Source organism: Amycolatopsis sp. NPDC000009 (assembly GCF_055563465.1).
In genome coordinates, this window is record NZ_JBVHDI010000011.1 from 226991 (window position 1) to 271671 (window position 44681).

Genomic DNA, 44681 nt, shown 5'->3' on the forward strand with positions numbered 1-44681 from the left:
CGCCAAGCCCGAGCCGCCCGGCGCGCTCGACGAACCACGCGCGCAGCTCGGTTTCGGCCGCGTCGAACGCGTGACGGGAGTAGCCGCCGCGCTTCGGGTCGCGGCCGACGTCCGAGATCTCCTCCAGCAGCGAGGACGCGGTCACTCGGCGTCCCGCATCGGCACGCGCACGCCACGCTCGTCGGCGACTTCGGCGGCGCGGTCGTAGCCTGCGTCGACGTGCCGGATGACGCCCATGCCCGGGTCGTTGGTGAGCACGCGCTCGAGTTTTTGCGCCGCCAGCAGGGTTCCGTCGGCCACGCTGACCTGACCCGCGTGGATGGAGCGACCCATGCCGACGCCGCCGCCGTGGTGGATCGACACCCAGCTGGCGCCTGAAGAGGTGTTGACCAGCGCGTTCAGCAGTGGCCAGTCGGCGATCGCGTCGGAACCGTCGGCCATCCCCTCGGTCTCGCGGTACGGCGAGGCGACACTGCCCGAGTCGAGGTGGTCGCGGCCGATGACGACCGGTGCCTTCAGCTCGCCACTGGCGACCATCTCGTTGAACCGCAGGCCCGCGAGGTGCCGCTCGCCGTAGCCGAGCCAGCAGATACGCGACGGAAGCCCCTGGAACGCGACGCGCTCCCCGGCGAGGCGGATCCAGCGCGCAAGGGATTCGTTCTCCGGGAACAGTTCCAGCATGGCGCGGTCGGTCGCCGCGATGTCCTCGGGGTCACCGGACAGCGCCGCCCAGCGGAACGGGCCGTTGCCCTCGCAGAACAACGGGCGGATGTAGGCGGGCACGAACCCCGGGAAGTCGAACGCCCGGTCGCAGCCGCCGAGTTTCGCCTCTCCGCGCAGGGAGTTGCCGTAGTCGAAGACCTCGGCGCCCTTGTCGAGGAAGCCGAGCATCGCCTCGACGTGCTCCGCCATCGACTCGCGGGCGCGCTCGGTGAACTCGTCGGGCTTCTTGTCGGCGTAGTCCTGCCACTCGTCGACGCCGATACCCTTGGGCAGATAGGAAAGCGGGTCGTGCGCGGAGGTCTGGTCGGTGACGATGTCGACCTCGACGCCGCGGCGCAGCAGTTCGGGCAGCACCTCGGCGGCGTTGCCGACCACACCGACGGACAGCGCGCGCTTCTCCTTCTTCGCGGCCTCCACCCGGCGGATCGCGTCGTCGAGGTCGTCGGCGACCTCGTCGAGGTAGCGGGTCTCGACGCGGCGGTGCGCGCGCTGCGGGTCGCATTCGATGACGAGCGCGACACCGTCGTTCATCGTGACCGCCAGCGGCTGCGCGCCACCCATTCCGCCGAGCCCGGCGGTGACGGTGAGCGTGCCCTTGAGGCTGCCGCCGAACCGCTTCTTGGCGACGGCGGCGAAGGTCTCGTACGTGCCCTGCAGGATTCCCTGCGTGCCGATGTAGATCCACGATCCCGCGGTCATCTGGCCATACATGGTCAGTCCCTGGGCTTCCAGGCGGCGGAATTCCGGCCACGTCGCCCAGTCGCCGACGAGGTTGGAGTTCGCGATGAGCACGCGCGGCGCCCATTCGTGCGTGCGGAACACGCCGACCGGCTTGCCCGACTGGACGAGCAGCGTCTCGTCCCGCTCCAAACTGGTCAGCTCGCGGGTGATCGCGTCGAAACTGGCCCAGTTGCGGGCGGCCTTGCCGGTGCCGCCGTAGACGACCAGGTCTTCCGGGCGCTCGGCGACCTCGGGGTCGAGGTTGTTGTGGAACATCCGCAGCGCGGCTTCGGTCTGCCAGTTCTTCGCGGTGAGCGTGGTGCCTCGGGCGGCACGGACCGTGCGGGACATGGGCTCAGACCTCCAGTTGGGCCGCGGCGAGGACGGCGCCCGACGCGACGAGTTCTTCGGCGGCGGCGATCTCCGGCGCCAGATGACGGTCGGGGCCGGGGCCCTCGACCTTGGTGCGGACGAGATCCCGGACCCGGCCGGTGACCGGCGACGGGACCAGGGGCGCGCGCATGTCGAGGGCGCGCGCGGCGGTGAGCAGTTCGATGGCGAGGACGGTGTTGAGGCCCTCGACGGCCTTGCGCAGCTTGCGCGCGGCGGACCAGCCCATCGAGACGTGGTCCTCCTGCATGGCACTGCTCGGGATCGAGTCGACCGACGCCGGCACCGCGAGCCGCTTGAGCTCGCTGACGACGGCCGCCTGCGTGTACTGGGCGATCATGTGGCCGGAATCGACGCCGGGGTCGAACGCGAGGAACGGCGGCAGGCCGTGCGAGCGGGCCTTGTCGAGCATGCGGTCGGTGCGTCGCTCGGCGATGCTCGCGACGTCCGCGAGCGGGATCGCGAGGAAATCGAGCACGTACGCGACCGGGGCGCCGTGGAAGTTGCCGTTCGACTCGACGCGGCCGTCGGACAACACGACCGGGTTGTCGACCGCGGAGTGAAGCTCACGCTCGGCGACGAGTTCGGCGTGGGTGAGACTGTCGCGTGCGCCGCCGTGCACCTGGGGCGCGCAGCGGAGGGAGTACGCGTCCTGGACGCGGTTGCAGTCCGGGCCGCGGTGACTCTCGACGATCTTCGAGTCCTGAAGCGCCGTCCACATGCGGAGCGCGCTCCTGGCTTGCCCGGGGTGCGGACGCAGCGCCTGGAGATCGGCGGCGAAGGCGCGGTCGGTGCCGAGGAGCGCTTCGACGCTCATCGCCGCGGTGATGTCGGCGGTGTCGAGAAGCTTGCGAAGGTCGGCGGCGGCGAGCAGGAGCATGCCGAGCATGCCGTCGGTCCCGTTCGTGAGGGCGAGACCCTCCTTCTCCGCGAGAACGACAGGCTCGATGCCAGCGTGCTTCAGCGCTACGCCCGCCTGGACTACTTCGCCGTTGTATTCGACTTCGCCCTCCCCCATCAGCGCGAGCGCGACAGCGGCGAGAGGCGCGAGGTCGCCGGAGCAGCCGAGGGAGCCGTACTCGTGAACGAGCGGCGTGATCCCGGCGTTGAGCAGGGCCGCAAGCGCTTGCGCGGTCTGCGGCCGGATGCCGGTGTACCCGCTGGCGAGCGTGCGGAGGCGCAGCAGCATCAGCGCGCGCACGACCTCGGTCTCGACGACCGGGCCCGCGCCGGCCGCGTGCGACCGGATCAGCGACCGCTGGAGCGCGGTGCGGCTCTCGAGCGGAATATGCCTGGTCGCGAGCGCCCCGAAGCCCGTCGAAACGCCGTACGTCGGCGACTCGGCGTGCGCGAGGTTGTCGATGTGCTGCCGCGTCGCGGCGAGGTTCTTCTCGGCCGCTTCGCTTACCGCGACGGGCGAGTGGCCACGGGCGACCGCGACGACCTGTTCGGGCCGAAGCGGTTCGGAGCCCAGAAGTACGGTTTCCGGCATAGCCCCATTGGACAACGCCATGCCCGCTGGTGGGCGGCCCCAACCGGTGGTTGTGTCTGGTATCCAAGACACGCACGGTGGGAGCAAGGGACCTTTGCTACCGCGCGGCGGAGGGTGTGTGGAAATAGGGACGTTGAGTGTCCCTATTTCCACACACCCCCTACCCCGCGTAGTGACCGTGTGGATTTTGGTGCGTCAGGTGACCCGAAATCCACACGGTCACCGCACCCACCTGCGAAAAGAGAGCAAGGGACCTTTGCTACCGCTCTCTCGACATTGAGACAAGTGGTAGCAAAGGTCCCTTGCTCCCCCGCCGAAGCGAAACAGGAGGTCGCCATGGGTGAGAGCAGCGAGGTCCCGGCTCTGCGCCGCGGCCTCGGCATCCTTCGCGCCCTCGCCGCGCGGCCGGGCCCGGTGTCGGCGGCCGCGATCGCGCGCGAACTCGGCCTCCCGCGTTCGACGACGTATCACCTGCTCGCCGAACTCGAGGCCGCCGGTTTCGTGACGCACTTGCCCGCCGAGCGCCGGTACGGCCTCGGTATCGCCGCGTTCGAGCTCGGCTCGGCCTACCTGCGGCACGACCCGTTGGAGCGGCTCGCGCTCCCGCTGCTGCGCAAACTCGCCGACCGCGTCGGCCACACCGCGCATCTGGGCGTGCTTCACGGCAACGAGTCGCTCTACCTGGTCAAAGAGCGCCCGACGCGCCCGGAAACCCTGGTGACCGAGGTCGGCGTCCGGCTGCCGGGCCAGCTCACGGCTTCGGGCAGGGCGATGCTGCGACATCTGCCGTCGCCACACGTCCGCGCGCTCTTCCCGAACGCGTCGGCGTTCGTCCTGCGCACCGGTCGCGGCCCGCGCACCCTCGCCGAGCTGCGCCGGACGCTGAACGCGGAGGGCAGGCTCGGCTGGGCGGTCGAAGACGGGCACGTCACCGAAGGATTCGCCTCGGTGGCCTGCCCGGTCTTCGACCACGGCGGCCGGCCGATGGCCGCGATCAGCGTGACCCTCCGCCACCTCTGCCCGGGAGCCGAGGGGTGCGAGGAGACTTGGCCGGACCTCGCCGAGGAGGTCCGCCTGACCGCGGCCGAACTGACCACCCGGATCGGGGGTCAGATGCGCTGAGCGTGCTTCTTCTGGACTCCCTCGAGCCCGAGCATCGCCAGTAGTTCTGCACAGTCGAGGGCGTCCGAAGCGTGCCCTGCGACGGTTCGAGCGGCTCGGCCGTTCTGCAGCGTGAGGCGGACTTCTTCCTCCGCTCGCACACCGGCCATCCGGCTCTGGTCTTCAGCGGGGTCGGGACGACTGGAATGCCTAGCCCAGGTCATCTGCCACCTTCTTCCGGCCCTCCGGCGACACGGGGTCGTTTCGAAAGAGGGCCATGGTCGGACACTCAGCATGACATCCCACCCCGCGACAGTTCCCGGCGCGGGTGAATTGAGACGAAAAAGATCTAGATTTCGCTACTCTCCGTGATTCAGGAAAGAGTCCAAAAGCCGGTTGAACGGCGCACCCGTATCAGGCACCAGATGCCCCATCCCCCGCACGATTTCCCGGCGCGCGCCGGCCCCGTCCGCGATCGCGTCGGCGATGATCTCGTACTCCGGCCGGTGGCCGCCGGTGATCACGAGCATCGGGAAATCCGCGGCGGCCAGCACGCCAAGCGGCAATTCCGCGTCCCCCGGCGGCCGCATCCCGATCAAGGCGCGAGCTCCGCGCCGCAGCGTTTCCGGCACCGGATCCGGGATCGGCAGCGGCACACCGGCCAGCGGGAAGAACGCCTTGAACACTTCACGAGGATCGTCGAGCGGCCCTTCGAGAAACCTCCGCAGTTCGGCGTCCCACGCGTCGACGACCTCGTCGCCTCGGACGATTCCCGCCGCGGGTGGTTCGACCACCGTGAGCGTCCGGACCATCTCCGGCCGGCGCGCGGCGGCGAGCATCGCGACGATCGCGCCATACGACAACCCGACCAGATGCGCGGGCTCGTCGAGCACCTGCTCCGCGATCAACCCGGCGTCGACTTCGAAATCCTGTACGCCGTCCGGCGATTTCCCGTGCCCGGGACGATCCGGCGCGAGCAACGTCCACCGCTCGGTCAAGGGGCGCTGAGCCCGCCACGCCTCCCGGCCACCGAGGAGCACGCCGTGCACGAGAACGACACGCGGACCGGAACCCCATTGATGGACATGAAGGCGCATGGTCCAAGGCTATGAGCAAACGGGTTCGGTCGGCGCCCTGAAAGTCGAGGGAACCCAAAATGGGCATGCGGAGCCCACGGACGGTTCAGGAACCGTAACGCCCACGAGCGCCACGACGACACTGTGCGGGCGCCAAGAAACCCTTACGACCCTGGATGGTCAATGGCTGAAACCTTTGCGATGGACCGCGTCGACCGTATCTCCGACGTCCTGTACGGAGTCGCGTCAGGCGAGGGGTTGATCGAGTACACGCCTCTGGGTAAACGAGTCGGCGTACGCCCAGATCACTTGGGCAAGTTCCTGGATCAGGTGTCGATCCGTGCCGAGGATCGCGCCGAGCCGTTGTGGAGTGCGCTCGTGGTCTCCAAGACGACCGGACAGCCCAGTTCCGGGTTCTACGTCTTGGCTCGACGGCTGCGGGCCGAGTACCGCGGCCTCGACGACGAGTCGATTTGGACCCGGGAGCGGCAGCGTTGTTACGCGGCGGCGCGCGTGTGAAGGGTGACACCCTCGCACAAAGAAGCGGCCCCACCCCTCAGGGTAGGGCCGCTCCGTCGACCAGTGGAGGTGCCGGGAATTGAACCCGGGTCCTCTGGCGCATCACCAGGGCTTCTCCGTGCGCAGTCCGCTATGTCTCTACTTGGCCCCTTCAGTCACGCGAACAAGCTGAAGTGACGGGCCCAGCCACTGTTTGTTTCCCGACCACACCCCGTAGCCGGGTGTAGCGGTAAGCCTCCTAGCTGATGCCGGTGACCGGGTCGGAGGCGACCCCGGACCGACAGAGTTGCTCTACTGCTTAGGCAGCAAGAGCGAACTCGCGCTGGCTCTTAGGCTCGGCGCTTATTGGTTTGCGATGACGCTTACGGTGGTCTCTCGCCTGCACCGGCACGCTTCTCCTGATTCAACGTCCAAAGTCGAAACCGTTCACCCCCTTGGTGGGACACAACCTCTACATCATAACGCGGTCGGCAACCGGGTTATGCCCGCAGGTGGGGCTAGCCCTACCTGCGAGATGCCCGCGCACACCATGTCACCGGACCCCCACGGGCGCGATGCTGGACTCCTCGAACAGGAGAGGAGCACGACCATGAGTTCGCTGGCCGCTGAGCGGGAGCTGAGCAGGTCCGATCCGTCGTTCGGCGGCTCGCTGGTCTACCTGCTGATGAACCTGCCGATGGGCGTCCTCGCCTTCGCGCTCCTGATGTCCTTCATTTCGGCGGGCATCGGCACGGCGGTCGTCTGGATCGGGTTGCCCATCCTCGCGCTGGTGATCCTGACGGTCCGCGGCGCGGCCCGGATGGAACGCGCCAGGGTGTACGCGCTGCTCGACCGCTACATCGACCTGCCGTATCTCCCGCTGCCCGCCACCGGCCAGTCCGTGCGCTGGAAGGCGCGGCTGAAGGACGGCTCGACCTGGCGCGACCTCGGCTACTTCTTCCTGCTCTTCCCGCTCGGGATCATCGAATTCGTCCTGGTCACGGCCTTCTGGTCGACCAGCCTCGGACTCGCCGGCCTGCCGATCCACTACCGCTTCCTGCCCGGCGGCGAGTACCGCTTTCCGACCTGGGAAAACGCGTGGTTCACCGTCGATTCGACGGTCTCGGCGCTGCCTTGGGCGGCGCTCGGAGTGCTCTGCATCGCCCTGTCGGTAGCGTTGACGAAGGCACTGGCCGGGATGCACGCCCGGCTGGCGACGGCGCTGCTCGGGCCGACCCACGCCCAGCGCCGCCGTCTGGAGGATTCATGGGGCGAGGTACACGGATGACGATCGACCAGCAGGTTCAGCAGGTGGGGATTCCGCGGCCGCGGCCGTTGCGGTCGATCGTCTACATGATCGTCAGCTTCGTGTTCCGGCTTCTCCAGTTCGTTCTCATCGTCGTCGGCCTGGCGGTCGGCATCGCGACGGCGGTGGTGTGGATCGGCTTCCCGATCCTCATGGCCACGACCAGCTTCATCCGCTGGTCCGCCGACCGCGAGCGGGGCTGGGCGCGCACGATGCTCGAGACCCCGCTGGAGCCGGTCGAGCGCCTCCCGGTCGAGGGGCTTCCGCTGGTCAAGCGCTGGCTGACCCGCTTGACCGACGCGACGACGTGGCGCGACCTCGCCTACCTGATGGCGGCGTTCCCGCTGGCCTGCCTGGAGCTTCCGATCGCGATCGCGTCGATCGTGCTGCTGCCGATGGCGATCTGGGTCACCCCGTGGGTCGGGTGGCTGCACGGCAACCTGGCGTACTCGCTGCTCGGCCCGAACCGCGCCGCGAAGCTGGAGCAGAAGGCCGAGCGGTTGCAGGCGTCGCGGGCCCGCGGTGTCGACGCCGCCGAGGCCGAACGCCGCCGCATCGAGCGCGACCTGCACGACGGCGCCCAGCAGCGCCTGGTCGCCGTCGCGATGAGCCTCGGCCGCGCGAAGTCGAAGTTCGACCAGGATCCGGACGCGGTGCGCGAACTGATCGACGAAGCGCATCTCGACGCCAAGCTCGCGGTGTCGGAGCTGCGCGACCTCGCCCGCGGGATCTACCCGGCCGTGCTCGGCGACCGCGGTCTCGACGCCGCGTTGTCCGCGCAGGCCGCGAAATCGCCGATCCACGTCGACGTCGAGGTGGACGTCGAACCGCGGCCGCCCGCCGCGGTCGAGACGACGGCCTACTTCATCGTCGGCGAGACGCTGACGAACATCGCGAAGCATTCGGGAGCGACCGAAGCGGGCGTGAAGGTGTGGCGCACCGAAGCGATGGTCATCGTCGAGATCACCGACAACGGGCACGGTGGCGCCGAAGTCCGGCCAGGTGGCGGCCTCGCCGGGCTCGCCGACCGGGCGGCCACGATCGACGGTGTGATCACCGTCGTCAGCCCACCCGGTGGCCCGACGGTGATTCGCGCGGACCTGCCGTGCCAATGGTGACCGGCTCGTGAGTGAATAGGCTCTGCCATTCACTCACGACGCTGGGGGCAGCATGCGGGTTGTCATCGCCGAAGACGCGGTTCTGTTGCGCGCGGGGGTGATCCGACTGCTCGCCGACGAGGACATCGAGACCGTCGCCGCCGTGGACAACGGCGACGATCTGCTGGGCGCGGTCAAGGAGCACCGGCCGGACCTCGCGATCGTCGACGTACGAATGCCTCCCACCTTCACCGATGAAGGCCTGCGCGCCGCACTGGGCGCCCGCGAGGTCATCCCTGGTCTGCCTGTCCTCGTGCTCTCTCAGTACGTCGAGGAGAGCTACGCCGTCGAGCTCCTGTCCGGCGGCGCGGGCGGAGTCGGTTACCTGCTCAAGGAACGCGTCGCCGACGTCGGGGATTTCCTCGACGCGGTCAAGCGGGTCGCCGGCGGTGGCACGGCCATCGACCCGGACGTCATCGCGCAGCTGATGGCCAGGGGCCGCAAGAACCCGCTCGACGCGCTCACCGCCCGCGAGTCCGAGGTGCTGGGGCTGATGGCGCAGGGCCTCTCGAACACCGCGATCGCGAACTCGCTCGTCGTCTCGCATGGCGCGGTCGAGAAGCACATCGGCAACATCTTCTCGAAGCTCGGCCTCGAGGCGAGTTCGGTGGAACACCGCCGCGTCCGCGCGGTGCTCACCTACTTAGGACGCTGAAGTAGCTCTTGGTGGCGAAGCCGTCACTCACCTAACATGGGCAGACTGTCAGGTGAGTGACGAGCCGAGCCGAGGAGGACCCATGACCGACAGGCCCTCCCACAGCGCCCGCTTCTTCGGCGGCCCCCTCGACGGACGCGTCCAGGAACTCGGTGACGCCGAACCCGTCGCGGGCACCGTCCTCAAACACGTCCATCTGCACGACGGGCCCAAGATCGAGACCCGCTACGAACTCGGCCTCGCCGAGGACGACCGCTGGGAGTTCCGGTTGTGCCCCGCCCCGCTCCCCGAGCCCGAGACCGACGGCGTGGGGTAGGGAAAACTCCACCCTCGGAGGGCGAAAACAGGAAGATCGATACGGCGGCCCGCACCGCTGTTTTCGCGGCCCCGAAGCACCAGGCTCTTTCCCATGCACACAAGCGGGAAGCAGGGCCGGGACAGGTTCCTGGACATCGTCCGAGCGGTCGCGATCCTCGCGGTCGTCGTCCAGCACTGGGGAATGCCGGTGCTCTCGTACGCCGACGGCCATCTCTCGACCGGGAACGCGCTCGCGACGCCCGGCTGGTGGGTCATCACCTGGCTCAGTCAGGTCATGCCGCTCGTCTTCTTCGCCGGCGGCGCGGCGAACCTGATCTCGTTGAGCCGCGCGGAAAGTTCCCGCTCCTGGCTCGCGGCCCGCCTCAAGCGGCTGATGATCCCGGTGCTGCCGCTGGTGGCCGTCTGGCTGTTCGTCCCGGACATCCTGCGCGGGATGGGCATTCCGGAGCAGCCGTTGCAGGTCGGCGGAGCGATCGCCTCGCAGCTGCTGTGGTTCCTGGCCGTGTACGTGCTCACCGTGCTGCTCACCCCGATGCTGGCCGCGGCACACCGCCGCTGGGGACTGAAGGTCCCGCTCGTGATGCTCGCCGCCGCCGTCCTCGTCGATGTCGCCCGGTTCAACGACCTCGGCCTGATCGGGTTCGCGAACGCGATCTTCGTCTGGATGGCCGTGCACCAGCTCGGTTTCCACTACACGCAAGGACGTCTCGGCTCGCTGAGCCGCAACGCCGCGCTGGGCATGGCGAGTATCGGGTTCGGCATCACCGCGCTGATGGTCGCCTTCGGCCCGTACCCGGCGAGCATGATCGGCATGCCCGGCGCCCCGGTGTCGAACATGAGCCCGCCGACCGTGCTGCTGGCCTTCCTCGCGATCGGCCAGATCGGGCTCCTGCTGGCCTTCAAACCGCAACTGAACGCCATGGCCGCTCGACCTGGCCTGGACGCCGCCCTGAAGTGGATCGGCCCGCGGTTCATGAGCGTCTACCTGTGGCACATGCCGGCGCTGATCGTCGTCTCCGGGGTCGCGGTCTACGGCCTGGGTTACGAAACCCCCGAACCGGGTTCCGTGCTGTGGCTGACGATGCTCCCCGCGTGGCTCGGCGCCTGCGGGCTCGTTCTCCTCGGTCTGCTGCGGATGTTCGCCCGATTCGAAACGCAGGGTTCCGGCCCCGCGTCGACCGCCAACACGCCTCAGCTGGTGGTGGCCGGGCTGGCGATCGCGGGCGGTCTGCTCGGGCTGGCCGCGCACGGTTTCGCCCCGCTGAGCGACGGTCTCGCCCAGGGCCCGGCGCCGTGGGTGGCGCTGGCGACGGGTGGATTCCTCCTGGCGGGCAAGCAGATCCAGGTTTCGGAGCTGGGGACGCGGCTGCTCGGCCGCGCCGTCTCGGTCACCGAGGTGGCACAGCTCAAACGCTGAGCAGTTTCGCGGGGGTGTCGTGCAGCACCGCTCGCAGGAACGGCTCACCCAGGCGATCGTCGGCGGCCCAGCCGGCGATCGCCTGCAGCTGTGTGGCGTACGAGTACGGGATGTTGGGGAAGTCGGTGCCGAGCACGACGCGGTCGGGGAACTCCGCCAGCAGGTCCGTCCAGTCCGGCGGGAGCGGGTTGCCCCGCGACGTGAACTCCACCCCGACCATCGTGGTGTCGAGGTACACGCGCGGATACTTCCCGGCCAGCTCGAAAGCGAAATCGATCTCCGGCATGCCGGCGTGCGCGAGCACCAGGGTCAGGCTGGGATGCCGGACCAGGATCTCCTCGAACAGCCGTAGCCCGGTGTAGGCGCCCTTCAACGGACCGTGTCCACAGTGGACGACCACCGGGACACCCGCGTCCGCCAGCGCGCCCCAGACGCCGTCCAGCAGCTCGTCACGCGGGTCGTAGGCGCCGACCTGGACGTGTGCCTTGAAACAGCGGGCGCCCGCGCGCAGCGCACCGTCCACAAGGGACAGCGCGCCGGGCTCCGGGTAGAACGTGCCGGTCGGCACCGCCTCCGGAACGCGTTCCGCGAACTCCAGTGCCCACGAGGTCAGCCATTCGGCCATTCCGGGCTTGTGCGGGTAAACCAGCGGCGCGAACCTGCGCACGCCGAACGAGCGGAGGGTTTCGATCCGCTCTTCCTCCGGCGTGCGGTAGTGCACCGGCCAGGCCATGCCGTAGTGCTCTTCGGCCTGGTCGAAGTAGGCCCACACCTTGTCCATGACCTGCTTGGGCAGGAAGTGCAGGTGAAGGTCCACGAGCCCGTCGATGCCGAGCGCCGAGATCCAACCGGGGATCTCGGCGTCCGACGCTGGCCCATGGATCAATCGTGGTACCGGCCCTTCAGCGCCCGGCCCATGGCCCGGCTGATGGTGCGGTCCGCGTCGCGCTTGGCGATGTCCTGGCGCTTGTCGTAGGACTTCTTGCCCTTCGCCAGCGCGATCTCGACCTTGACCTTGCCGTCCTTGAAGTACATCGACAGCGGGACCAGCGAAAGACCGCTCTCCTTGGTCTTGCCGATGAGCTTCTCGATCTCCTGGCGGTGCAGCAGCAGTTTCCGGGTGCGCCGCGGCGTGTGGTTCGTCCACGTGCCCTGCACGTACTCCGGGATGTGCACGTTGCGGAGCCAGACCTCGCCGTCGTCCACCGTGGCGAACGCGTCGGCCAGCGATGCCCGTCCTTCACGCAGGCTCTTCACCTCGGTACCGACGAGCACGAGACCGGCTTCGTAGGTGTCGAGGATGGAGTAATCGTGGCGAGCCTTGCGGTTCGACACGATCACCTTGTGTCCACGTTCCTTGGGCATAGCGGCGACTCTACGTGAGTTTCTGTGTTCGGGCAGGTGGTTATCGGGCGGCTAGTGGCGCACGTACAGGCGCAGCGTCACGTAGCCGGTGATCGCCGAGATGACGATCGAGACGGCGAGCAGGATCGGCGCCACCGGGAACAGCAATTCGAGCATGCCGACCGCGGGGAACACGTCCCCGGTGAGCACCAAGTCGAGCAACAGCACCTTGGTGAGTACCAGGAAGACGATCCCGATGATCGCACCGACCAGGCCGGCGACCACCGCCTCCAGGAGGAACGGCAGCTGCGTGTACCACCGGGTCGCGCCGACCAGCCGCATGATGCCGACCTCGGTGCGCCGGGTGAACGCCGACACCTGGATCGTGTTGGCGATCAGCAGCAGCGCGGCGATGGCCATGATCAGCGCGGCACCGAAGGCCAGGTTCCGCACACCGTTGAGCGCGTTGAACACGCGGTCCAGTGCCTTCTGCTGGTCGTCGACCTTGGAGACGCCCGGTTTGCCGGTGTACTCCTGGATGATCGCCTGGCTGCGCTCGGGGTTCTTCAGCTTGACGTGCAGCGACGCGGGCAGCGCCTCCGGCCCGGTCAGCGCGAGCAGTTCCGGCTGGCTCTCGAACATCTTCTTGAACCGCTCGTAGGACTGCTCGCGGTTCTCGAAGACGACCGACTCGACGCCTTCGTTGCCCTGCAGCTCCTGACGCAGCGACTGGCAGGCGGACTGCGAGCAGTTCGGATCACCCGCGCTGATGTCGTTGACCAGATAGACCGAAACCTCGACGTCGGCGAGGAAGTTGGCCTTCATCTTGTCGATCGTGCCGACGGCCAGCAGACCGAAGCCGAGCATGGCGAGGGAGACCGCGGTGGTGAGGACCATCGCGATGGTCATCGTGACGTTCCGGCGCAAGCCGGTGACTACCTCGCTGAAGACGAAACTGGCGCGCATCGGGGTTGATGTCCCTTGGAAGTCGTGGGTTACGGAGGAGGGCGGGGCCGGTCAGCGGCCGATGCCGTAGACGCCTCGGGCGTCGTCACGGATGACCTTGCCGAGCTGGAGCTCGACGACCCTTCGCCGCATCGAGTCCACGATCGAATGGTCGTGGGTGGCCATCAGCACCGTCGTGCCGGTGCGGTTGATCCGCTCCAGCAGCAACATGATGTCCTGGCTGGTGTCGGGGTCCAGGTTCCCGGTCGGCTCGTCGGCGAGCAGCACGAGCGGGCGGTTCACGAAGGCACGGGCGATCGCGACGCGCTGCTGCTCACCACCGGAGAGTTCGTTGGGGAGACGGTCGGCCTTGCCGTCGAGGCCGACGAGTTCGAGCACCTCGGGCACGACCTTGCGGATCGTGGGGCGCGGCTTGCCGATGACTTCGAGCGCGAAGGCGACGTTCTCGGCGACGGTCTTGTTCGACAGCAGACGGAAGTCCTGGAAGACGCAGCCGATGGTCTGCCGCAGCCGCGGCACCCGGCGACGGGCGAGCTTGGCGACGTCGAAGTTGGAGACCATGACGCGACCCTTGCTCGGCACCTCTTCGCGCAGCAGGAGACGCAGGAAGGTCGACTTCCCGGATCCCGAGGGACCGATCAGGAAGACGAACTCGCCTTTGTCGATCTCGACCGACACCCGCTCAAGGGCGGGACGGGTCGAGGTCTTGTAGACCTTGGAAACCTCTTCGAGCCGGATCACGGTTCGGCATACTACCCATGCCCGTCGTTAAGCCCGGGTAGCCCGGTCCCGGCGGCCAAGCGAGCAAGGGACCTTTGCTATCACTCTCTCCCGGAGAGTGATAGCAAAGGTCCCTTGCTCTCTCACGCAGGGTTGTTACGCGGCTCCGGACTGCTTGCGCCAGCGGATGCCGGCCTCCAGGAAGCCGTCGATCTCACCGTCGAGCACCGACGACGGGTTGCCGACCTCGAACTCGGTCCGCAGGTCCTTGACCATCTGGTACGGGTGCAACACGTAGGAGCGCATCTGGTTGCCCCAGCTGGAGCCGCCGTCCTTGAGCGCGTCCATCTCGGCGCGCTCCTCCTCCTTCTTCCGCTGCAGCAGCCGCGCCTGGAGGACCTTCATCGCGGCCGCCTTGTTCTGCAGCTGCGACTTCTCGTTCTGGCACGAAACGACCACGCCGGTCGGGATGTGGGTGATCCGCACCGCCGAGTCCGTCGTGTTCACGCTCTGCCCACCGGGCCCGGACGAGCGGTACACGTCGACGCGGATGTCCTTCTCGGGGATGTCGACGTGGTCGACCTCCTCGACCTCGGGCATCACCTCGACGTGCGCGAAGGAGGTCTGGCGACGGCTCTGGTTGTCGAACGGCGAGATGCGCACCAGCCGGTGCGTGCCCTGCTCGACCGAGAGCGTGCCGTAGACGTAGGGCGCCGTCACCTTGAAGGTGGCGGACTTGATGCCCGCTTCCTCGGCGTAGGAGATGTCGTAGACGTCCGTCGGGTAGTTGTGGCGCTCCGCCCACCGCAGGTACATCCGGAGCAGCATCTCGGCCCAGTCGGCCGCGTCGACGCCGCCCGCTTCGGACCGGATGGTGACGACGGCGTTGCGCGGGTCGTATTCACCCGACAGCAGGGTGCGGACCTCGAGCCCGTCGATGTCCTTGGTGAGCGCCGTGAGCTCGGCCTCAGCCTCGGCCACACTGGCGGAGTCGCCCTCGGCCTCGGCCAGTTCCGCGAGGATGCCCAGGTCGTCGAGCCGCTGCCGCAGCTCGGAAATGCGTCGCAGCTCACTCTGCCGGTGGGACAACTGGCTGGTGACCTTCTGCGCCGCTTCGGGGTCGTCCCAGAGGTTCGGGCTGGATGCCTGTTCCTCCAGCTCGGCCACCTGGGCACGCAGCGCATCCAGGTCCATCACCGACTCGATCTGCGTCAGCTTGCCGGTCAGGTCCTTCAGTGCCGCATCGAACTCATCACTCACGTCGGCCAAGGTTACGGCAAAACCCACGACCGGTTGCGGGGAACCGGCCGTGGGCACCTGTCCGGGTCAGGACTGGGGGATGGAATCCAGCAGTTTCAGTGCGGCTTTCGCCTGCGCCTGCGCGAACTCGGCGACGGCCTTGGCGTACGGGCCGTCGGCGGCCTTGGTGGCGGCCTTGGCCTCGTCGAGCTGCTGCGTGTAGCTCGCGCGGGCCGACTCGAGCAGGGCCGAGCGCTGCTTGACCGTCAGCGAACCGGCGTGCACGAGACGCAGGATCAGCGGGCTGCGGAGGTGGTCAGGACCGGCTTCGGAGGTCAGCCACGTCTTGAACGCCTTCTTGCCCGCCGCGGTGATGAGGTACTGCTGGCTCGACCGCGGGCCCTGCTTGCCGAGGCGGACGAGGCCCTCCTTCGACAAGGCGGGGAGCTCCCGGTACACCTGGCTGCGGGTCACGCTGAAGAAGGCGCCGAAACGCTCACCCGCCCCCGCGACCAGTTGCCCGCCCGTGGCGGGACCGTCGTGGAGAAGACCGAGCAGTGCGGCGGCTGTTGCATTCAATTCGGACACGTCCTCTACGGTCCCACTTTTCGGAACCTGTGTCCACTGTGGTCAACACATCTGTCCATTGTGGCTAGTGATATGCGCTCATTCGGCCCAACGCACTACGCCTGTCCACAATGGACCGGACACGCTACGCGACGGCGCCGGCCACGGACAGCGGCACCCGTCCCCCGCCCCGACCAACGACAGGGAGTGATCACCCCGCGAACCACGGAATCCCGGAAACGAAGAAGCGCGGATCTGCGATTTCCGCAGATCCGCGCTTCGTTTTCTTCAGTAGCGGGGACAGGATTTGAACCTGCGACCTCTGGGTTATGAGCCCAGCGAGCTACCGAGCTGCTCCACCCCGCGTCGTTGTGTTAATAGATTACATGGGGGCGAAACCGGCTTTCAGGCGGGTACCCCTAACTTCCCGGCAGGCCGTTGACCAGCCTTTATGGCACGACTTTGTCATCCAGCCAGCCGAAGACGCCGTTGAGCACCATGGTCAGCCCGTCGGCGAACCTGCCCTCGAGGTCCTCGTCGAACACCCAGGCCGTGCGCGTGACGTCGTAACGCGGGTCCCGTTCGCCCGGGACCGGATAAACGGCCTGCTCTTCGATGGTGAAACCGACGACATAGCTGTAGACGGTGAACAACGCCCGCCCGGCCAGATGCGGTTCGAGTCCCGCGTCGACGCGCGCTTGAAACGGATTGTCACCGAGAAGGCTGTCATCGGTCATGAAAGTCCCGGCGAAGACCTTCGCCCCGTCACGGTAAGCAAGCATCATCCGGCGCAACGCCCGTGACGCCAGCTCGAGCGCCTCCCGCTCCCCCGTTCCCTCGGGAACACGACCCGGCAGCGCGTCCGCGTACATCTGTGTCGCCATCTCGTCGAGCAGCTCCTGCTTGTTCTTCATGTGCCAGTACAGCGCGGGCGCCTTGACGCCGAGTTCCTGCGCGATCAGGCGGAGCGTCAGCCCGTTGAGCCCGACGTCGTTGAGCAGCCGAAGCCCGGCGCGGACGATGTCCTGCCTGGTCAGACCCACTTTTGTCCCTCGTTCCCGCGGAAGCACCTTGACAATTTAACGATATTAAGGGCACGCTGGCCGCAGGTCAATTTAACGTCGTTAAGGAGTGGTATGAACAACCTGGGGACGGACGTGATCGTGGCCGGAGCGGGGCCGACGGGGCTGATGCTGGCCCACGAACTCGCGCTCGCCGGCGTCGATGTCGTGGTCCTGGAACGGCATCACGAGCGCACGGGACTGTCGAAGGCGCTGAACCTGCAGCCCCGGACCGCGGAAATGCTGGAGCTGCGCGGACTTCTGGACGGCGCCGAGGAGCGTTCGTTCGCGACGGTGCAGGACGGGCATTTCGCGATGATCCCCATCGGCTACGACGGTTGGGGCACCCGATTCCCTTTCCAGCTGGGGATTCCGCAGGCGCAGGTCGAGGCGTATCTCGAGGAACGGCTTGCCGCACAAGGAACAAAGGTGGTCCGCGGCGCCGAAGTAATCGATTTCGTGCAGGACAAGGACTTTGTCTCTGTTCGGTACCGAACAGACAGTGGCGAGAACCGGCTGCACGCGAAGTTCCTCGTCGGCTGCGACGGCGCTCGAAGCGTTGTACGCAAAGGACTGGACGTGGACTTTCCCGGTGTGGACGGTGAAGGTTACGGGGTGGTCGCGGACGTCCTGTTCGACAAAGCCCCCGCCGGTGCGCAAAAACAGTGGCGAACGATGCGGAACGTCGGCGAGCCGACCGGTGCGACCACGTTCAAAGGCCTGATTCCGCTGGGAGAACCGGGTCTCTACCGCTTCGTGTACGGCGACCGGGCCTCGCGGCCCACGGACATCCGGTCTGCCATCTCGCACGGCGAAGTCCGGCAGGCCGTGCTCGATTCGTACGGTGAGACGGCGACGGTGTCGGAGATCCGCTGGGCGTCGCAGTTCTCCGACGCGGCGCGGCAGGCGGAGCGCTACCGCGTCGGGCGGGTGCTGCTGGCGGGCGATGCCGCGCACATTCATTTCCCGGCAGGCGGCCAGGGGCTGAACCTGGGCGTGCAAGACGCCATGAACCTGGGTTGGAAGCTCGCCGCGACAGTGCGCGGCTGGGCCGGTGACGACCTGCTCGACACCTACGAGGCCGAGCGGCACCCTGTCGGCGCTCAGGTGCTGCACAACGTCGCCGCTCAGCTGGGGCTGACTCCGCGGTCTCACGAGTCTCGCGCGCTTCGCGCCCTCTTCGGCGACCTTGTGGAGCTACCCGAGGTAAGCCGGTACCTGTCTGGCATGGTTTCGGGCCTCGGGATCCGCTACACGACGCACGGGACGTCGCATCCCGCGCTCGGCTCGCGGCTCACCGACCAGGACGTCGTCACGGAGGCCGGCCCACTGCGCCCCAGCACGCTCTTCCGCGATGGCGGCTTCGTCCTCCTGACGACCACTGGAGCCCACGTCGATGCCGCCAGGGCTCACGCCCACTCACCCCGCCTGACCCCCCAGCTGGTCACGGCGCTGCCGTGGCCCTCGACGGAGGCCGTCCTGTACCGCCCCGATGGCTACGCCTGCTGGGTCGCCCCCACGCGGTAGCAAAGGTCCCCCGCTCCCCACCGGCGGTAGCAAAGGTCCCTTGCTCCCCCGCACCCTGCGGCACCCACCCGACCGACACCCGGGGGTCCAGGGGGCGGAGCCTCCCTGGCGGGGGTCCGGGGGTTCGACCCCCCGGACAAATACGAAGGAGGCCCGTGTCTGCGTTTTCCGCAGACACGGGCCTCCTACCTCTGTAGCGGGGACAGGATTTGAACCTGCGACCTCTGGGTTATGAGCCCAGCGAGCTACCGAGCTGCTCCACCCCGCGTTGTGACACCTACCTTACGCCTGCGTTTCGAGCAGGCGCAAAGCAGGTGCCCTTTAGGTAAGCGACGTCACCCTCCGGGCTGGCCGGAGGCCGGGGGCGCACCGGACGCCGGCGGGTTCGCCTTGGCCGACTCGTAGGCCTTGGAGGCGGCTTCGAGTGCGGCCAGGGCGGCACCCTGGTCGGCGTAGTTCCCGGATTGCTGGGCCGCGCGGAACTTGACCCAGGCGTCGTGCATGTCGCCCGCGGCCTTGTCGAGCGCCGGGTTACCGCTGGCGGGCGGCTGCGGCGTCGACGTCCCTGGTGGCGGGGGTGTCGTAGGTCCGGGCGTGCCGCCGGTCTGCGGTGGCGTGACCCCCGAGCCCGTGCCCGGGCCGAAGACCTGGTCGAGCGCTTCGTTCAGCGTCGGCGCGAACCCGATCTTGGTGCCGTAGGAGACCAGGACACGGGCCAGCTGCGGGTAACTCAGCTGGTTCCGTTGCCGGATGTAGACCGGTTCCACGTAGAGGAAGCCGTTGGCGACGGGCAGCGTGATCAGGTTTCCGTAGGTGACGGTGACGTTCGGGTTGTTGAACAGTGTCCGGTCCTGCGCGACCCGTGGGTCACTTTGGAATCTGTTCTGGACCTGGACGGGGCCGTCCACCTGGGTGGATCCGCTCGCACCGGTCGGCAGTCTCAGGACACGCATCTTCCCGTAGTCCTCGGGATCCGAAGACACCGACATCCAGGCCGCCAGGTACTGCCGTTGGAGACCGGTCAGCGAACTGGTGAGCTGGAACCGCGACTTGGTGTCGCCCGGCGCGGTGGCCAGGACGTAGTAGCCGGGCTGGTTGGCGATCCCGGAGGCGGACGCGTTCACGCCGCCTTCCTGCGTCGGGTCCTGCGGAACGCTCCAGAACGCCTGCTGAGCGTAGAACTCCGCGGGGTTGTTCACGTGGTACTTCGACAGGAGTTCCCGCTGCACCTTGAAGAGGTCTTCGGGGTAGCGGAAGTGCGACCGCAGGTCCGGCGAGATCTCACTGCTCGGCTTGACCAGGCCCGGGAAGACCTGCTTCCAGGCGTTGAGCACCGGCTCGTTGTCCTCGACCCCGTACAGGGTCACGGTGCCGTCGAACGCGTCGACGGTGGCCTTGACCGAGTTGCGGATGTAGTTGATCGAGGAGTTCGCCTGGCGGGTGGTGCCGCTGAGCGAGTCGTTGGTCGCCTGCCCGAGCTGGGTCTGCTGGGCGTACGGGAAGTTGTTCATCGTCGTGTAGCCGTCGACGATCCACTTGATCTTGCCGTCGACGACCGCCGGGTACGGGTCGCCGTCGAGGGTCAGCCACGGGGCGATCTTGGCGACGCGATCCCGCGGTTCGCGGTTGAACATGATCTTGGATCCGTCACCGATGGCGTCGGAGAAGAGGATGTTGCGCTCTCCGTACTCGGCGGCGAAAACGAGGCGGTTGAACCAGTTGTCGATCGGCACGCCGCCGGAACCCTTGTAGATGTAGGCACGGTCGACGGCGGTGTCGTACTCGCCGGGCGCCTGCCCTGCCTTGCCGCCGACGATCGCGTACGCGGCGTCGGTCGCGAGCTCGCCGTAGTAGATACGGGGCTCATCCACCTTGATGCCCGGCTTGCTCGGGTCGGTCGCCCCGGCGCCCGACTGGTTCTGGGTATCGCTGGTGGTGGCGATCGGGTAACCGCCGTCGGAGTTGGCGTCCTTCAGCGCGCGGTCGATCGTGTTGGCCGGCGCGGCGACGAAACCGTTTCCGTGCGTGTAGACGAGGTGCTTGTTGATCCAGTTCGTCTGGTTGCCGGTGAGGCCTTCGGTCTTGATCTCCTTGGCCGCGACGATGTAGTCCTGCGTGACCCCGTTGAGGGTGTAGCGGTCGATGTCCAGCTTGGACGGGAAGCCATAGAAGTTCTCTCGGCCGACGCGCTGGGTGAAGGTGTCGCTCAGGATGTTCGGGTCGAGGAGGCGGATGTTCGGGACGGTCCCCTTGTCCGCCTTGATCTCAGCGGAGGTCGCCTCGGATTTTCCGGTGTAATCCGTGTACTCGACGTCGGTCAGACCGAACGCCTGCCGGGTCGCGTCCATGTTGCGCTGGATCGACGCGGATTCCTTTTCGTTCGCGTTGGGCTTCACCGAGAACTGGTCGAGCACCGCGGGCCACGCGACACCGACGAGCACGTTCGACAGGATCAGCAGCACCAGCGCGATCGCGGGCAGCTGCAGGTTGCGCAGGAACGCGCCGGCGAAGAACGCGACAGCGCAGATCACCGAGATGCACAGGAGGATCAGCTTCGCGGGCAGGACCGCGTTCAGGTCGGTGTAGGTCGCACCGATGAAGAGCGGTGCCCCGCGGTCCGAGAGCAGCAGGTTGTAACGGTCGAAGAAGTACTCGACCGCCTTCAGCAGCACGAAGATGCCGATGGTGATGGCGAGCTGGGCGCGGGTCGGGCCGGCGAGCTGGCCGCCCTTACCCGCGAGCCGGATGCCGCCGAAGATGTAGTGCGAGATCAGCGCGCCGAAGAAGGCGATGACGACCGAGATGAACAGCCAGCCCAGGAGCCAGTTGTAGAACGGCAGGTCGAAGGCGTAGAAACCGACGTCGTTGCCGAACTCGGGATCGGTCTGCCCGAACGGCGTGCCGTTCAAGAACAACTGGACGACCTGCCAGTCGCTCTGCGCGGACGCGCCGGCGATGAGCCCGGTGAGCACCGGGATGCCGATGCCGAACAGGCGGATCCGGCCGACGATCGCCGACCGGTAGCGCGCGAGCGGATCGTCGTTGCCGGAAATCGGCACGAAGACGGGCCTGGACCGGTACGCGATCATCAAACTGACCGCGAGCGACCCGCCGACCAATAGCCCTACGGCGAAGAACAAGATCACACGAGTGATCAACACCGTACTGAACACCGTACGGGCGCCGACCTCGCCGAACCACAACCAGTCGACGTAGGTGTCCAGCAGTCTCGCGCCCAGTAGCAGGGCCAGAATGACTACGGCGGCGATGATGAGCAGTATCCGGCTGCGCCGGGACAGCTTCGGCAGGCTCACGGGGGGCCGAGTGGCCACTGCACACGCTCCTGGTTTGGTGAACTTTTCGCGGGGGCGCGCGTACCGCGTGCGGCCCCTGATGCTCTAACTCTACGGATGCCGTCGGAAGTTCCCGGAACCCGCCCAAACCGGACTCGGAAGGCCGCTGCCTGAGTCGCCTGGAACGATGTGCCAATGGCACCGAGTGAGCAGCAGGGCGTGGCCGGCCTGGCCCGCGAAGTCGAGGAGTTCGTCGCTTCGGGCGGCTGGGACCAGCCCCCCCAGTTGTTCGCGCTGGTCCCGACCGCGGCACTGCTGGACGAACAGCCCGAACTCGCCGGACAACTCGACCCGTCGGCCCCGCTGACGCCGGTCGCTCAGGAGGCTCTGCCCGACGGTGATCTGGGCGAGGCACTGGCACAGATCGCGTGGCCCGATCTGGTGCTGGGCTGCGCGCTCGCGCAGGAGATCATCGTGCTGCCGCCGGACGCCGAAGCCGAGCTCCCCGTCGTGCCCGAGACCGACGCCGAACGCCTGCGTCAAGCAGCCGCTGACCACCCGCGCCGGACCGAAGCCCGCCTCGTCGCGGCCGTGCTCCGGGATGGTGCCGGAGCGTGCGTCATGCGGCTTCGCGGTGCCGGTCAGCCCTCCGAGCCCGGTGACGTCCCTGTCGACGAGATCATCGAGAACCCGGAGCTGGCTCCCAACCTGCTCGAAGCCCTGAAGGCAACCTTGCTGCCCTGACCTGCGAAAAGAGAGCAAGGGACCTTTGCTATCGCTTGCCGCGTACCCAGGCAGGCGATAGCAAAGGTCCCTTGCTCCCCCGCCGGTCAGCAGGAGGCGGTCGGCCTGCCCGCCTTGAGGTTGTCGAGCTGCGCGATCGCCTCGTCCAGCGTGGACACCTTGATCAGGTTCAGTCCGTCGGGCGCGGCGGTCTTCGCCTCGGCGCAGTTGTGCGCGGGCACGAGGAAGTCGGTGGCTCCTGCCTCGCGGGCGCCGACCACCTTGAACGAGATGCCGCCGATCGCACCGACGACGCCCTTCTCGGAGATCTCGCCCGTCCCGGCGATATGCCTGCCACCGGCGAGGTCGCCGGGCTCCAACTTGTCGACGATCGCGAGCGCGAACATCAGGCCCGCCGACGGGCCGCCGACGTCCTGCAGCGAAATCTTCACGTCGAAGGGAACGTCGGCACGGTCCACCGCGGTCAGGCCCATGAACCCTTCCGGCCCATCGGGCCGTTGCGCGAGCGTGAGCGGCACGGTGCGTTCGGCCTGACCGTCGGACTTGAAAGTGATCTGGACGGTCTGCCCCGGCTTCGTCCCGTTCAGGGCGGCCCGCACCTCGGTCGCCTCGGTGACCGTCTTCCCGTTGACCACCAGAAGCCGGTCGCCGGGGGCGAGCACCTTGTCCGCGGGGCTGCCGGAGACGATCGTCTTCGCGAGCACCTTCACCGGGAACTTGCGGCGCAGCGCTGCGACCTGGGCAGCGGTCTGCGAGTCCTGCAGCTGCTGGATGTTCTCCTGCCGGACCTGCTCGTTGGTTTCGCCCGGCTTGAAATATTCCTCGCGCGGCGCCAGCGCGTACCGGCCGCTCGCCCAGAGCCCGAGCGCGTTGAACAGCGTGATGCCACCATCGCGCAGGGAGACCGTCGTCATTCGCAGCTCGCCGGAGGTCTGGAAGACCTCGTGGCCGTTGACCTGGATCACGGACTGCCCGGCGGCGTCCTTGCCGAGGGTGTCGTAGGTCGGCCCGGGACTGATCGCCACATACGGCACCGGGATGAAGAACCCGACCAGGGCGAAGACGACGAACAACCCGCCGCTGACCAGCAGCGTCCAGCCGCGCCGGGTCAGCCGCCGTTCGGAGCGGTCCTGGTCACTCGCCGAACCCGAACGGCTCCGCGCTCCTGTGGTCTCCTCCGAGGGCTCTGTCACGCGTGACAGCGTACGGTGACTGTGTTCGCTTCTCGGTGAAGGCCACGCTCATCACTCCACTTGACGAGCTGTGAATCCCGGGACCCGCGTACGGTGGTGCCATGAGCAAACCCCCGTTCGGCTTCGGACCGCCCGATCCCGACAAACGAGGCGAGAACGAGCCGTCGGATTCCGGCGGCCAGCCCTCCGGCGCCGAGGCCTTCAATCAGCTCGGTCAGATGCTCAGCCAGCTGGGCCAGATGCTCAGCCAGGCCGGCAGCTCGACCGGGCCGGTCAACTATGACCTGGCGAAACAGATCGCGTTGCAGAACCTCAGCAGCAGCGGAACCGCCGACGTCCAGCTCGGCTTTTCGTCGTCCAGCGGTGGCGATTCGAGCACGGCCGTCCGTGACGCCGCCCACCTGGCGGAGCTGTGGCTCGATGCCGCGACGATCCTGCCCGCCGGAGCCACGACCACGGTCGCCTGGTCCGCGCGTAACTGGGTCGAGAAGACCCTGCCCACCTGGCAGCGCCTCTGCGACCCCGTCGCCCAGCAGGTCTCGGGCGCGTGGGTCCAGGCCCTGCCCGAGGAGGCCAAACAGGCCGCCGGCCCGCTTCTCTCGATGATGGGGCAGATGGGCGGGATGGCCTTCGGCTCCCAGCTCGGTAACGCTCTGGCTCAGTTGGCTTCGGAAGTGCTCACCTCCACCGAGGTCGGTCTCCCGCTCGGCCCCGCGGCCACTTCCGCACTGCTGCCGGCGAACATCGAGAAGTTCACCGAGGGTCTGGAGCTGCCGACCAGCGAGGTGCTGGTCTTCATCGCCGCACGCGAGGCCGCCCACCAGCGGCTGTTCGCCCACGTTCCCTGGCTGCGGCAGCGACTCCTGGCCACCGTCGAGGAGTTCGCGAGCGGTATCTCCGTCGACACGTCGGCGCTGGAACAGCTCGCGGGCCAGATCGACCCGTCGAACCCGGCCAGCATCGAAGAGGCCATGTCCTCCGGCCTGCTCGAGCCGCAGACCTCGCCCGAGCAGAAGGCGGCGCTGAACCGCCTGGAGACCCTGCTCGCGCTGGTCGAAGGCTGGGTCGACGTCGTGGTCGCCGAGGCCATCGGCGACCGGCTTCCGGGCGCGGACGCGCTCCGGGAGACGCTGCGCCGCCGCCGGGCCACGGGTGGCCCCGCCGAGCAGACCTTCGCCACCTTGGTCGGGCTTGAGCTCCGGCCCAGGCGGATGCGAGCGGCCTCCTCGCTGTGGAAGCTCGTCGGCGACCAGCACGGCATCGAGAAGCGGGACGGCCTCTGGTCCCACCCCGATCTGATGCCGACAGCCGACGACCTCGACGAGCCGCTCGACTTCTCCGAACGCCTCGGCGACGGCGAGTCGACGCTCGAAGGCATCGACCCGATCGCCGAGATCGAACGCACCGAGCGCGAGAAGAACAAGCCCAAGGGCGACGAAGAAGAGAGCTGAGGCATGTCAGTCCTCCGCCGCGATGCCCCATCCGGCGGCGGAGGACAGGCCCTCCAGATAGCCGATGGCGCGTTCGGTCTTGGGATAACGGCGAACGAGCTCCCAGAACGCCGCGTTGTGCCCTGGTTCCTTCAAATGCGCGAGTTCGTGCACGAGGACGTAGTCCAGCACCCATCCCGGCACCCGGCGCAGACGATCACTGACCCTGATCGTCGCGTCGACCGGCGTGCAGGACGCCCACCTCGTCCTCATCGGCGGTACCCAGCGAACGCTCGCGGGTATCGCCTTACCGTCCAGATACTTCGCCGAGAGCACGGCGCAGCGTGCCAGCAGCGCCTCGTCCGACGCCTTGGGCGGCGCGGCCTGCCTCGGGCCTTTGCGCAGCAGTTTGCGCTGCATCTCGGCGACCCAGTGCTTCTCCTCGGCCCTGGTCATCCGGGCAGGGATCAGCACGACGAGGGTGTCCTCGTCCCAGTACGCGGTGACGGTCCGGTGGCGGCGTTGGCTACGCCGTACCTCGACCTTGTGTTCGGGAGTGTCCGACGGATTCGTCGTGTCCCGGCCCCTCAATGAGGGCGTCCGTGCTTCGACCACTCGACCACGGTAAGGCCAGTCACCGACAACTCCGAGAGCCGAAAGGTCACAGCCTCCAGTTGTCCACAACGGGGCCAACCTGTGGATAACTCGCGTTTTTCCGAGCGGGCGGACAGAGGGTGGGTGCGATCCTGCGATCATGAACCTGCGCGAACCGGACCTCCGATCGATCATCCTGCCCGCCTTCCCCACCCTGCTTCCGGGGCTGGATGTGCTGGAACGGGGAAACGGCGAGATCCAGATCGGCCTCGACCCCGCACACGCCGTGGTGATCGCCGGCGTCGCCACCGAGGTGGCCGAAGCCCTCCGTGGACTGGACGGGAAACGGGCCGCGGACGACATCGTGCTCGCGCAGAGCGAACACGACGAACAGCTGCGGGACCTGATGACGGACCTGACGGCCCGAGGTCTCGTGACCGAGGCGGGCCAGTCCGACCGGCATCCGAAACCGAGAGCCGAGACAGGCCTCTGGTCGCTTCGCGCCCGCCACCATCAAACGGCCATGACGGCCCGCCGCAAGCGCACCGCGGTGGCGATCCACGGCGACGGCAGGCTGGCGGTGGCCATCGCCGTCCTGCTCGCCAACGGCGGAGTCGGGCATATCGACGTCCGGGCTTCGGGCTCGGTTCTCGAAGCCGACTTGGGCTCGGGCTACACCGAAGCCGAAATCGGCATGCCGCGCCGGGACGCGATGGCGCAGGTCGTGCACCGCACCAGGGCGAGCACCGTGACAACGCGGCTCTACTCGGACCGCCGGCCGGAACTCGCCCTGCTCACCGACGCCGTCGTGCCCGCTCCCGAAGTGGTCGACGAACTCGTCCGCGACGGGATCAACCACCTGCCGGTCCGCGTCCGGGACGGGGTCGGCATCGTGGGACCTTTGGTGGTGCCCGGCCGCAGCAGCTGCCTGCGCTGCGCCGACCTGCACCGGGCCGGTCGCGACGATTCCTGGCCGCGGGTGGCGAGCCAGCTCGTCGGCCGAGTGCAGCAAGCCGATCTCGGCTCCGTTCAGGCCTGCGCCGCGCTCGCCGCCGCGCAGGCGCTCAGGCTCCTGTCGCCGAGCGATCAGGCGCCGCCCGCTTGGAACGCCACGCTGGAGATCGACTTCTTCGACGGCAAGATCCGGCATCGCGACTGGCCGCCGCACACCGCCTGCGGATGCGGCGCTCGTTGATACGGCAAGCGACGTAGCCCACACGCACTCCCGCAACAGGCTGCGCGGGCGCAGTGAATCAAGGCAGAATCGCGAAGGTGACCGACTCCCGCAACGCCGAGGACCGTGAAGCCGCCATCCCCCGCAACGGGGCCGCGCGAACGGCGAAGCTGGCCAGTATCCCGCTCGGCATAGCGGGGCGGGCGGTCGGCGGCTGGGGCAGGCGGCTGACCGGGCAAAGCGCCGATGAGGTCAACGCGACGCTGTCCGCCAAGGCGGCGGAGCAGCTCTTCGAGGTCCTCGGCACGCTCAAGGGCGGCGCGATGAAGTTCGGCCAGGCGCTGAGCGTCTTCGAAGCCGCGGTGCCGGACGAGATGGCGAAGCCCTATCGCGAGGCCCTGACGAAGCTTCAGGCCGCCGCGCCGCCCATGCCCACCCGGCAGACCCATCGGGTCCTCGCCGAGCAACTGGGGCGCACCTGGCAGCAGCGGTTCGCGGCCTTCGACGACGAGCCTGCCGCTTCCGCGAGCATCGGCCAGGTCCACCGCGCGACCTGGCACGACGGTCGCGAAGTCGCCGTCAAGGTGCAGTATCCCGGAGCCGACGACGCCTTGCGGAGTGACCTCCGGCAGCTCCAGCGATTCAGCAGGTTGTTCCAGGCGTTCGTGCCGGGGACCGAGGTGAAGCCGCTCCTGGCGGAACTCGCCGAGCGGATGAACGAAGAGCTCGACTACCAGGCCGAAGCGCAGAACCAGCGTGCTTTCGTCAAGGCGTTCGAAGGCGTCCCCGGGTTCCTGATCCCCCGTGTGGTCGCCAGCGCGCCGAAGGTCGTGGTCACCGAGTGGGCCACCGGTACCCCGCTGTCGAAGATCATCGCCGGCGGCGACAAGGAGACACGTGACCGCGCCGGCCGCCTGCTCACCGAATTCCACTACTCGTCGCCGGAACGAGCCCGGCTCCTGCATTCGGACCCACATCCCGGAAACTTCATGCTGACCGCCGACGGCAGGCTGTGCGTCATCGACTTCGGCGGGGTGTCCCGGCTGCCCGAGGGGATCCCGCAGCACCTCGGCGAGATGACCAGGCTGGCGCTCGACGGCGAGTCCGCGAAACTGATGCGGCTGCTCAGGGAGTCCGGCTTCATCAGGGGCGACGCGGATCTGCGGGCTGACGACGTGCTCGCCTATCTGGCGCCGTTCACCGAGCCGCTGGCGGGCGACACATTCCACTTCACCCGCCGCTGGATGCAACGACAGGCGGGCCGGGTCGGCGACACCCGCGGCCGGGACTTCCGGATCGGCCGTTCCCTCAACCTGCCGCCCGAGTACCTGATGATCCACCGGGTGACCGCCGGATCGACCGGCATCCTCTGTCAGCTCGACGCCGAGATCCCCGCCCGCGCGATCGTCGAACGGTGGCAGCCGGGCTTCGCGGCCTGAGAAGTTATCCACAGGGAACGGTGCGACTGAGCCGAAAACGGGTCCGCCCGGGCGAGTTGTCCACAAGTTGGCGGAAGTGGTTCCACCCGGTCGGCCCAGCGGCCATCCTCGAATCATGACCACTACACGAAGCGCCCGACTCATGGCGCTCAGTAACACCAGCGAATCCGGGATCATCACCAGCCGTGAGCTGCGGCAGGCGGGCGTCACCGCGCGCTACGCCGCGAAGCTCTGCGGCCCGGGCGGTCCCTGGCGAAGGCTGATGCCGGGCGTCATCCTGTTGCGCGACTCCGCGCCCACCCGTCTTCAACTGCTGCAAGCCGCTGTCGCGCGGTTCGGGCCGGAGGTCGTCGTGACGGGCACCGACGCGCTACGCGCACGAGGTGTCGGCTGCCCGCCGACACGGGAGGTCCATCTCCTCGTCCCCGACTATCGGCGCGTGCCGGCGGAACCCGGCATGCTGCCGCGAAGAACCACGCGGATGCCGTCGCCGACCATGATCGACGGCGTCCCGTTCGCTCCACCGGCCCGGGCGGCGCTCGATCTCGCCCGGCTGGAGCTCGACCCCATGCGAATCGGCGAGCTGATCTCGCTGCCGCTGTATTGGGGCCTGTGCACGCTCGACGAACTCACTGAGGAGCTCGAGTCCGGTAACCGGCGAGGTTCGGCGGCGGTGCGCGCGGCTCTGCGACGCGTTGATCCTGAAGAGACGTACGCGCAAGGGCTGGCGAAGAAGGTCCTCAGCGGCTGCCCGCTGCCTTCGCCGTCGTGGAACGCGACGCTCTGCGACAGACGAGGGCGTCCTATCGGCACCGCTGACGCCTGGTGGGACGACATCGGCATGGCGTGGCAATTCCGGGCCCCGAAGCAGGGTGCCGCGAACTTCCACCCGCTGGCGCTGACCGCGACCGGGGTCGTACTGGTCCGCTGCACCATCGACCAGCTGAAGAAGGTTCCGCTGGAAGTCGCGACAGAACTCGTCAGAGCGTTCGGTGAGGCGACGCGGACACCGAGGCCGAAAGTCCGCACGACCGGCCGGATCGACGCCGCCTGAGCTCACCAATACTCGTCCGGCAGCTTTCCTTCGATGTCGCGGGTGTGGCGGCGAGCGCAGGCGGGGCACATCCAGCGCACGACGTTCTTCTCGCGGGTGGAAACCCAGGCGAGTGTCTGCGCGGGCTCCTCGTCGCCGCCGCGGATCCGACCGCACAACGAGCAAGTGACCTGGTCGCTCACGATCGTCGTCCATAATGGACGGTCTTCGCCCCTTGGAGGAACAGATCCCGGCGAGTGCCCAGGAAGGCCGGGTTCGCCGGATCCACCAGCGCGGCCGCGGTCTCGTGGTCGTCATCGCCGAGGCGATCGCCTGCGACCTCGTTCAACCAGGTCACCCGCTCGATGACGAACTCGCGCAGCAGTTCGGGGCCCGGCGCCGGGTGGTGGATGAGCACCCCGAACGAATCGACGTCGACGAGGCCGGCTCGCTCCAGCGCGATGTTCCAGCCGTAGGGCATGGAAACGGAGCCGGGGATTCCTGCCCGCATCTCGGCAAACCACTCACCGCGCGCGGCGAGCAGCCTCTCCTCGAGCCCGGGGCGGCCGATGCCGAGATCCCAGGGGAGGCAGTTGAAGTCCAGGCCGCCCTCGGAGATGGCGACCAGCCCGCCGGGGCGGGCGAGCCGGGCGAGGGTGTCGATGGCCGTCTGCTGGTCGGGCAGGTGGTGGACCACGCGGGAAGCCCAGACCAGATCGGCGGCAGGGAGCTTGGCGGGCAATCCTTCGTCGGCCACGTCGGCGTGGATCGTCTCGACGATGGCCCGCTCCCCCGCGGCCGCGCTCACAACTCGGTGCGCTTCGGCGAGCAGTTGTTCGGTCGCGTCGACCAGCACGATCTTGGCGCCGGCGGCGGCGAGTTCCTCGGCGAAAAGCACGCTCATTCCGCCCGCGCCGCAGCCGACGTCGAGGATGGTCGGCCCGTCCGGCATGCCCTCGAGCAACCGCCGAGCCGCCGCCCGCATCGGCTCGGCGTCAAGTGCCTCGGCCATGCGAAGCGCGCGAAGTCGATCAGACCAGTCGATGTCGTCGTGCGTGTGTACGGCCATTCCTCCAGTGAACACCACGCCGAGCCGCCCCACGTCCCCAAAAGGGAGCGGGGGACCTTTGCTACCGCGCCGCGGTAGCAAAGGTCCCCCGCTCCCCCTGAGTGGTCAGGCCTGGAAACGCTCAGCTCGCCGGGTCGCCCAGCGGGCGACCTTGGTCCACCTGCGCGCGGCGCGTGGGCCGCTCCGAGCCCGCTGCGCGCGGACTCCCTCCTCGAGGTCTCGTATTCGGGCCCTGGACAGTTCTTCATAAAGCAACATTTCGCTGGTCTCCTCGACCTTGATCTCGTTCAATTCGGTCGGCGCGTGAGTTCCCGTCCGCGCCTCGTAATCCCTGGTGGTGATGAGTTCGACGGTCATGCCGCGGCGCTCCGCTCGACCTTGCGCGCGACCGGGCGAGCCTCGGCGGCGGGCTCGACGACCGCGTTCTTGCGGGGGCGACCACGGGGCCGCTTCCGCGCGACGACGACGCCGCGCTCGAAGATTTCGCCACCCCAGACGCCCCACGGCTCACGCCGCGAAAGGGCGCCCGCGAGGCAGGCGGAACGGACCGGGCAGTCCGCGCAGAACGCCTTCGCTCGCTCGAGCTCTGCCGGCGACTCGGCGAACCACAGGTCCGCGTCGCCCGAACGGCAGGGAAGCATCGACTCGGGCGAGTCGATGGCGTCGAGCAGGTCTACGACGCCGGCGTCGGCGAAGGGCAGGGCCTCCCCCGGCGCGAAAGCTATGGCCGATGACATAAGTGCACTCCTCTGTGCCGTAACGGATTTCGTACTCACGGTGGAACTGGACAACGCTGAACCCCAATTAGGTTGTGCAGCCAACTTGTTTGTGCAGCAAAAAACACGAAGGCCGCGGATCCGGTAACCGGTTCCGCGGCCTTCGTGAGCCTCTGGTCCTGACTAGGTCAGGAACTTCGCTCCCGTTCGGACAACGGAACACGGAACTGCTTGATGACCGGCAGATCGACGCCACCGTTCACGTACGCCCCACCGAAGGCGGCAGCGTGCGTGAAGGTCTCGTCGGCGGTAACCCAGCGCCGGTTGAGACGCTGAGTGCCGCGGGCGGCGAGGATGCTCACGGGCATGAAGGTGCCCTGGCGCTGTGCCTGCGGGACTTCCGCGACGCAGGACAGACGGGTGCCAGGGTTCGTGAGCTTCATGTTGATCCTCATTTCACTGACACCACCTTTCTCTGTCGCGCGCGAGCCGCCCTGCGGTCTACGCTGTGTTGTAGATGTTCTTCCCCAGACCGGGCGCTTCCCGCCCGGTACCTGCAGGTTATTGCCCCCGGCCGCACCGGGGCAACTTATTTTCCAGAAAATCCGTCGAAGTTGCGAAGATCGGCTCTGAGCAGCAGGTTCGCCGCGTGGATCACGCCTGGAACGCGGTCAAGTCTCCACTGAGGCCCGCACGACGTCGAGAACCTCCGCTCCGAAGCGCTCGAGCTTCGTCGCGCCGATCCCGGAGATGGCACACAACGCCGTGTCATCGGTTGGCCGCTGTTCGGCGATGGCGACGAGCGTCGCGTCCGTGAAAACGACGAAGGCCGGCACCTTGAGCTCTCGCGAGCGCTCCCCTCGCCAGGACTTCAGCTTCTCGAGCAGCTGCTCGTCCACGTTGGACGGGCAACGGGCACACCGACCGAGCTTGATATCGAGTGTCTCCAGCAGCGGCCCGCCGCACACGCGGCACCGGGCCTTGTTACCGGACTGCTTCGGCTGCTGTGACCGGGCGACCCGCGCAGCCGGGTGATCTTCGGGAATGAGGCCGTAGAGGAACCTGCTGCGTCGCCGATTACGGCGATTCCCCGACGTCCTGGCCAAGGCCCACGACAGCGAGAGATGCACTCGAGCTCGCGTGACGCCGACATAGAAGAGGCGGCGCTCTTCCTCGATGGCCGCGTCGTCGCCGTCGGCATGGAGGATCGGCATGGTCCCCTCGGCGAGCCCCACGAGGAACACGGCGTCCCATTCGAGACCTTTCGCCGCGTGAAGCGAGGCCAGGGTGACGCCCTCCACCGTCGGGGGATGTTGCGCTGTCGCCCGTTGTTCGAGCTCCGCCACGAATCGAGGAAGATCCGCATCTTCGACCGTGGAAGCCAGCTCCTCGGCCAACTCGACGATCGAAAGGAGCGCGTCCCACCGCTCTTTCGCCGCGCCTCCGGCGGGAGGCTGGTCGGTGAGCCCCACCTTCGCGAGGACCGAGCGAACGCGGGTCACCAGCTCGCCGGTGTAAGCGTCGGTCGACGCCATCCGCAGCGCGGACATGGCCTGCCGGACCTCGGCCCTGGCGAAGAATCGCTCGCCGCCGCGGACCAGGTACGGGATGCCCATCTCCGCCAGAGCCTGCTCGTAGGCTTCGGACTGAGCGTTGACGCGGTAGAGCACCGCGATCTCGCTGGCCGCCACTCCGCTGTCGAGCAGATCACGGATCCTGCGCGCGACAGCCGCGGCCTCAGCGGTTTCGTCGTCATACTCTGCGAACCGCGGGGCCGGCCCGGAAGGACGCTGGCCGATCAGCTTCAACCTCGATCCCGCAGGACGGCCGCGCGCGGCGCCGATCACTTGATTGGCGAGAGCCACGACCTCCGGAGTCGACCGGTAGTCCCGCTCGAGCCTCACGACCGTCGCCTCGGGGAACCTCCGGGTGAACTCCAGCAGTGGCCGGGGAGAGGCACCACCGAACGAATAGATGGTCTGGTTGGCGTCGCCGACGACAGTCAAGTCGTCACGGCCGCCGAGCCAGGCGTCGAGCAGTCGCTGCTGCAGCGGGGTGACGTCCTGATACTCGTCGACGACGAAGCAGCGATAACGCTCGCGGAACTCCTGGGCCACCACCGTGTGCTCCTCGAGGACGGCCGTGGTGTGCAGGAGCAGGTCGTCGAAATCGAGGACCTGCGCGGCGTTCTTGACCTTCTCGTAGTTGCGGTAGACCTCCGCGACCTGCGAGGCGGGCGCCGGTGTGTCTCGCTGTGTCCGTGCGGCTACCGCCGGATAGTCGTCCGGCGATACCAAAGAGGCCTTGCTCCACTCGATCTCACTGGCAAGGTCACGCAACAGTTCCGTCTCGGTGCCGAGGCCGGCCTTGTTGGCGGCTTGGCTGATGTAGCGGAATTTGTTCTCGAGCAGCTCCCAAGGCCGGTCCCCGACGACCTGAGGCCAGAAATACCGCAGCTGACGGCGGGCGGCGGCGTGGAACGTGAGCGCCTGCGCGGCGTCCACACCCAACCCCCGAAGACGGGTGCGCATCTCGCCCGCTGCGCGGGTCGTGAAGGTGACGGCGAGAACCTGACCAGCGGCGACGTGGCCGGAACGGACCAGGTGGGCGATGCGGTGGGTGATCGTCCGGGTCTTGCCGGTCCCTGCTCCCGCGAGGACGCAGACCGGCCCCCTCGGCGCGCAGGCGGCGGCGCGTTGCTCGGGATCGAGCCCATCGAGCAGGCCTGGACGACTCTTCGGGGACGATGCGCTAACCACGTCCCGATCCTCGCAGAGTGCCCGCCGGGATCGGCGCAGGGCACGCAGCCGTATCCTGGTCACATGGCGGGAAAGCAGGACAAGGAAGCAGCGAAGCTGGCCAAGAAGGAGAAGCGTGCCGCGAGCAAGGCTCGCCGCGGGCAGATCTTCGAGGCCTTCAAGATGCAGCGCAAGGAAGACAAGGCGCTCATCCCCTGGATGGTCGGATCGCTCCTGGTCATCACAGGTGTCGTTTTCGGCATCGGGTTCATCTTCGACGTCCACTGGGTCTTGCTGCCGCTGGGCATCCTGCTCGGTGCGCTGGCCGCTGTGATCATCTTCGGCAGGCGGGTCCAGAAGACCGTGTACTCGAAGGCCGACGGGCAGCCGGGTGCCGCGGCGTGGGCGCTCGAGAACATGCGTGGCCGCTGGAAGGTCACGCCGACCGTGGCGGCCACCACTCAGCTGGACGCCGTGCACCGAGTTCTCGGTGGTCCGGGTGTCGTGCTCGTCGCCGAGGGTGCGCCGCACCGCGTGAAGTCCCTGCTCGCGCAGGAGAAGAAGCGTGTGTCCCGCTTGATCGGTGAGACGCCGATCTACAACGTGATCATCGGCAACGAAGACCAGCAGGTGCCGCTGAAGAAGCTTCAAAGCCACCTGATGAAGCTGCCGCGCAACCTCAAGCCCGCCCAGGTCGACGCGCTGGAAGCCAAGCTGGCCGCACTCGGCAGCCGCGGCGCCGCCATGCCGAAGGGCCCGATGCCCGCCGGCGCGAAGATGCGCAACGTCCAGCGCACCATCCGTCGCCGCTGACGAAACGAGGACCAGGGGTCCTTTGCTACCGCCACGTGCGGTAGCAAAGGACCCCTGATTCGTCTCCAGGCAAAAATTGTCGGTGGGTGGTCGCATGATCACTGTGTGGACACAACCTCGAGCGCCCGGCAGCAGGCGCTGGCAGCGATGTTCCCGGACGGTGTGGCCGCCCGGGCGAAACTTGTCGCCCTCGGACACTCGCATTCCTCGATCTCGCGCCGTTGCCGCGAGGGAGGCCCGTGGCGCCGTCCGATACCCGGCGTCATCCTTCTGACCAACGCCACGCCGACCAGGCATCAGCTCTTGAAGGTCGCTCTGACTCACGCGGGCCCGGAGGCGATGCTCACCGGAGTACAGGCCGCCAGGTTGTACGGGGTCCGAAGACTCCCGCCCGAAAGACGGGCACACACCCTGATCCCTCACCGGAGCAAGGTCGCCACCTGGGGCTTCGCGGTCGTAGAACGAACGATCCACCTGCCGGAACCGGTGGAGATCGACGGGTTGCCCGTCGCTCCTCTTGCCCGAGCCCTCATCGACGCTGCCCGGCGTATGGACGAACTCGAGTCGGTGCGGGCGATGATCCACGACGCGGTCCATCGTGGGCTCTGCACACCAGAGGAACTTCGAGACGAGCTGGCCCAGGCCAGCACGATCGGCTCGGCGCTTCCTCGAATAGTCGTCAACGCCCTGCAGGACGGCGTCAACGCCGCAGTCGAGCAGTGGCTGAAGTCTGCAGTCGAGCGCAGCGGCTTGCCCACACCCGTGTGGAAGGCAGAGCTACGAACTCCGGACGGAGTGCTTGTCGGGATCGCCGATGCCTGGTGGCCACAGGTCGGCGTCGCGCTGCAAGTCAGCTACGACGAGGTCGCACTCGAACCGGACAAGGTGTCCGAGATACCAGCCCTCGTCGCTCCAGGCCTCATCGTCGTCCAGGTGAGTCCGGGCCAGCTACGTGACGAGCCGCTGGTGGTGATCCAGGACCTGCGAGCAGCCCATCGCCGTGCCCGACAACGACCGCCTCCAGATCTCGGGAGCGTCCCTGCGGCACCTGCCGCCTGACCGTTGCCGGTTCGGCTGACGCTTCCTCCGGCGAGAGCAAAGGTCCCTTGCTCCCCCACCGGCGGTCATCGCATGCGGATTACAACGGTTCCGGTCAGCCGGTCGAGCCAGCTTCGCCCATCGATGTTGCGGATCGCGGCTGGAATGATCACGAAGGTCAGTGCCCCCCGCACGACGGCACGCCACACACCGACCATTTGCGCACCGTCGAGCCTGGCGACGCGGATTCCGACCACTGCCATACCGGGGGTGAACCCGAAGAAGGCTGCGGGAATGACCGTGATGGCTGCCCAGACGCCGACCGACCACAGGTTGAAGGTCTGCATGACGGCCGGATCCTGCAGGCTGGGAGTCATGAAGAGGGCGGTGAGCAGCGAGGCGAGAACCAGGTCGATGAGCAGCCCGAGAAGGCGCGCGCCGCCGCCCGCTACCGAGCCGACACCCGACTGGGGCAAGCCGAGTCGCTCACCACGCCACCGCTGCGTACCCTCGCCACCGGCCGTCGTCTCATCGCCGGCTCCGGGCAGCCATTCTCCGGTCCATCTCGCCACCCATCCAGGGTATGCCGGTGGCGCGGGCCACATTCGCCCTGGTCGACTACCCGATATCGCCGCCCCGTTAACACCGGCGAAACATACGGGTGACGGTCGGGCAACACCGCGCTCTTAGCGTGAGCCGAAGAGAGTACTGCCGCCGGCAACGAACGAGAAGGAGTCACCGAGGGTGCCCACTACTCCAGACGACATTCAGCGCCTTATCGCCGACGAGAACGTAGAGGTCGTCGACGTCAGGTTCTGCGACCTGCCCGGCGTTATGCAGCACTTCACCGTTCCGGCGAAGGCGTTCAACGAGGAAGCTTACGAAGAAGGCCTGGCCTTCGACGGCTCCTCGGTGCGTGGTTTCCAGTCGATCCACGAATCCGACATGCTGCTCCTCCCGGACCCCGAGACGGCTCGTATCGACCCGTTCCGCAAGGCGAAGACGCTCTCGCTGAACTTCTTCGTGCACGACCCGTTCACCCGTGAGGCGTACAGCCGCGACCCGCGCAACATCGCACGCAAGGCTGAGCAGTACATCTCCGAGTACGGCGTCGCGGACAACGTGTTCTTCGGCCCCGAAGCCGAGTTCTACATCTTCGACTCGATCCGGTTCGACTCGGCCGAGCACGCCTCGTTCCACGAGATCGACTCCGTCGAGGGCTGGTGGAACACCGGCGCCGACGTGCCGGGCGGCAACCAGGGTTACAAGACGAAGTTCAAGGGCGGCTACTTCCCCGTCCCGCCGGTCGACCACTTCGCCGACCTGCGCGACGAGATCGTCCGTAACCTGCAGGGCTCCGGTTTCGAGATCGAGCGCGCGCACCACGAGGTGGGCACCGCCGGCCAGACCGAGATCAACTACAAGTTCAACACGCTGCTGCACGCTGCGGACGACCTGCAGCTGTTCAAGTACATCGTGAAGAACACCGTGTTCGCCGCCGGCAAGACCGCGACCTTCATGCCGAAGCCGCTCGCCGGTGACAACGGCTCGGGTATGCACTGCCACCAGTCGCTGTGGAAGGACGGCACGCCGCTGTTCCACGACGAGTCGGGGTACGCGGGTCTGTCCGACACCGCCCGCCACTACATCGGTGGTCTGCTCAAGCACGCACCGAGCCTGCTGGCCTTCACCAACCCGACCGTCAACTCGTACCACCGGCTCGTGCCGGGCTTCGAGGCCCCGGTCAGCCTGGTGTACTCGCAGCGGAACCGATCGGCTTGTGTCCGTATCCCCATCACGGGCAACAACCCGAAGGCCAAGCGCGCCGAGTTCCGGTGCCCGGACTCCTCCGGCAACCCGTACCTCGCGTTCTCGGCGATGATGATGGCCGGTCTCGACGGCATCAAGAACAAGATCGAGCCGCCGGAGCCCATCGACAAGGACCTCTACGAGCTTCCGCCCGAGGAGGCCCAGAACGTCAAGCTCGTTCCTGGCGACCTCGGCGCGGTCCTCGACACGCTGGAAGCGGACCACGACTACCTGCTCGAAGGTGGCGTGTTCACTCCCGACGTGATCGACACGTGGATCTCCTACAAGCGTGAGAACGAGATCGACCCGCTGCGGCTGCGTCCGCACCCGTACGAGTTCTCGCTGTACTACGACGTGTGATCGTGCGGTAGGAAACACCAAGAGCACGCCGGTGGTGAGGTGCGGAAGCGCCCTCACCACCGGCGTTTCTTATTGGGTTAGGTAATTCGGCTACTCCGAAGTGGAAAGAACCTTCAGGTCGACGCCAGCTCGCTCGATCCGGCCGCGCGGGTCGTCCACCAGTTTGCGTCGCTCGAGATCCATGAGCCCCAGCGTGCAGGTGATCTCCGCGGAGAGGGTGCCGTCGACCTTGTAGATGTTCGAGTCCATATGGAAGGTCTTGCCGGTGCCGAACTTGGCGTCGCACGTCACGTCGACGACATCGCCTGCCCGAAGCTCGCGCCGGAAGACGATATGGGATTCGAGCAGCACGAAGGCAAGGTTCGCATCGCGCATACCCGCGTTGAGGCCGCCGGCGAGTTCCATCAGCTCAAGTCTGGAGACCTCGCCGTACGAGTGGTAGACGGCATGGTTGAGGTGTCCGAGGGTGTCCAGCTCATAGTGACGCACCTTGATCCGGGTGCGAAATGGCTCGCGCACAGTCACCGGTCCACTGTAAGCGCCACCCGCCGTCCGCGACGCCGAGTGTGAGCAAGGGACCTTTGCTGTCGCCTCGTCCGTTCATGACAAGCGGCAGCAAAGGTCCCTTGCTCCCTTTCCGCAGGTCAGAGCGATCAGCCCTGGTAGAAAAGGGTCTCCACGACCGCATGGGCGCGTCGCGTCGTCCGCCGGTAGGCGTCGAGGAACTCGCCTGGGTCGTCATCGGCCGAGTACCCGAGCACTCGCGCGACGGCGGCGAGGTCGCGACCGGAGCTGGGAATTTCGTCGACCGCTTTACCGCGGACCAGCATCCCGGCGTTACGGACCCGCGTCGCCAGCAACCAAGCCTCTGTCAGGAACTCGATCTCGGCGGGCTCAGCGAGCCCGGCTTCCGCCGCGGCCTTCAGGGCCTCGATCGTCGAAGTGGTCCGGAGTCCCTCGACCTCATGTCCGTGACGCAACTGCATGAGCTGCACGGTCCATTCCACGTCGGCGAGCCCCCCGCGGCCGAGTTTCGTGTGCCGGGTCGGGTCGGCGCCCTTGGGCATCCTTTCCGTTTCCACACGCGCCTTGATCCGCCGGATCTCCCGCACGCGAACCGCGTCGAGACCCGCCTGCGGGTAGCGAATGGGGTCGATCATTTCGATGAACCGTGCACCAAGGTCGTCGTCACCGGCGATGAACCGAGCACGGAGCAGCGCTTGCGATTCCCAGACCTCCGCCCACCGCCCGTAGTAGCTGCGGTAGGACTCGAGGGTTCGCACCAACGGGCCGCTCCGTCCCTCCGGGCGAAGATCTGCGTCGACGACCAGCGCCGGGTCGGGGCTGGGAGCGCCGAGGATCTTGCGTACCGTCTCGGCGACGGAGGAAGCGGATTTCGCTGCTTCGGAGTCCGACACACCCTCGGCGGGCTCGCACACGAAGAGAACGTCCGCGTCGGATCCATATCCGAGTTCGGCCCCGCCCAACCGCCCCATGCCGATGACGGCAATCTTCGCGGGGGTCTGGCCGAGCTCGGCCTGGCGCTGGCGAAAAGCAGCCGCCAAGGCACCTTGAAGCACGGCGACCCACACACTGGACAGCGCCTCGCAGACGGCTGGGACATCGAGCAATCCCAGCAAATCCGCCGACGCGATCCGGAGCATCTCGTGCCGGCGCAACGATCTCGCGGCGGCGACCGCGGCGTTCAATCCCGGCTGGCGTCGCACGGCGGCTCGCAGTGAAGTGGCCACTTCCGCCGGGGTCCGGCCGGCCAACCGCGCTGGATCACCGAGCAACTGCAGTACTTCCGGCGCTCTGGCCAGCAGGTCGGGAACCAGACGTGACGTACCGAGCAAGAATGCGAGCCGCTCGACGACGGCACCCTCGTCTCGAAGCACCCTGAGGTACCAGGGCGTTGCTTCGAGTGCTTCCGAGACCTTCCGGTAGGACAGAAGTCCGCGGTCAGGGTCCGGGGTGTCGGCTAGAAGGTCCAACAAGACCGGCAGGAGAGCTTGCTGGATGGCCGCCCGACGGGACATTCCCGCGGTCAGTGCCTTGATGTGCTGCAAGGCCCCGTCCGGCGCGGCGTAGCCGAGTGCGGCGAGACGGCTCTCTGCCTGTTTCGTGGTCAGCCGTAGTGCGTCCGTCGGCACGTTCGCGACCGATTGCAGCAGGGGCCGGTAGAAGAGTTTCTCGTGAAGACGCCGAATGCTCTGCAGATGGCGGCGGAACTCCGCCACCAGCACGTCCCCTTCGCTTCTGCCCCGGGCAGGCCGCACACCGCTCGCTCTCGCGATCGTTCGCAGCTCGCTGACATCCGAAGCGGCAGGGAACAAGTGCGTACGCCGTAGTCGGCGAAGCTGGAGCCTGTGCTCGATGGTCCGGAGGAACTCGTAGGAGGATGCGAGCTCCGCAGCGTCCTTGCGGCCGACGTACCCGCCGTCCCCCAGAGCGGCGAGTGCGTCCATCGTGGACGGGGAGCGCAGCTCTGCGTCGATCCGCCCGTGGACCAGTTGCAGCAACTGCACGGCGAACTCGACGTCACGAAGGCCGCCGCGACCCAGTTTGAGCTCGCGTTCGGCGTGCGCGGACGGCACATGGCCCTCGACGCGGCGCCGCATTTTCTGCACCTCGGGAACGAAATTCTCCCGATCGGCCGCAGCCCAGACCTTCGGTGCGACCATCTCCGCGTACTGACGCCCGAGCTCGGCATCGCCTGCGACCGGCCGCGCTTTGAGCAATGCCTGAAACTCCCAGGTCTTGGCCCATTTTTGGTAGTAGGCGGCATGGCCATCGAGGGTTCGGACCAAGGCGCCCGCCTTGCCCTCCGGGCGCAACGCCGCATCGACCTCGAAACACGCCTTGCCGACCACACGCATCATCGTGCTGGCCAGCCTCGTGGAGATCGAAAGATCTCCATCTCCGACGAAGATGACATCCACGTCGCTCACATAGTTCAGCTCGCGACCGCCGCATTTGCCCATCGCGATCACGGACAAATGGCCTTCGGCAGCTACACCCACCTCGGCCTCCGCGACCAGGAGACCGACCGTCAGCGCGGCCTCGGCCAGCGTCGTGAGCTGGGCCCCGATCTCGGCATAGGGTGGCTGGCGGAGGCCGGGTTCGACGAGATGCCCCAGGTCGGCCGCAGCTATTCCGAGCAGCAGTTCACGGTAGCCGATGCGAAGAGCCTGCTCCGACTCGAGCCCTGTGAGCAGCTCACCGTCCGGCCGCAAATGGTCGAGAAGACTGCTCACATACAGATCCGGCGCAATGTTCTTCTCGCCCTGGAGGGTCTTCCAGCAGTCGGTGTTCGCGACCAGGAAGTCCGCGAGCGCGCTCGAAGTGCCCAGAACGCCGAGCAACCGGCCGCGGAAGGTTCGGTTGGTGCGGAGCGCCTGGTCGAGCTCATTCCAGGTAGCAGGGTCAGCTTCCCTGATCCGGTCCAGTCCGCTCAGGGCGAGGTCGGGATCCGCAGCGCGGGAAAGCGCCGACATCACGTCGGCGGCGGAGCCGTCCGGGCCGGATTCGGTCCACCAACCGGCAGCACGCAGCTGCCCGTCGGCTCGGGGGTCAGTGAAGCCGTATCTCGCCACGGAAGCGGTCGGCCTGGCGCGCTCAACCATCGGCTTCCACCGTAGTCGCCCATCCGTCCGAGACCAGACGGACGCGCAAGGGAGCAAGGGACCTTTGCTGCCGCGTGGAGGCGGTAGCAAAGGTCCCTTGCTCCCCTAAGCGGCGACTCTGCCGACTTCCTGTTCGGGAACGGTCGGGGCAGGACTCGCGAAGCTGCCTGCGTTGACGGGGCTCCGCCGTGAAAGAAGGTAGATCCCGATACCGATCGCCAGGCCTGCGACACCGACGGCGATCGTGCCCACCGTGCCCGTCGAGGTCACGAGGCCGGCCGCGGCACCGACGATGGCTGCGGCGGGAAGTGTGAACAGCCAGGCGATCACCATGCGGCCGGCCGTGCGCCAGCGGACCGGTGATTCGTTCCTGCCGACCCCGGAGCCGACGATGCCGCCAGAGCAGACGTGGGTCGTCGAGAGTGGAAAGCCGAAATTCGTCGAGGCGAGAATGACCGCCGCCGAGCTGGTCTGCGCGGCGAAGCCCTGCGGGCCGGCGATATCCGTCAGGCCTTTACCCAGCGTCAAGGTGATTCGCCAGCCGCCCAGGTATGTTCCGAGCGCGAGTGCCAGCGCCGCGCTGACGATCACCCAGAGCGGCGGCCCTGCCCCGGCGGGAAGGGTTCCGGCGGTGATCATCGTCAGCGTGATGATGCCCATGGTCTTCTGCGCGTCGTTCGTGCCATGGGCGAGCGAGACCAACGAGGCCGAGATGATCTGGCCCACCCGGAAGCCGGCGGTGCGGCCACGGCGGACGAAGATCCGATAGACGAAGTACGTCGCGATCATCGCCACGAGGCCGGCCAAGACCGGTGACAGTGCCGCTGGCACCAGCACCTTCTCGACGATCTTTCCGAAATGGACGGAGTCCGTTCCGGCCGATACCCATGTGGCGCCGATCAGCCCGCCGAACAACGCGTGGGACGAGCTGGACGGTAGTCCGACGAACCACGTGATCAGGTTCCACACGATCGCCCCGACCAGGCCGCCGAAGACGATCGCCGGTCCGATCTTGGAGTCGTCGACGAGTCCATTCGAGATGGTCTTGGCCACCTCGACCGACAGGAAGGCCCCGACCAGGTTCAGGACCGCCGAGATCGTCACCGCGACCTTGGGACGCAACGCCCCGGTGGCGATCGACGTCGCCATCGAGTTGGCCGTGTCGTGGAACCCGTTCGTGAAATCGAAAATTAGGGCCGTGACGACGACGAGCACGACCAAGACTGAGGGCTCCACCCCGACCTCCGAACCCTTCGAAATTCCCTTCGCAAGGTACCTGACGGCATGACCTGAGCGTTAATAGCCCATACACATTTGAGACATAGGTCGTTAAGCCATCGGCAATGTACGTTGACGGTCCGCAGCCGGGGCGAGGGCACCGGACACCAGACGGACGAAGCGATGGGCGAACGGCCGCCAGGTTTCGGTGATGTCGGCATGCACCCGAGCGAGGTTTTCCTGGGTGAGTACGTCCGGCCGGGTGAGTTCTGCCATTTCCGGCGACTGGCGTGCCCAGTCGAGGACCACATCCGGCGACGTCTCGATATGGAACTGGACACCGTAGGCACAACGGTCGAATCGGAAGGCCTGGTAGGCGTACCGCGGCGAAGAGGCGAGAAGCTCGGCGCCCGCGGGCAGTCTCGTGATCGCGTCGTTGTGAAACTGCAGGACGTCCTGCATCAGCGGTAAGTCCGCGAAGAGCGGGTCTGTCCAGGCAGCGTCCTTCTTGGACACAAGGCCGGGGCCGACCTCAGGCCCTCGATCACCTATGGCGACGCTGCCACCCAGCGCCACAGCCAGCAGCTGACCACCGAGGCAAATCGCGAGGGTCGGGATGCGCGCGCCCGCGGCCTTCGAAAGAAGCTTCCGCACGTCCGCGAGCCATGGATGAGCTTCGTCGTCGTTGGCGCCCATCCCGCCGCCGAGGCAGACGACACCCGCGTACCCGTCAAGATCGGTGGGGAGCGTCTGATCGGGCAGCAACCGGATGTCGAGCTCGGCGCCGGCCTCTGTGAACCAGTCACCGAGAGGGCCGATCGGGTCGGATGCATCCGGCTGGATGACGAGCAACTTGAGAGCGGTCACATCCCCAGCCTACGACCGCCGGGGGAGCGGGGGACCTTTGCTACCGCTCGGGGTGGCGGTAGCAAAGGTCCCCCGCTCCCCTAGTCAGCAGGCGCAGCGCGGAGTGGGTGTCGAGGTGACAGCGGGTACCGAGGCGCCCCGGTCGACGGGATAACCGGCTGCTTGCCAGGCGGTGATGCCGCCGGAGAGGCGTTTGACCTTGAAGCCGAGCTCCGCAAGCTTCAACGCTCCCTTGGTCGCGGCATTGCAGTGGATGCTCTCGCAGTAGCAGACGTAGACGAGTTCGCGGTCCAGCTCGCGGAGCGACTCAGCCGTCATCTCCCGATACGGGAGGTTGATCGCGCCCGGGATGCGAGCCGACGCGAAGACTTCAGGGGCCCTGGTTTCGACGACCACGTACCCGTGCCGAGCACCGGACGTGAGGTCTCGGACCAGGTCATCCGGGTCGACTTCGAGGGCGAGCTCGGCGTGCAGGTGCGCGGCCGCGGTCGCGCTGTCCAAGGCCGGAAACATGAGTACGCGGGGTTCGGTCGTCATGTCCCAATCCTGCTGGCCGGTGATCATCCACAACATCGGAAAATCCAGGTCCTGCCGGCGGTTAGCCTGGAGTTTCCTGGTGGGCACGACGATCAACCTGGAGTTCTGTGAACCTCGATGATCTCGACTGGCAGCTACTCGAACTGCTCCAGTCCGACGGCCGGTTGACCTTCTCTGAACTCGGTCGGCGTGTGTCGCTGTCCGCGCCCGCGGTGACCGAGCGGGTTCGTCGGCTTGAGGAGAGGGGGATCATCACCGGATACTCGGCCACCGTCGATGTGGCGAAGCTCGGGTTACCGATCGAGGCGATGGTCCGGGCGAGGGTCCGGAGTTTGGACTCGGCCCGCTTCCGCGAAACGGTCCTCGCGCTTCCCCAGGTCCTCGACGCCGATCACGTCACTGGCGACGAGTGCTGGCTGGTACGGGTCGCCTGCCGGAGCACTGCGGAGTTGGAGGAGCTCGTAGAGCGGATGCAACGCTATGGAGAGACGACGACTTCCCTGGTCTTCTCATCGCCTGTGCGCCGGCGCGCTGTAGGCCAGCGGAGCTGCTGAGCGTCGCCGTCGGGGGGCGGGGGAGCAAGGGACCTTTGCTATCACTTGGCGTGTGTGGGTATGAAGAAAGGGTCCAGGCCCCGGGAGAACTCGTGGTTCTCGACCGGGGCCTGGACCCTTCTTTTAATGTTAGTCCGGCGGTGTCCTACTCTCCCACAA

At 67.4% G+C, this 44681-nt stretch carries 44 protein-coding genes, 2 tRNA genes and 1 other RNA gene (1 of these 47 cut by a window edge); 17 read left to right on the forward strand and 30 right to left on the reverse strand.

Annotated elements, in window-relative coordinates; translation table 11 throughout:
• The 3 genes in view from ACZ3HL_RS27340 to hutH are tightly spaced (at most 4 nt apart) and all read right to left on the reverse strand, a layout consistent with a single transcriptional unit that may run on beyond the window.
• Nucleotides 1-145, reverse strand: the 5' end (the start) of a protein-coding gene (locus ACZ3HL_RS27340; protein WP_465534568.1) for an allantoate amidohydrolase. Its footprint begins 1052 nt before the window's first position; only the first 145 of its 1197 coding nucleotides appear in the window; its start codon is at nucleotides 143-145; the stop codon falls past the left edge of the window.
• Nucleotides 142-1794 carry a urocanate hydratase gene (gene hutU, locus ACZ3HL_RS27345; RefSeq protein ID WP_465534569.1) on the reverse strand — a complete coding sequence of 551 codons (1653 nt, stop codon included), beginning with the start codon at nucleotides 1792-1794 and terminating at the stop codon, nucleotides 142-144. The genes ACZ3HL_RS27340 and hutU overlap by 4 nt, the downstream gene beginning before the upstream one ends.
• Before the next feature lie 4 nt (nucleotides 1795-1798).
• Nucleotides 1799-3325, reverse strand: a complete 1527-nt coding sequence (gene hutH, locus ACZ3HL_RS27350) for a histidine ammonia-lyase (RefSeq protein ID WP_465534570.1) — start codon at nucleotides 3323-3325, stop codon at nucleotides 1799-1801.
• 336 nt (nucleotides 3326-3661) lie between these two features.
• On the opposite strand from hutH, the gene ACZ3HL_RS27355 reads away from it, so the two are divergent.
• Nucleotides 3662-4447: an IclR family transcriptional regulator gene (locus ACZ3HL_RS27355; protein ID WP_192746435.1), complete on the forward strand. Its 786-nt coding sequence runs from the start codon at nucleotides 3662-3664 to the stop codon at nucleotides 4445-4447.
• Here the strand turns inward: ACZ3HL_RS27355 and ACZ3HL_RS27360 are convergent.
• Together ACZ3HL_RS27360 and ACZ3HL_RS27365 are read right to left on the reverse strand one after the other, a co-directional pair.
• Nucleotides 4435-4650 (reverse strand): hypothetical protein, encoded by a 216-nt coding sequence (locus tag ACZ3HL_RS27360; protein WP_125680489.1) that lies wholly within the window; start codon nucleotides 4648-4650, stop codon nucleotides 4435-4437. The two genes, ACZ3HL_RS27355 and ACZ3HL_RS27360, sit on opposite strands and share 13 nt — an antisense overlap.
• Nucleotides 4651-4785: 135 nt before the next feature.
• Nucleotides 4786-5523 (reverse strand): alpha/beta fold hydrolase, encoded by a 738-nt coding sequence (locus tag ACZ3HL_RS27365; protein ID WP_465534571.1) that lies wholly within the window; start codon nucleotides 5521-5523, stop codon nucleotides 4786-4788.
• A 162-nt stretch (nucleotides 5524-5685) separates the two neighbouring features.
• On the opposite strand from ACZ3HL_RS27365, the gene ACZ3HL_RS27370 reads away from it, so the two are divergent.
• The gene (locus tag ACZ3HL_RS27370; RefSeq protein WP_465422033.1) at nucleotides 5686-6021 is read left to right on the forward strand and encodes a hypothetical protein; all 336 of its coding nucleotides are present in this window, start codon (nucleotides 5686-5688) and stop codon (nucleotides 6019-6021) included.
• Nucleotides 6022-6082: 61 nt separating this feature from the next.
• On the opposite strand, the gene ssrA is transcribed toward ACZ3HL_RS27370, so the two are convergent.
• Nucleotides 6083-6455: a transfer-messenger RNA gene (ssrA, locus tag ACZ3HL_RS27375) on the reverse strand.
• Between the two features lie 155 nt (nucleotides 6456-6610).
• Here ssrA and ACZ3HL_RS27380 point away from each other — a divergent pair.
• The 5 genes from ACZ3HL_RS27380 (at nucleotide 6611) to ACZ3HL_RS27400 (ending at nucleotide 10853) form a co-directional block, all read left to right on the forward strand.
• On the forward strand, nucleotides 6611-7288 hold the full coding sequence (locus ACZ3HL_RS27380) for a sensor domain-containing protein (protein WP_465534572.1): 678 nt from the start codon (nucleotides 6611-6613) through the stop codon (nucleotides 7286-7288).
• On the forward strand, nucleotides 7285-8424 hold the full coding sequence (locus ACZ3HL_RS27385) for a sensor histidine kinase (RefSeq protein ID WP_465422037.1): 1140 nt from the start codon (nucleotides 7285-7287) through the stop codon (nucleotides 8422-8424). The genes ACZ3HL_RS27380 and ACZ3HL_RS27385 overlap by 4 nt, the downstream gene beginning before the upstream one ends.
• Before the next feature lie 52 nt (nucleotides 8425-8476).
• Nucleotides 8477-9118, forward strand: a complete 642-nt coding sequence (locus tag ACZ3HL_RS27390) for a response regulator transcription factor (RefSeq protein ID WP_276367176.1) — start codon at nucleotides 8477-8479, stop codon at nucleotides 9116-9118.
• 82 nt (nucleotides 9119-9200) lie between these two features.
• Nucleotides 9201-9434, forward strand: coding sequence for a hypothetical protein (locus tag ACZ3HL_RS27395; protein WP_465422040.1), 234 nt, complete (start codon nucleotides 9201-9203; stop codon nucleotides 9432-9434).
• A 93-nt stretch (nucleotides 9435-9527) separates the two neighbouring features.
• Nucleotides 9528-10853 (forward strand): acyltransferase family protein, encoded by a 1326-nt coding sequence (locus tag ACZ3HL_RS27400; RefSeq protein WP_465534573.1) that lies wholly within the window; start codon nucleotides 9528-9530, stop codon nucleotides 10851-10853.
• Here the strand turns inward: ACZ3HL_RS27400 and ACZ3HL_RS27405 are convergent.
• From ACZ3HL_RS27405 to ACZ3HL_RS27440, 8 genes are all read right to left on the reverse strand, one after another.
• Nucleotides 10843-11739 carry an amidohydrolase family protein gene (locus ACZ3HL_RS27405; protein WP_465534574.1) on the reverse strand — a complete coding sequence of 299 codons (897 nt, stop codon included), beginning with the start codon at nucleotides 11737-11739 and terminating at the stop codon, nucleotides 10843-10845. The two genes, ACZ3HL_RS27400 and ACZ3HL_RS27405, sit on opposite strands and share 11 nt — an antisense overlap.
• Entirely contained in the window at nucleotides 11736-12218 is a 483-nt protein-coding gene (gene smpB / locus ACZ3HL_RS27410; RefSeq protein WP_465534575.1) for an SsrA-binding protein SmpB, read from the reverse strand. Before smpB ends, ACZ3HL_RS27405 begins: the two co-directional genes overlap by 4 nt.
• A gap of 51 nt (nucleotides 12219-12269) precedes the next feature.
• Complete coding sequence (gene ftsX, locus ACZ3HL_RS27415; RefSeq protein ID WP_465422047.1) at nucleotides 12270-13163, reverse strand: permease-like cell division protein FtsX; 894 nt, start codon at nucleotides 13161-13163, stop codon at nucleotides 12270-12272.
• Between the two features lie 51 nt (nucleotides 13164-13214).
• A complete protein-coding gene (gene ftsE / locus ACZ3HL_RS27420) occupies nucleotides 13215-13904 on the reverse strand; it encodes a cell division ATP-binding protein FtsE (protein WP_005168409.1) in 690 nt (229 codons plus the stop codon).
• 135 nt (nucleotides 13905-14039) lie between these two features.
• Nucleotides 14040-15143, reverse strand: a complete 1104-nt coding sequence (prfB, locus tag ACZ3HL_RS27425) for a peptide chain release factor 2 (RefSeq protein ID WP_465422048.1) — start codon at nucleotides 15141-15143, stop codon at nucleotides 14040-14042.
• 66 nt (nucleotides 15144-15209) lie between these two features.
• Entirely contained in the window at nucleotides 15210-15710 is a 501-nt protein-coding gene (locus ACZ3HL_RS27430) for a PadR family transcriptional regulator (RefSeq protein ID WP_034322153.1), read from the reverse strand.
• A gap of 271 nt (nucleotides 15711-15981) precedes the next feature.
• Nucleotides 15982-16055, reverse strand: a tRNA-Met gene (locus ACZ3HL_RS27435).
• Between the two features lie 83 nt (nucleotides 16056-16138).
• Nucleotides 16139-16732 (reverse strand): TetR/AcrR family transcriptional regulator C-terminal domain-containing protein, encoded by a 594-nt coding sequence (locus ACZ3HL_RS27440; RefSeq protein WP_465534576.1) that lies wholly within the window; start codon nucleotides 16730-16732, stop codon nucleotides 16139-16141.
• 93 nt (nucleotides 16733-16825) lie between these two features.
• Between ACZ3HL_RS27440 and ACZ3HL_RS27445 the strand changes: the two genes are divergently transcribed.
• Nucleotides 16826-18277, forward strand: a complete 1452-nt coding sequence (locus ACZ3HL_RS27445; RefSeq protein WP_465534577.1) for an FAD-dependent monooxygenase — start codon at nucleotides 16826-16828, stop codon at nucleotides 18275-18277.
• Between the two features lie 194 nt (nucleotides 18278-18471).
• Here ACZ3HL_RS27445 and ACZ3HL_RS27450 read toward each other — a convergent pair.
• Together ACZ3HL_RS27450 and ACZ3HL_RS27455 are read right to left on the reverse strand one after the other, a co-directional pair.
• Nucleotides 18472-18545 (reverse strand) — tRNA-Met (locus ACZ3HL_RS27450).
• Nucleotides 18546-18612: 67 nt separating this feature from the next.
• Complete coding sequence (locus ACZ3HL_RS27455; protein ID WP_465422050.1) at nucleotides 18613-21609, reverse strand: UPF0182 family protein; 2997 nt, start codon at nucleotides 21607-21609, stop codon at nucleotides 18613-18615.
• Between the two features lie 156 nt (nucleotides 21610-21765).
• On the opposite strand from ACZ3HL_RS27455, the gene ACZ3HL_RS27460 reads away from it, so the two are divergent.
• Nucleotides 21766-22314, forward strand: coding sequence for a PPA1309 family protein (locus ACZ3HL_RS27460; protein WP_465422051.1), 549 nt, complete (start codon nucleotides 21766-21768; stop codon nucleotides 22312-22314).
• Between the two features lie 86 nt (nucleotides 22315-22400).
• Here ACZ3HL_RS27460 and ACZ3HL_RS27465 read toward each other — a convergent pair whose 3' ends face one another.
• Complete coding sequence (locus ACZ3HL_RS27465; protein WP_465422066.1) at nucleotides 22401-23405, reverse strand: YlbL family protein; 1005 nt, start codon at nucleotides 23403-23405, stop codon at nucleotides 22401-22403.
• Nucleotides 23406-23608: 203 nt separating this feature from the next.
• Between ACZ3HL_RS27465 and ACZ3HL_RS27470 the strand changes: the two genes are divergently transcribed.
• Entirely contained in the window at nucleotides 23609-24958 is a 1350-nt protein-coding gene (locus ACZ3HL_RS27470) for a zinc-dependent metalloprotease (protein ID WP_465422052.1), read from the forward strand.
• Nucleotides 24959-24964: 6 nt separating this feature from the next.
• Here ACZ3HL_RS27470 and ACZ3HL_RS27475 read toward each other — a convergent pair whose 3' ends face one another.
• Nucleotides 24965-25528, reverse strand: a complete 564-nt coding sequence (locus ACZ3HL_RS27475) for a M48 metallopeptidase family protein (protein WP_016331633.1) — start codon at nucleotides 25526-25528, stop codon at nucleotides 24965-24967.
• 163 nt (nucleotides 25529-25691) lie between these two features.
• On the opposite strand from ACZ3HL_RS27475, the gene ACZ3HL_RS27480 reads away from it, so the two are divergent.
• From ACZ3HL_RS27480 to ACZ3HL_RS27490, 3 genes are all read left to right on the forward strand, one after another.
• Nucleotides 25692-26726, forward strand: coding sequence for a hypothetical protein (locus ACZ3HL_RS27480; protein ID WP_465534578.1), 1035 nt, complete (start codon nucleotides 25692-25694; stop codon nucleotides 26724-26726).
• 77 nt (nucleotides 26727-26803) lie between these two features.
• A complete protein-coding gene (locus ACZ3HL_RS27485; RefSeq protein ID WP_192746448.1) occupies nucleotides 26804-28144 on the forward strand; it encodes an ABC1 kinase family protein in 1341 nt (446 codons plus the stop codon).
• Between the two features lie 142 nt (nucleotides 28145-28286).
• Nucleotides 28287-29198, forward strand: coding sequence for a hypothetical protein (locus tag ACZ3HL_RS27490; protein WP_465534598.1), 912 nt, complete (start codon nucleotides 28287-28289; stop codon nucleotides 29196-29198).
• 2 nt (nucleotides 29199-29200) lie between these two features.
• On the opposite strand, the gene ACZ3HL_RS27495 is transcribed toward ACZ3HL_RS27490, so the two are convergent.
• The 6 genes from ACZ3HL_RS27495 to ACZ3HL_RS27520 form a co-directional block, all read right to left on the reverse strand.
• Entirely contained in the window at nucleotides 29201-29380 is a 180-nt protein-coding gene (locus ACZ3HL_RS27495) for a hypothetical protein (protein ID WP_465534579.1), read from the reverse strand.
• A complete protein-coding gene (locus ACZ3HL_RS27500) occupies nucleotides 29377-30246 on the reverse strand; it encodes a class I SAM-dependent methyltransferase (protein ID WP_465534580.1) in 870 nt (289 codons plus the stop codon). The genes ACZ3HL_RS27495 and ACZ3HL_RS27500 overlap by 4 nt, the downstream gene beginning before the upstream one ends.
• 105 nt (nucleotides 30247-30351) lie before the next feature.
• Complete coding sequence (locus ACZ3HL_RS27505) at nucleotides 30352-30603, reverse strand: hypothetical protein (RefSeq protein WP_126737722.1); 252 nt, start codon at nucleotides 30601-30603, stop codon at nucleotides 30352-30354.
• Entirely contained in the window at nucleotides 30600-30983 is a 384-nt protein-coding gene (locus ACZ3HL_RS27510) for a WhiB family transcriptional regulator (protein WP_378445138.1), read from the reverse strand. The genes ACZ3HL_RS27505 and ACZ3HL_RS27510 overlap by 4 nt, the downstream gene beginning before the upstream one ends.
• Before the next feature lie 167 nt (nucleotides 30984-31150).
• On the reverse strand, nucleotides 31151-31417 hold the full coding sequence (locus ACZ3HL_RS27515; RefSeq protein ID WP_126737720.1) for a hypothetical protein: 267 nt from the start codon (nucleotides 31415-31417) through the stop codon (nucleotides 31151-31153).
• A gap of 216 nt (nucleotides 31418-31633) precedes the next feature.
• Nucleotides 31634-33721 carry an ATP-dependent DNA helicase UvrD2 gene (locus tag ACZ3HL_RS27520; protein WP_465534581.1) on the reverse strand — a complete coding sequence of 696 codons (2088 nt, stop codon included), beginning with the start codon at nucleotides 33719-33721 and terminating at the stop codon, nucleotides 31634-31636.
• Between the two features lie 63 nt (nucleotides 33722-33784).
• On the opposite strand from ACZ3HL_RS27520, the gene ACZ3HL_RS27525 reads away from it, so the two are divergent.
• Together ACZ3HL_RS27525 and ACZ3HL_RS27530 are read left to right on the forward strand one after the other, a co-directional pair.
• A complete protein-coding gene (locus ACZ3HL_RS27525; RefSeq protein ID WP_192746453.1) occupies nucleotides 33785-34513 on the forward strand; it encodes a DUF4191 domain-containing protein in 729 nt (242 codons plus the stop codon).
• A gap of 549 nt (nucleotides 34514-35062) precedes the next feature.
• The gene (locus ACZ3HL_RS27530; protein WP_465534582.1) at nucleotides 35063-35572 is read left to right on the forward strand and encodes a hypothetical protein; all 510 of its coding nucleotides are present in this window, start codon (nucleotides 35063-35065) and stop codon (nucleotides 35570-35572) included.
• Nucleotides 35573-35637: 65 nt separating this feature from the next.
• Here ACZ3HL_RS27530 and ACZ3HL_RS27535 read toward each other — a convergent pair whose 3' ends face one another.
• Nucleotides 35638-36123 carry an RDD family protein gene (locus ACZ3HL_RS27535; RefSeq protein ID WP_465534583.1) on the reverse strand — a complete coding sequence of 162 codons (486 nt, stop codon included), beginning with the start codon at nucleotides 36121-36123 and terminating at the stop codon, nucleotides 35638-35640.
• A 172-nt stretch (nucleotides 36124-36295) separates the two neighbouring features.
• Here ACZ3HL_RS27535 and glnA point away from each other — a divergent pair, with 172 nt between their 5' ends.
• The gene (gene glnA / locus ACZ3HL_RS27540) at nucleotides 36296-37720 is read left to right on the forward strand and encodes a type I glutamate--ammonia ligase (protein WP_005167524.1); all 1425 of its coding nucleotides are present in this window, start codon (nucleotides 36296-36298) and stop codon (nucleotides 37718-37720) included.
• A 90-nt stretch (nucleotides 37721-37810) separates the two neighbouring features.
• Here the strand turns inward: glnA and ACZ3HL_RS27545 are convergent, their stop codons facing one another.
• The 5 genes from ACZ3HL_RS27545 to ACZ3HL_RS27565 form a co-directional block, all read right to left on the reverse strand.
• Nucleotides 37811-38245, reverse strand: a complete 435-nt coding sequence (locus tag ACZ3HL_RS27545; RefSeq protein ID WP_044856402.1) for an acyl-CoA thioesterase — start codon at nucleotides 38243-38245, stop codon at nucleotides 37811-37813.
• Nucleotides 38246-38373: 128 nt separating this feature from the next.
• The gene (locus ACZ3HL_RS27550) at nucleotides 38374-41346 is read right to left on the reverse strand and encodes a bifunctional [glutamine synthetase] adenylyltransferase/[glutamine synthetase]-adenylyl-L-tyrosine phosphorylase (protein ID WP_465534584.1); all 2973 of its coding nucleotides are present in this window, start codon (nucleotides 41344-41346) and stop codon (nucleotides 38374-38376) included.
• Between the two features lie 105 nt (nucleotides 41347-41451).
• Nucleotides 41452-42582: an inorganic phosphate transporter gene (locus tag ACZ3HL_RS27555; RefSeq protein ID WP_465422060.1), complete on the reverse strand. Its 1131-nt coding sequence runs from the start codon at nucleotides 42580-42582 to the stop codon at nucleotides 41452-41454.
• 93 nt (nucleotides 42583-42675) lie between these two features.
• Nucleotides 42676-43431 (reverse strand): type 1 glutamine amidotransferase, encoded by a 756-nt coding sequence (locus ACZ3HL_RS27560; RefSeq protein ID WP_465534585.1) that lies wholly within the window; start codon nucleotides 43429-43431, stop codon nucleotides 42676-42678.
• 84 nt (nucleotides 43432-43515) lie between these two features.
• Complete coding sequence (locus tag ACZ3HL_RS27565; protein WP_465534586.1) at nucleotides 43516-43968, reverse strand: rhodanese-like domain-containing protein; 453 nt, start codon at nucleotides 43966-43968, stop codon at nucleotides 43516-43518.
• A 107-nt stretch (nucleotides 43969-44075) separates the two neighbouring features.
• On the opposite strand from ACZ3HL_RS27565, the gene ACZ3HL_RS27570 reads away from it, so the two are divergent.
• Nucleotides 44076-44522 carry an Lrp/AsnC family transcriptional regulator gene (locus ACZ3HL_RS27570; RefSeq protein ID WP_465534587.1) on the forward strand — a complete coding sequence of 149 codons (447 nt, stop codon included), beginning with the start codon at nucleotides 44076-44078 and terminating at the stop codon, nucleotides 44520-44522.
• The last annotated feature ends 159 nt before the right edge of the window (nucleotides 44523-44681 follow it).

Coding starts and splice junctions, on each gene's coding strand:
- hutU (WP_465534569.1), bottom strand. CDS start 1,794: ATGTCCCGCACGGTCCGTGCCGCCCGAGGCACCACGCTCACCGCGAAG.
- hutH (WP_465534570.1), bottom strand. CDS start 3,325: ATGCCGGAAACCGTACTTCTGGGCTCCGAACCGCTTCGGCCCGAACAG.
- ACZ3HL_RS27355 (WP_192746435.1), top strand. CDS start 3,662: ATGGGTGAGAGCAGCGAGGTCCCGGCTCTGCGCCGCGGCCTCGGCATC.
- ACZ3HL_RS27360 (WP_125680489.1), bottom strand. CDS start 4,650: ATGACCTGGGCTAGGCATTCCAGTCGTCCCGACCCCGCTGAAGACCAG.
- ACZ3HL_RS27365 (WP_465534571.1), bottom strand. CDS start 5,523: ATGCGCCTTCATGTCCATCAATGGGGTTCCGGTCCGCGTGTCGTTCTC.
- ACZ3HL_RS27370 (WP_465422033.1), top strand. CDS start 5,686: ATGGCTGAAACCTTTGCGATGGACCGCGTCGACCGTATCTCCGACGTC.
- ACZ3HL_RS27380 (WP_465534572.1), top strand. CDS start 6,611: ATGAGTTCGCTGGCCGCTGAGCGGGAGCTGAGCAGGTCCGATCCGTCG.
- ACZ3HL_RS27385 (WP_465422037.1), top strand. CDS start 7,285: ATGACGATCGACCAGCAGGTTCAGCAGGTGGGGATTCCGCGGCCGCGG.
- ACZ3HL_RS27390 (WP_276367176.1), top strand. CDS start 8,477: ATGCGGGTTGTCATCGCCGAAGACGCGGTTCTGTTGCGCGCGGGGGTG.
- ACZ3HL_RS27395 (WP_465422040.1), top strand. CDS start 9,201: ATGACCGACAGGCCCTCCCACAGCGCCCGCTTCTTCGGCGGCCCCCTC.
- ACZ3HL_RS27400 (WP_465534573.1), top strand. CDS start 9,528: ATGCACACAAGCGGGAAGCAGGGCCGGGACAGGTTCCTGGACATCGTC.
- smpB (WP_465534575.1), bottom strand. CDS start 12,218: ATGCCCAAGGAACGTGGACACAAGGTGATCGTGTCGAACCGCAAGGCT.
- ftsX (WP_465422047.1), bottom strand. CDS start 13,163: ATGCGCGCCAGTTTCGTCTTCAGCGAGGTAGTCACCGGCTTGCGCCGG.
- ACZ3HL_RS27445 (WP_465534577.1), top strand. CDS start 16,826: ATGAACAACCTGGGGACGGACGTGATCGTGGCCGGAGCGGGGCCGACG.
- ACZ3HL_RS27460 (WP_465422051.1), top strand. CDS start 21,766: ATGGCACCGAGTGAGCAGCAGGGCGTGGCCGGCCTGGCCCGCGAAGTC.
- ACZ3HL_RS27470 (WP_465422052.1), top strand. CDS start 23,609: ATGAGCAAACCCCCGTTCGGCTTCGGACCGCCCGATCCCGACAAACGA.
- ACZ3HL_RS27480 (WP_465534578.1), top strand. CDS start 25,692: ATGAACCTGCGCGAACCGGACCTCCGATCGATCATCCTGCCCGCCTTC.
- ACZ3HL_RS27490 (WP_465534598.1), top strand. CDS start 28,287: ATGGCGCTCAGTAACACCAGCGAATCCGGGATCATCACCAGCCGTGAG.
- ACZ3HL_RS27500 (WP_465534580.1), bottom strand. CDS start 30,246: ATGGCCGTACACACGCACGACGACATCGACTGGTCTGATCGACTTCGC.
- ACZ3HL_RS27505 (WP_126737722.1), bottom strand. CDS start 30,603: ATGACCGTCGAACTCATCACCACCAGGGATTACGAGGCGCGGACGGGA.
- ACZ3HL_RS27510 (WP_378445138.1), bottom strand. CDS start 30,983: ATGTCATCGGCCATAGCTTTCGCGCCGGGGGAGGCCCTGCCCTTCGCC.
- ACZ3HL_RS27515 (WP_126737720.1), bottom strand. CDS start 31,417: ATGAGGATCAACATGAAGCTCACGAACCCTGGCACCCGTCTGTCCTGC.
- ACZ3HL_RS27525 (WP_192746453.1), top strand. CDS start 33,785: ATGGCGGGAAAGCAGGACAAGGAAGCAGCGAAGCTGGCCAAGAAGGAG.
- ACZ3HL_RS27530 (WP_465534582.1), top strand. CDS start 35,063: ATGGACGAACTCGAGTCGGTGCGGGCGATGATCCACGACGCGGTCCAT.
- ACZ3HL_RS27550 (WP_465534584.1), bottom strand. CDS start 41,346: ATGGTTGAGCGCGCCAGGCCGACCGCTTCCGTGGCGAGATACGGCTTC.
- ACZ3HL_RS27565 (WP_465534586.1), bottom strand. CDS start 43,968: ATGACGACCGAACCCCGCGTACTCATGTTTCCGGCCTTGGACAGCGCG.